At 40.8% G+C, this 57671-nt stretch carries 49 protein-coding genes, 1 tRNA gene and 1 other RNA gene; 28 read left to right on the forward strand and 23 right to left on the reverse strand.

The features are described 5' to 3' along the window. Nucleotides 1–437: 437 nt before the first annotated feature. The 4 genes from B4U84_RS15725 (at nucleotide 438) to fba (ending at nucleotide 4837) form a co-directional block, all read left to right on the forward strand. Entirely contained in the window at nucleotides 438–1604 is a 1167-nt protein-coding gene (locus B4U84_RS15725) for a pyridoxal phosphate-dependent aminotransferase (RefSeq protein WP_131119321.1), read from the forward strand. 274 nt (nucleotides 1605–1878) lie between these two features. Beyond that, on the forward strand, nucleotides 1879–3048 hold the full coding sequence (locus tag B4U84_RS15730) for a 5-(carboxyamino)imidazole ribonucleotide synthase (protein WP_242677698.1): 1170 nt from the start codon (nucleotides 1879–1881) through the stop codon (nucleotides 3046–3048). Between the two features lie 60 nt (nucleotides 3049–3108). Next, nucleotides 3109–3293: non-coding RNA, 6S RNA (gene ssrS, locus B4U84_RS15735), on the forward strand. Between the two features lie 464 nt (nucleotides 3294–3757). Then, nucleotides 3758–4837 (forward strand): class II fructose-bisphosphate aldolase, encoded by a 1080-nt coding sequence (fba, locus tag B4U84_RS15740; RefSeq protein ID WP_017309992.1) that lies wholly within the window; start codon nucleotides 3758–3760, stop codon nucleotides 4835–4837. A 179-nt stretch (nucleotides 4838–5016) separates the two neighbouring features. Here the strand turns inward: fba and B4U84_RS15745 are convergent, their stop codons facing one another. From B4U84_RS15745 to B4U84_RS15755, 3 genes are all read right to left on the reverse strand, one after another. Next, nucleotides 5017–5688: a fasciclin domain-containing protein gene (locus B4U84_RS15745; protein WP_131119325.1), complete on the reverse strand. Its 672-nt coding sequence runs from the start codon at nucleotides 5686–5688 to the stop codon at nucleotides 5017–5019. A 297-nt stretch (nucleotides 5689–5985) separates the two neighbouring features. Then, on the reverse strand, nucleotides 5986–6354 hold the full coding sequence (locus B4U84_RS15750; protein ID WP_131119327.1) for a pentapeptide repeat-containing protein: 369 nt from the start codon (nucleotides 6352–6354) through the stop codon (nucleotides 5986–5988). Beyond that, nucleotides 6336–6659: a hypothetical protein gene (locus B4U84_RS15755; protein ID WP_131119329.1), complete on the reverse strand. Its 324-nt coding sequence runs from the start codon at nucleotides 6657–6659 to the stop codon at nucleotides 6336–6338. Before B4U84_RS15755 ends, B4U84_RS15750 begins: the two co-directional genes overlap by 19 nt. A 284-nt stretch (nucleotides 6660–6943) precedes the next feature. Here B4U84_RS15755 and B4U84_RS15760 point away from each other — a divergent pair, with 284 nt between their 5' ends. After that, nucleotides 6944–7321 carry a nuclear transport factor 2 family protein gene (locus B4U84_RS15760; protein WP_131119331.1) on the forward strand — a complete coding sequence of 126 codons (378 nt, stop codon included), beginning with the start codon at nucleotides 6944–6946 and terminating at the stop codon, nucleotides 7319–7321. 23 nt (nucleotides 7322–7344) lie between these two features. Further along, nucleotides 7345–7812, forward strand: coding sequence for a hypothetical protein (locus tag B4U84_RS15765; RefSeq protein WP_131119332.1), 468 nt, complete (start codon nucleotides 7345–7347; stop codon nucleotides 7810–7812). Here B4U84_RS15765 and B4U84_RS15770 read toward each other — a convergent pair. Next, on the reverse strand, nucleotides 7769–8941 hold the full coding sequence (locus B4U84_RS15770; RefSeq protein ID WP_131119335.1) for an NAD(P)/FAD-dependent oxidoreductase: 1173 nt from the start codon (nucleotides 8939–8941) through the stop codon (nucleotides 7769–7771). The two genes, B4U84_RS15765 and B4U84_RS15770, sit on opposite strands and share 44 nt — an antisense overlap. 142 nt (nucleotides 8942–9083) lie before the next feature. Beyond that, nucleotides 9084–9986: a hypothetical protein gene (locus tag B4U84_RS15775; protein ID WP_131119337.1), complete on the reverse strand. Its 903-nt coding sequence runs from the start codon at nucleotides 9984–9986 to the stop codon at nucleotides 9084–9086. Nucleotides 9987–10211: 225 nt separating this feature from the next. Here B4U84_RS15775 and B4U84_RS15780 point away from each other — a divergent pair, with 225 nt between their 5' ends. After that, the gene (locus B4U84_RS15780; protein WP_131119339.1) at nucleotides 10212–11546 is read left to right on the forward strand and encodes a hypothetical protein; all 1335 of its coding nucleotides are present in this window, start codon (nucleotides 10212–10214) and stop codon (nucleotides 11544–11546) included. A 53-nt stretch (nucleotides 11547–11599) separates the two neighbouring features. Here B4U84_RS15780 and B4U84_RS15785 read toward each other — a convergent pair whose 3' ends face one another. Further along, entirely contained in the window at nucleotides 11600–14239 is a 2640-nt protein-coding gene (locus tag B4U84_RS15785; protein ID WP_017310068.1) for a trans-splicing intein-formed DNA polymerase III subunit alpha N-terminal partner DnaE-N, read from the reverse strand. 189 nt (nucleotides 14240–14428) lie between these two features. Here B4U84_RS15785 and B4U84_RS15790 point away from each other — a divergent pair, with 189 nt between their 5' ends. Both B4U84_RS15790 and B4U84_RS15800 read left to right on the forward strand, forming a co-directional pair. After that, entirely contained in the window at nucleotides 14429–15766 is a 1338-nt protein-coding gene (locus tag B4U84_RS15790) for a dicarboxylate/amino acid:cation symporter (RefSeq protein WP_131119341.1), read from the forward strand. Nucleotides 15767–16765: 999 nt separating this feature from the next. Continuing rightward, nucleotides 16766–17743 carry an N-acetylmuramoyl-L-alanine amidase gene (locus tag B4U84_RS15800; RefSeq protein WP_131119343.1) on the forward strand — a complete coding sequence of 326 codons (978 nt, stop codon included), beginning with the start codon at nucleotides 16766–16768 and terminating at the stop codon, nucleotides 17741–17743. Nucleotides 17744–17829: 86 nt separating this feature from the next. Here the strand turns inward: B4U84_RS15800 and ribBA are convergent, their stop codons facing one another. Then, on the reverse strand, nucleotides 17830–19533 hold the full coding sequence (gene ribBA, locus B4U84_RS15805; protein WP_131119345.1) for a bifunctional 3,4-dihydroxy-2-butanone-4-phosphate synthase/GTP cyclohydrolase II: 1704 nt from the start codon (nucleotides 19531–19533) through the stop codon (nucleotides 17830–17832). Between the two features lie 305 nt (nucleotides 19534–19838). Here ribBA and argC point away from each other — a divergent pair, with 305 nt between their 5' ends. Then, nucleotides 19839–20897, forward strand: coding sequence for an N-acetyl-gamma-glutamyl-phosphate reductase (gene argC / locus B4U84_RS15810; protein WP_131119347.1), 1059 nt, complete (start codon nucleotides 19839–19841; stop codon nucleotides 20895–20897). Between the two features lie 185 nt (nucleotides 20898–21082). On the opposite strand, the gene eno is transcribed toward argC, so the two are convergent. After that, complete coding sequence (gene eno / locus B4U84_RS15815) at nucleotides 21083–22363, reverse strand: phosphopyruvate hydratase (RefSeq protein WP_131119349.1); 1281 nt, start codon at nucleotides 22361–22363, stop codon at nucleotides 21083–21085. A gap of 486 nt (nucleotides 22364–22849) precedes the next feature. On the opposite strand from eno, the gene B4U84_RS15820 reads away from it, so the two are divergent. The 4 genes from B4U84_RS15820 to clpB all read left to right on the forward strand — a co-directional run bounded on the left by B4U84_RS15820 (nucleotide 22850) and on the right by clpB (nucleotide 29083). Continuing rightward, nucleotides 22850–23476: a 4Fe-4S single cluster domain-containing protein gene (locus B4U84_RS15820; protein WP_131119351.1), complete on the forward strand. Its 627-nt coding sequence runs from the start codon at nucleotides 22850–22852 to the stop codon at nucleotides 23474–23476. A 280-nt stretch (nucleotides 23477–23756) separates the two neighbouring features. Further along, a complete protein-coding gene (gene gloA, locus B4U84_RS15825) occupies nucleotides 23757–24188 on the forward strand; it encodes a lactoylglutathione lyase (RefSeq protein ID WP_131119352.1) in 432 nt (143 codons plus the stop codon). Nucleotides 24189–24217: 29 nt separating this feature from the next. Continuing rightward, entirely contained in the window at nucleotides 24218–25939 is a 1722-nt protein-coding gene (locus B4U84_RS15830; RefSeq protein WP_131119354.1) for an iron uptake porin, read from the forward strand. A gap of 471 nt (nucleotides 25940–26410) precedes the next feature. Continuing rightward, nucleotides 26411–29083, forward strand: a complete 2673-nt coding sequence (clpB, locus tag B4U84_RS15840; RefSeq protein ID WP_131119358.1) for an ATP-dependent chaperone ClpB — start codon at nucleotides 26411–26413, stop codon at nucleotides 29081–29083. Between the two features lie 241 nt (nucleotides 29084–29324). Here the strand turns inward: clpB and B4U84_RS15850 are convergent, their stop codons facing one another. Continuing rightward, nucleotides 29325–29909 (reverse strand): PAP/fibrillin family protein, encoded by a 585-nt coding sequence (locus tag B4U84_RS15850; protein WP_131119362.1) that lies wholly within the window; start codon nucleotides 29907–29909, stop codon nucleotides 29325–29327. A gap of 524 nt (nucleotides 29910–30433) precedes the next feature. On the opposite strand from B4U84_RS15850, the gene B4U84_RS15855 reads away from it, so the two are divergent. After that, nucleotides 30434–30676 carry a DUF3134 domain-containing protein gene (locus B4U84_RS15855; protein WP_017310081.1) on the forward strand — a complete coding sequence of 81 codons (243 nt, stop codon included), beginning with the start codon at nucleotides 30434–30436 and terminating at the stop codon, nucleotides 30674–30676. 94 nt (nucleotides 30677–30770) lie between these two features. Then, nucleotides 30771–31871 carry a phospho-N-acetylmuramoyl-pentapeptide-transferase gene (gene mraY / locus B4U84_RS15860; protein ID WP_131119364.1) on the forward strand — a complete coding sequence of 367 codons (1101 nt, stop codon included), beginning with the start codon at nucleotides 30771–30773 and terminating at the stop codon, nucleotides 31869–31871. 79 nt (nucleotides 31872–31950) lie between these two features. Here mraY and B4U84_RS15865 read toward each other — a convergent pair whose 3' ends face one another. Next, nucleotides 31951–33318: a serine hydrolase gene (locus B4U84_RS15865; protein WP_131119366.1), complete on the reverse strand. Its 1368-nt coding sequence runs from the start codon at nucleotides 33316–33318 to the stop codon at nucleotides 31951–31953. Between the two features lie 711 nt (nucleotides 33319–34029). On the opposite strand from B4U84_RS15865, the gene remA reads away from it, so the two are divergent. Both remA and gmk read left to right on the forward strand, forming a co-directional pair. Then, complete coding sequence (gene remA / locus B4U84_RS15870) at nucleotides 34030–34296, forward strand: extracellular matrix/biofilm regulator RemA (protein ID WP_009459091.1); 267 nt, start codon at nucleotides 34030–34032, stop codon at nucleotides 34294–34296. 417 nt (nucleotides 34297–34713) lie between these two features. Then, nucleotides 34714–35313, forward strand: a complete 600-nt coding sequence (gmk, locus tag B4U84_RS15875; RefSeq protein ID WP_026081846.1) for a guanylate kinase — start codon at nucleotides 34714–34716, stop codon at nucleotides 35311–35313. Nucleotides 35314–35458: 145 nt separating this feature from the next. On the opposite strand, the gene B4U84_RS15880 is transcribed toward gmk, so the two are convergent. The 3 genes from B4U84_RS15880 to B4U84_RS15890 all read right to left on the reverse strand — a co-directional run bounded on the left by B4U84_RS15880 (nucleotide 35459) and on the right by B4U84_RS15890 (nucleotide 37166). Next, nucleotides 35459–35977, reverse strand: a complete 519-nt coding sequence (locus tag B4U84_RS15880) for a photosystem I reaction center subunit XI (protein WP_017310087.1) — start codon at nucleotides 35975–35977, stop codon at nucleotides 35459–35461. Nucleotides 35978–36493: 516 nt separating this feature from the next. Then, the gene (gene psaJ / locus B4U84_RS15885; RefSeq protein WP_009459082.1) at nucleotides 36494–36631 is read right to left on the reverse strand and encodes a photosystem I reaction center subunit IX; all 138 of its coding nucleotides are present in this window, start codon (nucleotides 36629–36631) and stop codon (nucleotides 36494–36496) included. Nucleotides 36632–36668: 37 nt separating this feature from the next. Further along, nucleotides 36669–37166 carry a photosystem I reaction center subunit III gene (locus B4U84_RS15890; RefSeq protein WP_017310088.1) on the reverse strand — a complete coding sequence of 166 codons (498 nt, stop codon included), beginning with the start codon at nucleotides 37164–37166 and terminating at the stop codon, nucleotides 36669–36671. Between the two features lie 545 nt (nucleotides 37167–37711). Here B4U84_RS15890 and tsaD point away from each other — a divergent pair. Further along, complete coding sequence (gene tsaD, locus B4U84_RS15895) at nucleotides 37712–38755, forward strand: tRNA (adenosine(37)-N6)-threonylcarbamoyltransferase complex transferase subunit TsaD (protein WP_131119368.1); 1044 nt, start codon at nucleotides 37712–37714, stop codon at nucleotides 38753–38755. Nucleotides 38756–38871: 116 nt separating this feature from the next. Here tsaD and B4U84_RS15900 read toward each other — a convergent pair whose 3' ends face one another. Together B4U84_RS15900 and B4U84_RS15905 are read right to left on the reverse strand one after the other, a co-directional pair. Beyond that, complete coding sequence (locus B4U84_RS15900; RefSeq protein WP_131119370.1) at nucleotides 38872–39804, reverse strand: alpha/beta fold hydrolase; 933 nt, start codon at nucleotides 39802–39804, stop codon at nucleotides 38872–38874. Between the two features lie 190 nt (nucleotides 39805–39994). Further along, the gene (locus B4U84_RS15905; RefSeq protein ID WP_131119372.1) at nucleotides 39995–40714 is read right to left on the reverse strand and encodes a hypothetical protein; all 720 of its coding nucleotides are present in this window, start codon (nucleotides 40712–40714) and stop codon (nucleotides 39995–39997) included. Nucleotides 40715–41102: 388 nt separating this feature from the next. On the opposite strand from B4U84_RS15905, the gene B4U84_RS15910 reads away from it, so the two are divergent. The 6 genes from B4U84_RS15910 to B4U84_RS15935 all read left to right on the forward strand — a co-directional run bounded on the left by B4U84_RS15910 (nucleotide 41103) and on the right by B4U84_RS15935 (nucleotide 46651). Beyond that, nucleotides 41103–41648 (forward strand): GNAT family N-acetyltransferase, encoded by a 546-nt coding sequence (locus B4U84_RS15910; protein ID WP_017310093.1) that lies wholly within the window; start codon nucleotides 41103–41105, stop codon nucleotides 41646–41648. A 204-nt stretch (nucleotides 41649–41852) separates the two neighbouring features. Beyond that, nucleotides 41853–41926 (forward strand) — tRNA-Pro (locus B4U84_RS15915). Between the two features lie 1103 nt (nucleotides 41927–43029). After that, complete coding sequence (locus B4U84_RS15920) at nucleotides 43030–43857, forward strand: Tic22 family protein (RefSeq protein ID WP_131119374.1); 828 nt, start codon at nucleotides 43030–43032, stop codon at nucleotides 43855–43857. An 87-nt stretch (nucleotides 43858–43944) separates the two neighbouring features. Continuing rightward, nucleotides 43945–44859, forward strand: coding sequence for a peptide chain release factor N(5)-glutamine methyltransferase (prmC, locus tag B4U84_RS15925; RefSeq protein ID WP_131119375.1), 915 nt, complete (start codon nucleotides 43945–43947; stop codon nucleotides 44857–44859). A gap of 208 nt (nucleotides 44860–45067) precedes the next feature. Beyond that, nucleotides 45068–45655, forward strand: coding sequence for an L-threonylcarbamoyladenylate synthase (locus tag B4U84_RS15930; protein WP_131119377.1), 588 nt, complete (start codon nucleotides 45068–45070; stop codon nucleotides 45653–45655). A gap of 93 nt (nucleotides 45656–45748) precedes the next feature. After that, complete coding sequence (locus B4U84_RS15935; protein WP_131119379.1) at nucleotides 45749–46651, forward strand: sensor histidine kinase; 903 nt, start codon at nucleotides 45749–45751, stop codon at nucleotides 46649–46651. A 55-nt stretch (nucleotides 46652–46706) separates the two neighbouring features. Here B4U84_RS15935 and B4U84_RS15940 read toward each other — a convergent pair whose 3' ends face one another. The 6 genes from B4U84_RS15940 to B4U84_RS15965 form a co-directional block, all read right to left on the reverse strand. Continuing rightward, nucleotides 46707–47126: a GNAT family N-acetyltransferase gene (locus B4U84_RS15940; protein ID WP_476422839.1), complete on the reverse strand. Its 420-nt coding sequence runs from the start codon at nucleotides 47124–47126 to the stop codon at nucleotides 46707–46709. A gap of 95 nt (nucleotides 47127–47221) precedes the next feature. Further along, nucleotides 47222–47623, reverse strand: a complete 402-nt coding sequence (locus B4U84_RS15945; protein WP_131119381.1) for a hypothetical protein — start codon at nucleotides 47621–47623, stop codon at nucleotides 47222–47224. 99 nt (nucleotides 47624–47722) lie between these two features. Further along, nucleotides 47723–48691 (reverse strand): protein translocase subunit SecF, encoded by a 969-nt coding sequence (gene secF / locus B4U84_RS15950; RefSeq protein WP_131119383.1) that lies wholly within the window; start codon nucleotides 48689–48691, stop codon nucleotides 47723–47725. Then, nucleotides 48688–50100, reverse strand: coding sequence for a protein translocase subunit SecD (secD, locus tag B4U84_RS15955; protein WP_131119385.1), 1413 nt, complete (start codon nucleotides 50098–50100; stop codon nucleotides 48688–48690). The genes secF and secD overlap by 4 nt, the downstream gene beginning before the upstream one ends. 95 nt (nucleotides 50101–50195) lie before the next feature. Continuing rightward, the gene (locus B4U84_RS15960) at nucleotides 50196–51179 is read right to left on the reverse strand and encodes an alpha-ketoacid dehydrogenase subunit beta (protein WP_131119387.1); all 984 of its coding nucleotides are present in this window, start codon (nucleotides 51177–51179) and stop codon (nucleotides 50196–50198) included. A 390-nt stretch (nucleotides 51180–51569) separates the two neighbouring features. Next, entirely contained in the window at nucleotides 51570–51878 is a 309-nt protein-coding gene (locus B4U84_RS15965; protein ID WP_131119389.1) for a helix-turn-helix domain-containing protein, read from the reverse strand. Nucleotides 51879–52032: 154 nt separating this feature from the next. Here B4U84_RS15965 and B4U84_RS15970 point away from each other — a divergent pair, with 154 nt between their 5' ends. From B4U84_RS15970 to B4U84_RS15980, 3 genes are all read left to right on the forward strand, one after another. Further along, complete coding sequence (locus tag B4U84_RS15970) at nucleotides 52033–54030, forward strand: monovalent cation:proton antiporter family protein (protein ID WP_131119391.1); 1998 nt, start codon at nucleotides 52033–52035, stop codon at nucleotides 54028–54030. Nucleotides 54031–54130: 100 nt separating this feature from the next. Beyond that, entirely contained in the window at nucleotides 54131–54382 is a 252-nt protein-coding gene (locus B4U84_RS15975; protein ID WP_131119393.1) for a helix-turn-helix domain-containing protein, read from the forward strand. Then, nucleotides 54360–55106, forward strand: a complete 747-nt coding sequence (locus B4U84_RS15980; protein ID WP_131119395.1) for a hypothetical protein — start codon at nucleotides 54360–54362, stop codon at nucleotides 55104–55106. The genes B4U84_RS15975 and B4U84_RS15980 overlap by 23 nt, the downstream gene beginning before the upstream one ends. On the opposite strand, the gene B4U84_RS15985 is transcribed toward B4U84_RS15980, so the two are convergent. Together B4U84_RS15985 and hemB are read right to left on the reverse strand one after the other, a co-directional pair. Then, nucleotides 55072–56229: a DNA cytosine methyltransferase gene (locus B4U84_RS15985; protein WP_131119397.1), complete on the reverse strand. Its 1158-nt coding sequence runs from the start codon at nucleotides 56227–56229 to the stop codon at nucleotides 55072–55074. The two genes, B4U84_RS15980 and B4U84_RS15985, sit on opposite strands and share 35 nt — an antisense overlap. 393 nt (nucleotides 56230–56622) lie before the next feature. Next, nucleotides 56623–57603, reverse strand: a complete 981-nt coding sequence (gene hemB / locus B4U84_RS15990; protein ID WP_017310105.1) for a porphobilinogen synthase — start codon at nucleotides 57601–57603, stop codon at nucleotides 56623–56625. Nucleotides 57604–57671: the final 68 nt, after the last annotated feature.

Consider the following 57671-nt stretch of genomic DNA (forward strand, 5'->3'; position numbering starts at 1 on the left):
AATCAGGTTTGAAACTCCTAAATCAGGTTTGAAACTCCTGAATCAGGTTTGAAACTCCTAAATCAGGTTTGAAACTCCTGAATCAGGTTTGAAACTCCTGAATCAGGTTTTTGAGTTTTAAATTAGCTTCACAAGTCATAAAACAGATTTTTAAGTCAAAAATCTGCCTTAAATGTTATAAATCTCTTATTTTCATACAATAAGGGAACAGGGAATAGTTTTCCTATTTCCTGTTCCCCGCTCTACATGACAAAATTATGCCGAAAAATCCTTAACCGAAACGTATTGTAATCCCTGCTCCTCTTCCCCTTAGTTCTGGGATATTCTGGAAGAGGTGAGAATTCGCTGAGTGAAGTCTTGCATTTCAATCCCAATTAGGGATTTTTCTCCACTCTTTGACCTTATTTTACACGAATATACGGATAATTTTAGTAACGATGAAGCTGGCAGGAAGAGTAAGTCAAGTTACGCCCTCTATAACTTTAGCGATCGCAGCGAAAGCAAAAGCAATGAAGGGCGAAGGTATAGATGTTTGTAGTTTTAGCACTGGTGAACCGGATTTTGATACCCCAGCACATATTAAAGCTGCTGCTCAAAAAGCATTAGATGAAGGTAAGACTAAATATGGGCCTGCTGCTGGGGAACCAAAGTTAAGAGAAGCGATCGCCCGCAAGCTGAAAAATGATAATGGTCTTGATTATAAAGCAGAAAATGTCATCGTCACCAATGGTGGTAAGCATTCTTTGTTTAATTTAATGCTAGCAACCATTGAACTCGGTGATGAAGTTATTATCCCTGCTCCCTACTGGTTAAGCTATCCCGAAATGGTGACTTTGGCGGGTGGTGTTTCTGTAATTGTTCCTACAGATGGGAGTACAGGATATAAAATTACTCCTGAGCAATTACGCAAATCTATCACTCCCAAGACTAAGTTATTTATCCTCAACTCGCCATCTAATCCTACAGGTATGGTGTACACGCCAGAGGAAATCAAAGCCTTGGCGGAAGTTATAGTTGAAACAGATATCTTTGTTGTCTCTGACGAGATTTACGAAAAAATTCTCTATGACGGTGCAATACATTTGTCTATTGGTTCACTGGGAGAAGAAATATTTGCTCGTACAATTATTAGTAATGGTTTTGCCAAAGGTTACTCAATGACGGGATGGCGGGTTGGTTATTTGGCAGGGCCAATAGATATTATTAAAGCCACAAGTACAGTCCAGAGTCATAGTACTTCAAATGTATGTACCTTTGCTCAGTATGGTGCGATCGCAGCTTTGGAAGGTTCCCAAGACTGTGTCGAAGAAATGCGCCAAGCTTTTGCAAAACGCCGCCAAGTCATGCTAGAACGAGTTAACGCCATACCGGGATTAACTTGTTCCCAACCAGACGGTGCGTTTTATCTATTTCCTGAGATCAGCAAAACCGGATTAAAATCTCTGCAATTTTCTGACGCTTTATTAGAGGAACAACAAGTAGCAGTCATTCCGGGAATTGCTTTTGGTGCAGATGACAACATTCGTCTCTCCTACGCTACAGATATGACCACTATTGAGAAGGGGATGGATCGGTTAGAGAAGTTTGTCAAATCGCGGATTTAATTGGGTCACTCGTGAATTTGCGATGAATCGCGACTCTACTATTGTACAGACGCGATTCATCGCGTCTCTACTAAAATCCTGGGAATAAATCGAAAATCCACGCATCCAAAATCCAAAATTGGATGACCTCCACAAATGAACTTAATTTTGTGCAACTACATTAACTGGTAACTGATCTTGAGCGCGCTATGATCCTAAGACAGGGTAAACATTCGTGATTGTTTGGGGTAAGAACGTGCGTATTGGTGTAATCGGTGGCGGACAACTCGCCTGGATGATGGGCGGTGCAGCAAAAAAGTTAGGCGTGGAATTGGTAGTACAAACCCCTAGTCCTAATGATCCAGCTGTGGCGATCGCTCATGACACTATTTTCGCCCCAATAGATGATGCCGCAGCTACAGAAGTTTTAGCAACTAAATGCGATATAATTACTTTTGAAAATGAGTTTGTTAATCTGAAAGCTTTATCAGTCTTAGCAGAACAAGGGGTTTGTTTTCGTCCGCCGCTACAAGCATTAGTTCCCCTTTTAGATAAATATCACCAACGTTGTTATTTACGCGATTTAGGTTTACCAGTTCCTCAATTCTTTGATATCAAAGGAAACTGGAAACAAGACGCACAAACAGGAAATAAACAGTTAACTGTTGAAAGTCAAGAGTTAGGAATAGAAAGTGAAAATCTTCATAATTTTTCACTTATAAGTAAATTAAAATTTCCAATAGTTTTAAAAGCTCGCCGTCACGGTTATGATGGTCAGGGTACTTTTATCATTAAAGATATCCACACTCTTCAGCAAAAATTAGAATCTGCAAATAATGTAGCTTTTATATTAGAAGAATTTATCCCGTTTGAACGAGAGCTAGCAGTTATTGCAGCCCGTTCTGTAAGCGGTGAAGTCGTGATTTTCCCAATTGTAGAAACCCAACAAGAAGAACAGGTATGTCGGCGGGTAATTGCACCAGCAGATATTCCATCCTATGTACAAAAAGACATTGAGAATATGTCCCATACACTCCTCAATAGCCTAGAAGCAGTGGGAGTTTTCGGGATTGAACTATTCCTGAATGCAGATGACAAAGTGCTAGTCAATGAAATAGCACCCCGCACTCACAATTCGGGACATTTTTCTCTCGACGCCTGCGAAACTTCCCAGTTTGAGCAACACTTAAGAGCCGTTTCTGGCTTACCTTTGGGCAATCCTAAACTAACTTGTCCATGTGCTATTATGGTAAACTTGTTGGGCTACGAAATATCAAAAAATGATTATATTACCAAACGTCAAAAAATAAAACAAATTCCTCAAAGTAATATCCACTGGTACGGGAAAACAGAATCTCGTCCAGGGCGAAAGTTAGGACACGTCACCGTTTTGTTAGATCATCAAAATCAAGATCAAGCGATGGCGATCGCCCAGACTATAGAAAATATTTGGTACGCCAATTAAACCAGCAAAAAAATCTAATTTGGCATACACAAAATCAACTTTAAAAGCTATAATCGATTCATAGCACTGCGACGTTGGTGACTGCCAACAAGTTTTGTGATCTATGACTTGTAAAAGTATGGGAACCAAGCATTTTTCGTGGCAGTAAACCGGGCTTGTACCCGGAAACTTTAAACGGAAGACACGGTACCCACCTGGTTTACTCCAGGTCAAAAACTTAGGTAAAACGGCGTCGCGGTGAATAAAAATCAAAGCTCCTAAAGTCTATTTGACTAAGGAGCTTTAATTATATTTATAGATAAAGTGGGTGTAGATGTAGGGGTCATTATTAGCCGTCTCGAAAATAAAGCATCGCGCATCATTAGTGTTTATTGTCCCCCTTGTCTTCCTTGTCCTCCCTCTCCCCCTTGTCTCCCCTCTCCCCACATAATGAAATACTTTTTGATCTACAAGTCTACAAGTCCCTCATTTGCTCATTTGGAATACAGTGTTACCAAAACCCCAAGGCGTCGGGTAACTGATCGTACAGTAACATCGAGCAACTATAGAGGATATTTATCCACAGATTAGGACAAACTTTTTCAGCATAGACACCCATGACTAGTTATAATTTCCTATAGGGTCACAATAATTTCTTAAGATTGGCGTAATATATATTTACGCAATATTCCAAACCGACTAGCTGACAACACAATTAGGAGGACTATCTATGGCGCTCGTGCCAATGCGGCTGCTGTTGGAGCACGCGGCTGAAAACAATTACGGTATTCCAGCTTTTAACGTGAACAACATGGAGCAGATTCAAGCAATTATGCAAGCTGCTCATGAAACAGATAGCCCCGTGATTTTGCAAGCTTCTCGTGGCGCTCGTAAATACGCAGGTGAAAACTTCCTGCGTCATTTGATTTTGGCAGCAGTGGAAACTTACCCCCATCTTCCCATTGCCATGCACCAAGATCATGGTAACGAACCAGCTACTTGCTACTCAGCAATTAAAAACGGCTTTACCAGCGTGATGATGGATGGTTCTCTGGAAGCTGATGCTAAAACCCCAGCTAGCTATGAGTACAACGTCAAAGTCACCCGTCAAGTGGTGGAAGTAGCTCATGCATTGGGTGTCAGCGTTGAAGGCGAACTCGGTTGCTTGGGTTCTCTAGAAACAGGTATGGGCGAAGCTGAAGATGGTCATGGTTTCGAGGGTAAACTCGATCATTCCCAACTGTTAACCGACCCCGACCAAGCTGTTGATTTTGTTGAGCAAACCCAAGTAGACGCTTTGGCTGTTGCTATTGGTACTAGCCACGGTGCTTACAAATTCACCCGCAAACCAACAGGCGAAATTTTGGCAATCAGCCGCATTGAAGAAATTCACCGCCGTTTGCCCAATACCCACTTGGTAATGCACGGTTCTTCCTCCGTACCCGAAGATTTGATTGCTTTGATTAACCAGTACGGTGGTACAATCCCCGAAACCTACGGTGTACCTGTAGAAGAAATTCAAAAAGGCATCAAGAGCGGTGTACGTAAGGTAAATATCGATACCGACAACCGTTTGGCTATTACTGCTGCGGTTCGGGAAGCATTGGCAGGTAATACCAAAGAATTTGACCCCCGTCACTTCCTCAAGCCTTCTATTAAGTACATGCAAAAAGTATGTGCAGAACGTTACCAACAATTTGAAACTGCTGGTAATGCTAGCAAGATCAAGCAGGTATCTTTGGAAGAGTTTGCTGCTAAGTATGCAAAAGGCGAACTCGCTGCTGCAATCAAGAAAACAGTTGCTCTGTAATTTTGCCACATAAGTAAATAGGGACACATTAATGCTGTGTCCCTAAGCTGAGGATTCTCATACCCCATAGACTGAACCGGGTAGCAATTATGTTCCCCGGTTTTTTGCTTAGTTCGTAGTAAGGACTTTAGTCCTTGAAAATGAAAATTTAAAGACTAAAGTCGTTACTACAAACTTTACTACCGTGGTGTGGGACTAGAGGTAGGACTTACTTTAAAACCAGGAGGCAGAATTACTTTGTCAACTACATGAACAACACCATTGCTTGCTAAGATATCAGCTTGAGTAACTTTAGCACCGTTGACGGATACTGTTTTAGCAGTACTATTAACATCAATTGTCACAGGAGTACCCTCAACTGTTTTTACATCTCCAGATGTTAACTGAGTAGAGGTAACTTGTCCGGGTATGACGTGGTAACTAAGAAGTTTCACTAACTGTTGCTTGTTTTCTGGCTTGAGGAGGTTTTCTAAAGTACCAGCTGGTAAAGCCTTGAAAGCAGCATCAGTGGGTGCAAAAACTGTATAGGGGCCTTGTGCAGTCAGTTGATCTTCTAAACCTGCTGCTTTATATGCTTGGGTTATGGTTTTAAAAGACCCTTGGCTGGCTGCTGCTTGAGAAAGTTCTGCAAAATTTTTGTCTGCGGTTGTATTACCAGGGGTTTCTGTTGCAGTTGCAGTAGTTGTTGGAGTCACTTCCGCAACAGGTGAGGTATTTGTTGTAGGTGCTTCTCCAACGGTTGGAGTAGTATTTTCTGCATTCGGTTGACCACAGGCAGACAAAGCAAAGAGGCTACCCACACCAACTATACTAAACAAAGCTTTTTGTAAAATGCCTTTGCTTGCTTTCATGGCTTTTCCCCAAAATCGAGCAAAATAAACTTCATATTTACAAAATTTAATATCTGCTGAGAAGTAATCCCTCATCCGTGAGAGGTAGTTTGTACAATTTCATCATTAATCGTCTATGGGACTAGCCCTTTCAAGGTGGAGCAAAATTCTCGACAATCAACTCCTCTGTAAGCTCTTATCTCTGTGTTCTCTGTGCCTCTTAGGTTAAATAAATAACTTTGAAACCGCAGAGAACGCAGAGAGCGCAGAGAGGAAAAAAGAGATTTTATGAGTCACTTTGAAAGGGCTAGTCCTAGTCTATATCTTTCGCATATTTCTACTTTGTGGATCAAAGCCATAGGAAAATCGAGTACTATCGTCGTAGCAAGCTCCGGTTAAATTTGCTCCAAACAGCTTGGTATAGTGTAGTTTTGCTCCACGCAGATTCGCTTCTATTAACTTTGCACAACTGAGGTTAGCTCTGGTTAAATTGGCTTTGGCTAGGTTTGTGCCACCTAAATTAGAACCCCATAGTTTAGCTTTAGCCAGGTTAGCACCACTCAAGTCTGCTGCATACAAATTGATACCAACCAAATATGCTCCGATCAACTTAGCTCCTGCTAAATTAACAGCAGTAAAATCCCTTTCTCCGGCAGCGTAACGCCTTATTAATTCATCGGCATCCATGATTCTTGCACCTTTATTAGCAAATCAGAAACTATTTGCTCCCATTCTTGATCGAGTCCTGCGTGAAATTCTGGTTTCCCACTACGTTTGTACCAGTAACGCGCATTACTCATGTCACCTTTTTTTCTGTGTAAATACGCATGAACCCACGCACTATCGAGATCATTGGCATTTTGAACTATTTCATGCGCTCTATCCCAATTACCTTTATACTCAAACCACAATGCTTGGAGAGCTTTTGGTTGTGAATCAGGACATTGTTGTTGTTTTTCGATTAATTGCTTGAATTCTTGTAGTGTCATCATCTTTACTTATCCATGCTCAAGCCTCTGTTTATTACTCTATCAATGACTTGTGGCGATCGCATGTCATTGTATTTAACTTTTTTGATCATACAAATACATGGTTAGGGGCAACCCGGCTGTACACCCCTACTTCTGCTACGCTACACTACTTTATAAATCAATCAAAATTTTACTTTTGGCTATCACTTATTATCTGAAATTATCCGCATTTACACATGAAAAATAAGCAAATTATACATAAAACCTTTTGTGTATCTGTGTCATATGAAACATAAACAAACACCATGACTGAAACAATTGAAACTCAGATTATCAACGTCGAAGAACGGCTCAGACAGGCCATGCTTGCTTCTGATGTCAGCGTTTTGAATGAACTACTAGCCCCGGAAATTATCATCACTAGTCATCTTGGAGAATTATTAGGAAAACAAGATGATCTCGCTGCTCACGAATCTGGTTTGTTTAAAATACACGAGTTGATACCTTCACAGCAGCATATTCAAATTCATGGAGAAGTAGCGATTGTTTCAGTCAGAATGCAAGTATCTGGTAGTTATAATGGTAGCCCTGCAAATGGTGACTTTCGTTATACGCGGGTTTGGGCTGTCTCTGTGAGCGGGAGTTGGCATATCATTGCTGCTCATATAGGTATGGTAGCGTGAACATAGGGAAATTCTGAAGCGATATGAATGATTTGCTGAATCAAAATCGTTCTATTTTTCAACTAGCACAAATTATTGGTTGGGCAGCTAATCACCCAATTATTAGTTTTGTCATTTTGTTGTTTATTCTAGCTATAATTGTCAGTATTATTCAAGCAATTGGTCGCTTGATTGAATCAGCTAGTAGATCAATATTAAAAGTACCTTTGAAGTTGATTTTGGCTATTCTACAATTTAGTTTTTCATCATTTACTCAAATTAGTAATTTAGCAATAAAAAAACTAGGCAATTCTCATATATATAATAATAATATACCTATTTTACCACCAAAAAATAATCCAATTATTAACCTAGAAAAACAACAAAGATTACAAGAAATTTCTCAACGGCTAGCTGAAATTCAAAAAGAACAAAATGAGCTTTTCAAAGAAGCGGCAGAACTTTTAGCTACATCGGAGATTGAAAGCGAGCAGGAGATAATTGAGAAATAATTTCGTCTTCTTTGCCAGTTAAATAATTAGCAAAGCGTTGGGCTAAAGGCGGTACGATCGCTAGAGGGTTGCTAAATCCAGCGAATACATACACTCCATGACATCCGGGAATAGAACCGATTACAGGAAGGCGATCTCTACTAAATGCTACTAAACAATGATGCCAAGTTCCTGGTAAATTAGATAATGCTGGTAATATTTCTCCTATACTCCGCCTCAGCCAGCTTTCACTTGTTTTTCTATCTATCTCAACATAGGGATCACTAAGGACACGGCTAATTTGACCCAAGCGTATACTTCCATTTTGAAACTGAATTGCACCCGTATCCAAAATTGGTGCTAATAGTTCATGTCCCGGTTCATTCCATAATTCATCAACTTTGGTAGACTCTGCTTCTAATTGAAAGCGTTGGAGATTAGCCGGCATTATTAAGGTACTTAATTGCACTTCTACGGGTGGAGTTTGGATCATCTCCGCATGGGTAAAATACAACTTTATCGGAATACCGGATGCTTTGAGCAACTGTCGAGAAAGTCCACCAGCACAGACGACAATGTTAGCGCTGTGGTAAGTTTTGGTAGATGTTTTGATCGTTTGCGAAGCATGATTTGAGGTGAAGTTCTGTACTTGGCAAATTTCCATTTCACCACCAGTCCGCAGAAATGCTTCAATGTAAGCTTGTGTTGTTTTTTCGGGGTTAATATGACCGTGTTTGACAGTTAAAGCAGCTGCGATCGCCTCTTTATTTAATAAAGGTTCCATCTCCAAAGCTTCATCAACACTAAGTAACTTGGGAGGAATGGCAAAATCAGCATAGAAGGCCGCAGCAACTTCTGGATCAGTGTTGGTTGCGATCGTCAACAATAAATCTAACTCCCGAAATTCAGTATCACCATCTAACTCTGTGCTAAGAATGCGATGACGCGCGATTCCCTGATCACACAATTGACGCATCAGGGGAGTTGTCCCAGACCAAAAAGCTAAACCACCATAACTATAACGAGTTGCATTATGTAACGTTGCATCCTGTTCTAACAAAAGCACCGAAAAGCCAACTTTCACTAGTTCATAAGCTAATGAAGCACCCGTAAAACCTGCACCAATGACGATCCAATCGTAGGTTTTCATATATTTTTATATACTTTGATTTAAATAAAGATGCACCAAACTCCTACTAATGACCAATTGTACAGACGCGTAGACGCTCGTAAGAGCGGCTTCAAGGTAAGAGTATCATGGCGTCTCTAATGACAAATAACAACCCAACTATTTAGCTTGATTTTTGCCGTCTGAAGTTACGTTTCGCTTTCAGAGCAATTGCACCTAAGCCAAAAAATAGTAATGAACCTAGATAAGTTGAAGGTTCAGGTGCTGCAACTTTGACTTGGCTTTTTCTTACTGCTACTAAAGTCAGATTAGTTTTGTGATCAAAAGACCGTTGATAAGAGCCACTAATAATAGCGCTAGCTGTTTCTTGATTTCCACCAAAGTTAGATGCATCTAACTCATTTAATAAGCTAATATTTTGGCTATTTTCGTATGTAAGAAAGTCATTATCCCCAGCAGTGTTAATATTACCAGTGAGTGAAAAATAATCTAAAGGATTTGTGTTAATAGTTTGATTTCCAGATAAGACATCAGCGACAAAAGTTGAAATATTTGTTGGTTCAATATGACTCGTATCAAATAACAAGAATGAAATATCTCCAATCGCTTTAGCATTTTCTTGTGAGGAATCATCTATTGATGTTCCCAAATTTAAATAAGCTGTGAAATCGAAAGAAAACAATTTACCACCATCTATGTCAAAATTACCGACTATTCCCCCAAGAGTATCTGCTGTTCCGAAGTAACTTGTACCTTGTCCACTAGCGAGACTCAAACCCACTTGAGTATAAGCTTGTGGTGGAGTAAATGTGAAATCTGTTTGTACTTGTTGATTGATAGTTAATACTGTTGCATCATCAGTAAAGGTAGAGGCATTGGTATTAGCTTGATTTTGTCTGTCAATGATGCCAAAACTTTGACTAAAGTTGGTAAAATTTAACTCTTCTTGAGCAAAAGCTAGACTAGCGGCCTGACTGGGTGAGCTTGCTAAAACAGAACTAGCTACTATCGGAGTCACCATCAGTACAAATTGTTTAGCCAATCCCAAATACAGATATCGTTTCATATTTTCCTCTTTTTTGTACTGAACTCTCAGTCAAACAACTCCTACATAGTTAAGCGATAGTACGTAATTTAATATGAAAATTCAAGCAAAAAAAATACAATGTTTGTAAATAATAGGTAATTTATAACAATTAGCATGGCAATTTGAGAAATTAAGCCAATAGTTAGATCCATCTGGCTTTCGGCAACCTATAATCTACGAAAAGTAAAACCGAGAGATGAAACTGTGGATGCACTTTTAGAGCGATCGCACCAACTCAAACAAGCGTTAATTGATTTTATCTTGGATGCAGACGATGAACTGGCAGCAGCGTTGGAAACTTATGCAGCAGAACAGTTGCGTCGTGGTTCTGGTGACACAATCCAACAAGAGTTAACAATAGACAGCTTTGCTATCGAAGGTAAAGTAGGGGAAAAATCACCAGTAGATCTGTTTATACAAACTCATCCAGAATTGTCACAAAGCGATCGCCAATTGCTCAATAGTTGGCATCATAGTTTTATGGGGTTGTTTGCGATCGCAAAAATATTGGATGATGGCTTTGAATTAATGAACTGGTTAACAGCCAAAAATTACATTGTTAAATTCAACAACCCTAAAACCCAACAGGAAATGTCACGGTTAAAAGTAGGAGAAATTCTCCTCACTCGGATTTCTCCTGTCACAGAATCCTACTGGACATTTTCTGGCCCGTACACACAAATGGGTAAATTAGGAAAACCAAAACTAGCAGTAGCAATTGGTAATTTTAAAGAAAATTACAAAAGCCATCTTTACAGTGATGCACCTGACTTGTTAGAAGAAGCTTGGCAATCAGTATCAAGATATCATCAACAATTTATTGAGTTTTTCGGTAGTGATGAAGTTACAATGCCAGGATACCAACTCAACAAAAAAATAGCCGAACTCCAAGAAATCACTACCGAAAAAAGTTTAGCCGCAGCAGGAATAGATTCTTCAAAATCACTGGCAGAAATTGCCCAAGAAGCAGGAGTTGACGAAGAAGAAATCAAAGCAGCAGCCGAAGACATGGGTGCTGATTCTAAAGTAGTATCACAATTGTTGAACAACAAAACTACTACAGCCAAAATGGTAACATCAAAAGTGGAATTGCCTGCTGATCTCAAAAAAGCAGAAGCAGTAACAGCACTTTCTCATCCTCGCTGGGGACAGATGTTTTTACCAACATATAGCAAAATTAAAACAATTTTAGCAGCAGAAGATTGGCAGAGTATAGAAGGTTCTGAAAAACTAATTCGTCACTACTTAGAAAGTAAAAATATCAATGCTTTTATCTGGTATCGCCTAGCAGCAGAGTATTCAAATTCATTAGAAAAAATATTGCAAACAGTCCTACAACGCCCAGAATTTAACTTAAAAAATGACTTAGATACACTGTTACAAGAATATCATAAACCTCTAGAACCAGAATTACCAGAAATAGCCAGTGTACCACTACATCTACATAATTTGTTCCAAGAAGCTTTAGGAGAAGTCCACAAATCTAAATCGAAAACCAAGGGACAAAAAAAACCATCAAAAGGCTTTCAAACATTGTAACTTCAGAGAGATCCAGATCCCCGATTTTTTTAAAAATTCGGGGATCTTGTTATTCATGAATGATTTACTAATCCTGTTACTTGTAGCAAATCTAATTCCCTGGCAAATATTTCATCAATTGGTAACATTTGCCCCTCACTAGTCATAAATTTATGATCTTTCGTAGCTCGAATTACTGAACCATCTTCTAAACCATATTCAAACACTTCTTGATAACCACGATTATGCCACTGAGCAATCGGTTGTGTATACACATAACCATTATGATCAACAGTGTAAACAGTACACTCAATTCTTTTTTCGACTATTTCTCCGATTGGCAAAAACCCATATTCTACAGTTAAAACTTCAGTGTCATAACTCAAGCAATATTCGGCAAATTTTAACATTTGCTCAAATAATGCATCTGCAATTTGTTGCTTGACACCATTTTTAGCTGCACCATCCATGAATTTTTCTCGCTGCTTCTGCATCTCAGAAACTTTCTTTTTACCCATTGCTCGGCGCAGCAAATCAGCTTGACCTAAAGAATATCCAGCCATATCCTGAGCAATTTTCATAATTTGCTCTTGATAAACCATAATTCCATAGGTTTCATCTAAAATTGGTTCTAAAATAGTGTGTTCATAATCAATATTTTCCCGCCCGTGTTTGCGGTTAATAAATTTCGGAATTAGCCCCGCATCTAATGGACCTGGTCGATACAGCGCCAAAATCGAAGAAATATCTTCTATATTAGAAGGCTTTAAATCACGTACTATCTGACGCATCCCAGAAGATTCTAGCTGAAATACTCCTTCTAATTCACCTGCTTCTAATAATTCATAAGTCTTTTTCACATCTGGGGGAAGTTTCGCGCCTTCTCCACCTTTCGCTAGTATTTTCTGCGCTTTTCTTTCTTGAGCAGTAATTACATAGGGGTCAATCTTAAATCCATGATTACTTTCAATTAATTCGATGGTTTTCTGAATCATACTCAGATTTTTCAAGCCCAGAAAATCCATTTTTAACAAACCCAGTGATTCTAAATCTTCCATGAAATACTGGGTAATCACAGAACCATCATTATTTTTCTGAAGTGGCACAATTTCATCTAATGGATCAGCAGAAATGACTACACCTGCTGCATGAACACCGAAGGTTTTGTTAGTTCCTTCGATGCGAATTGCCATATCTACCCAATGGCGGACTCTCGGATCATTATCATATCTAGCTTTAAATTCTGGTTCAGGAGTGTCATCAGAAATCATCACTTTCAATTTGGCAGGTTTTCCCCGCGAAACGGGAATTAATTTCGCCATTTTGTCTGATTCTGCATAAGGAATATTTAATACTCTGGCGACATCTTTTAAAACTGCTTTGGAAGTCAGACGGTTGAAAGTAATAATTTGGGCTACTCTTTCTGTACCGTATTTTTCTGTGACATATTCTATCACTTTATCTCTTTGAGAAATACAAAAATCTGTATCAATATCCGGCATAGATTTCCGTTCTGGGTTGAGAAATCTTTCAAAAAGTAAGCCATGATGTACAGGATCGATATTAGTAATTCCCATGGTATAAGCTACCAAAGAACCTGCGGCAGAACCACGACCTGGTCCAACTGGAATATCATTATCTCTGGCAAATTTGATGTAGTCCCACACAACTAAAAAATAGGTGGAAAAACCCATTCGCTGAATCATTTTTAATTCATATTCCAGCCTTTCTTTGTAAGCTAAATCGATTTCATTGCGAGATTTGCGATTGAGTTTTTGTAAGAGTCCTTGCCAAGCAATTTCTTCTACATAAGTATCAGCAGTATGACCAGATGGAATTGGATAATTGGGAATCCGAGGATCGCCCAAAATATTGTACGGTTCGATTTTTTCTGCTACTTCTACAGTATTAGCGATCGCTTCTTCAATGACATCATCTGGCAAATGATCACGAAATAGCTGTCTCATCTCTTCAGCGGATTTTAAATACTCTGTACCGCTATAACGCATCCGGTTATCTTCAACTATTAATTTTCCTGTTTGGATACACAACAAGGCGTCGTGTGCTTCGACGTCATAACAGGAAATATAATGAGAGTCATTGGTAGCGACAATTTTTATGCCTAATTCCCGCGCGATTTTGACAATTTCGACATTGACAATTCGGTCTTCGGGAGAACCATGATCTTGAATTTCTAGATAATAATCTTCACCAAATACATCTTTATACCATTGAGCAACTCGGCGAGCTGCATCTAGTTTCCCAGCCAAAATTGCTTGGGGTACTTCTCCGCCCAAACAGGCACTAGTAACGATTAAATCTTCATGGTATGTTTTGAGTAATTCTTTGCTAATACAAGGACGAGAAAAAATACCTTTGCCTTGTACACCTTGGAGATGGGAAATAGTTGTTAATTTAACTAAATTTTTATAACCTTGAGTATTTTTTGCTAAAACAATTTGATGATAACGAGGACGGCGTTCTTGTTTAGTAATATCGCCGTTGATAATGTACATTTCATTGCCGATAATTGGCTTAATATTTTTGTTACGACAAATTTTGATGAGTTCGATCGCACCATACATGACACCATGATCCGTCAGTGCGATCGCTTTAATATCCAGTTCGATGGCACGATCCACTAAATTTGGTATTTGACTAGCACCATCCAACAGACTATAGTCACTATGAATATGCAACGGCACAAAAGACATATAAGTTTATTATTGAGGGAACAGGGATAAAAACAGTTATCAAGCTGATAACTGACAGCTAATAAGTTTTCAAAGCTACGGTATATTAGGATAGCTCAGTTTGCAAATATTAAGAGTTGTATTTTTTGGAAAAATTATCTTGGCAAAGTGTTGTTTTAATGGTGACATCACCCGCTTATGCTTTAAGCAATGAAAGAAATAGACAGCATTGATCAACCAGAAAAAAAAGGCCGTTCTTGGTGGCAAAAAATCCCGCTGACATTACAAATTATTATTGCTTTAATATTGGCGATCGCAGTCGGATTTGTACTAGGTGCAGGTAACCCCAGCCCAGCAAATGAAGCCCTAATCAAGAACCTAGCCATTCCCGCCGAGTTAATACTTAAGGCTCTGCGCGCCCTAGCTCCGCCGTTGATTTTGGTAGCAGTGCTGCATACTTTCATGACAGCAAATATTCCTGGTACTGCTGGACGACGCCTAGCGGTGTTACTGCTTACCAATACTACAGTAGCAATATTTATCGGACTTTTGGTAGCAAACATCCTGCGCCCTGGTACATGGGGACGTTTGTCAGCTCCAGGTGGTACAGGCTTGCCACAGGAAAAATTCGATCCCTGGGGACTGATTCAAGACGCAATACCAAAAGCAATTTTAGAGCCTTTAGTCAACAACAATGTCATCCAGTTAATTGTAATTGCCTTATGTTTTGGTATTGTTCTACGTGCCATTAAGTCGGAGATGGTGGCACAAGACAAAAATGAATACAAGCCCATTGAAAACGTAATTTCAATTTTGTTTGAGGCTGTGATCCGTATCTTAAACTGGGTGATAAGTTTAGTACCCCTAGCTGTTTTTGGTATCGTCGCCTCTACAGTTGCCAAAGAAGGTTTCGAGCCGTTTATCTCTTTGGGGGCGTTTATTTTGGCAGTGTTAATAGCACTGATGCTACAAGCTTGTTACTACCTAAGTAGAGTTAAATTTGGTTCTTGGGTAAAACCAGTAAATTTCTTGCGTGGTGGTTCCGACGCCTTTATGATGGCTTTTTCCACATCTTCTTCCGGGGCAACAATGCCGGTCACCTTTGAAGTTTTACAAACAAAAATAGGCTTACGGGAATCTTCCGCAGCCTTAGGGGCATTAGTAGGAGCGAATTTCAATAATGATGGTACGGCTCTTTACGAGGCGATGTCTGCTTTGTTTATTTCCCAAGTATTAGGACAACATTTAAATATTGGGCAACAGCTTCTTGTCGTTCTCACTTCTATCTTTGCTTCAGTCGGTGCGGCGAACATTCCCAATGCTGGACTAGTGACTATGACTCTCGTATTCACTTCCGTCGGTTTGCCTACACAATATATTGCCGTACTTGTAACCGTAGACTGGTTTTTGGATCGCTGTCGTACTGCTATTAATGTAATGGGAGATATGACTGTCAGTGCTTTACTCGATGGTAAGAGGGAGCGGGGAGCGGGGAGCGGGGATAGGGGGGATATGGGAGACGAGAAAGACAAGGGAGCTAGTTATTGACACGCTTCAGATCAGACAAATTGATTGATATTTAAACTATATAGAGACGTTGCAGTGCAACGTCTCTACATGCCCAAACTTATAAATAAAAATACTTAAGCGAAGCGTATTGTCCGATTCCCAAACGCGAGTGCGTCTTTATACGAGAATCCCTTATCGCCCATTCCTAATTAGAAAAAGGCCCCTTAGCATCACATTCCCTCCTCCAGCATTTTTTGAGAAGTTCTATTCTGTAGAGATGAGCGAAGCGTCGAGGATTCAATTCTAATTTGGTAGTAGAACTAAACAAAGGCTGATTCAGATATTGCAACAGAGGGAATTTGAGCTTAGTGTGTTTTGGAGTCATAGGAGCAAGACAATACTATAAAGATTAAACTTCGTCGCCGTAGAGAGCATCCGTTTTCAAAGATGCCGATTACTTATTGCCTAGTTAAACCGTACACAATGTATATTCAGTTGTCTTTAGGGCAATTGCGGAAAAAAAGGGAAGCTAATTGCTCAATTTTGTATGTTATTTTTTTATAGGTATCTTAAGTAACCATTTAATTTCGTGAATTAACATAAATATATAAGAATAAGTGGTTAACTGACTGTCTCTTCTAGCTTTTATAGAATCTATCCGGAATTCTTCCGAACCTCCTGACAGTGGCTAGTTTGTAAACCTATCTCTACAATTCTATATACCTACTCTTTTCCTACGGTAATTTGGAACTTGCGTCAATTAAAGATTTCGTAAAGGCGATCGCCTCTTAAGGTGATTTCCCAAGTGACGCTAGTTATATTTTTTACAAAAATATACAGAGAGTAGAGGGCAGTAGACGCTGCATCGGCTACTTCTGTGAAGTCGCTACGCGCCTACCGTAGGTAGTCAGTCCCAATAAAAACATTTCATGAGCCTTGCATGAAATCTGTTTTTCTAAAAGGTTGTGATAGTAAATAATTTTCTATTAATGCGAATATATTAGTATAAATTTAAGCAATATTTTTATTTTTAAACATATGAGTTTTAGCGTCTGGATTAATAGATTGCTACTAATTTCTTTGATGCTTATATCTTTAACTGTTGTGCTTGTAGTCGGGAAAGTAAATTTACAGCAAAATAGCAGCAACTCAGCAAATACAGATGTAGATCCTGCTGCTTGGAGTCCAGCCAAAGTCCAACTACAAGCGGCGAGAGAGCAAGAAGAGGAATTTCAAGACTTTTCCAAATCATTAACAAAGACTAGTCCAACTCCCAAGCTTGAATCAAAGAATAAACAAGCAGACAAACTGCAAAATTCTCCTACACCATCAGTTGCTCAGGGTTCTGCGGATAAATCTATATCAACAAATAAGCAAGCAGAACAATTACAAAATATTCCTCTATCTTCGTTTAAAACAACTAAAGCTTTTAAACAATATACACCCAGTTATGAAGTTGCTTTAGCTAACCCAAGTAATTATGGAGAACGTTTTATTACAGATATCAATGGTGTACCGATTAACAACCAAGCCATTATAGTACTTCACGAAACAAGTGATTCTGCATCTAGTGCGATTAATACCTTTCAAACACCCCATACTGATGAAAAAAAGCAAGTAAGTTACCATAGCTTGATTACACTAGATGGGACAATTATCTATATAGTCCCACCGGACAAACGTGCTTTTGGTGCTGGTAACTCAGTTTTTGATGGATCAAACGGGCCAGAAACTGTACAAACTAATCCTGGTTTAGAACCATCGGTGAATAATTTTGCTTATCACGTTTCTCTAGAAACACCACCAGAAGGTCGTAACAATGAACCGTATCACATCGGTTATACCGATGCACAGTATTATTCTCTAGCTTGGTTAATTGCTCAGAGTAGCGTTCCAGACGAGCGCATTACTACCCATCGAGATGTAGATCGTTCAGGTACAAGAATTGATCCCCGCAGTTTTGATTTTGATAAGTTTTTCAACTTACTTCATTCTTTTCGTCAGCCGATATCGTGAAAAGGGATCGGGGATCAGGGATCGGGGATTGGGGATTGGGGATTGGGGATCGGGCATTGGGCATTGGTTATTGCTAAGAGCTCCCTTCACAGATGAAAACTATATATTTTCTGCGTTTCCAACTGTTCACAACAAATTGATGAAGGTAAGGTATCTGCTGAGAAAGTTTGGCGGTCTAGTTGCACTTGCAGATTACTTAGGGGATCTATACCAGGAGAAATCAAAAACTCTAGCTTTTGTACATAAGGTAGACTGACAACGTAATCAAGAATTTGCCCGATCGCTTGCACATAAGGATGATTTTTTTGTTTGTACCAGTCATGAGTTGCTAGTCGTGGTTGATCAAACCCCAGATGTACTGTTAGAGATGGTTTGTCAAACAAGGCGATCGCTAAGGGACGCGCTTCTTCTTGTAATAATAAATCATGAGTTTTCGCTAAATGGCGTAGTTTCTCCAAGCGTTCGTAGCGTTCTGTCACTCCTTGTGGGTCATCTTCCCAGTGGATCGCCATTGTCAGCAAATATGTTTGCAACAGCATGTGACCCAATTTTGTCGCTTTTGTACTCAGGTAATAGGAGTTGTAGTCATTAGCTTCAATTAATAATGGCAGGCGATCGACTACTTCTAGACTATAACCTTTTAACCCCGCAATTTTACGGGGGTTGTTGGTAATTAAACGTATTTGATGTACACCTAAATCCATGAGCATTTGCGCTCCCATGCCATAGTTACGCAAATCCGCTGGAAATCCTAAACGTTCATTAGCCTCAACTGTATCCAGCCCCATATCTTGTAATGAGTAGGCTTTTAATTTATTAATCAGTCCAATTCCTCGTCCTTCTTGGCGTAGGTATACTACAACACCTTTACCCGCACTTTCAATCATTTTCAAGGCTGCTTGTAGTTGCATCCGACAATCACAACGCAGAGAACCTAAAGCGTCACCTGTTAAGCATTCTGAGTGCATTCGCACCATCACCGGCTCATCTTGAAACGTCGCTGGATCACCTTTAACAATCGCTACATGCTCAGTGTTGTCTAATGTATGACGATATGCATAGATATTAAACTGTCCGAATTGACTGGGCAATTTGGTGACAGTTTCGCGAATAATCAAGCGATCGTGCTGAAGACGGTAGCTGATTAAGTCCGCAATACTGATAATCTTCAAGTTATGCAGTTGAGCATACTGAATTAATTGTGGTAGTCGCGCCATCGAGCCATCAGGATTTTGGATCTCACAAATAACTCCAGCTGGGTATAGCCCTGCTAATCGAGCTAAATCAACACCTGCTTCTGTATGTCCGGCTCTTTTTAAGACACCTCCCTCCTTGGCACGTATAGGGAAGATGTGACCAGGGCGGCGTAAATCGCTGGGTTTTGTGGTGGGATTAATGGCAACTTGGATAGTCTTAGCACGATCTTCCGCGGAAATACCCGTAGTTACACCCAGATGAAAGCCAGCATCTATACTTATAGTAAAGGCCGTTTGATTATCGTATGTAGTATTGTGGCTCTCGGCAACAACATTACTCACCATCAAAGGCAAGTCTAATTCATCTAGGCGATCGCCCGTCATTGCTAGACAAATCAACCCCCGCGCTTCTACCGCCATGAAATTGATTGTGTCTGGAGTCGCAAATTGAGCAGCACAAATCAAATCGCCTTCATTTTCTCGGTTTTCGTCATCCACTACCACAATGACACGGCCAGCTTTCAAATCTGCCAAAGCGGCGTCAATCGAATCAAATTTAAAGGCTTGGGTTGAAGTTGTCTTGATCTGAGACACGGATTTTAACTACCAAAGGTAAATTTTTTTTACAAATCCTATATATCAGATTGTACCGTAGTCGTTGATCATTGGTCATATTTTCACGCGCCCTAAGATGAGTTATTTTTCATATAACATAGCGAAAAAGTCTACCGCTAAAATTAGGTTTTAGTACTCAAATTCTGTCATAGTTCAACAATCATCAGGGGTTAGCTATTCAATCTTGCGCCGTCATATGCTAGGAGCTAATAGCTTTGAGCTAAAGCGTCAATTGTTGATAGCTAACAATAGGTTAACCAAAAACGGATAAGGATCTTATTATCATGGGCAATTTGAGACGCGTACCCGTTGGGATTGTAGGCGCGTCAGGCTATGGTGGTGTTCAGTTGGTGCGTCTACTGATTGATCATCCAGAAGTAGAACTTGTTTACTTAGGTGGTGATAGCACTGCTGGTAAGCCGTTTGGGGATATATACCCACATTTGGCTCATACAGTCAATCTATCGATAGAAGCAGTTGATCCAGAAATTATTGCTCACCGTTGTGAAGTAGTTTTTCTCTCTGTACCGAATGGTCTGGCTTGCCAGCTTGCTCCAAAATTACTGGAGAAAGGATGTAAAGTACTCGATTTGAGTGCTGACTATCGATTTACCAACTTAGCAACTTACACAGCTTGGTACGGTAAACAACGTCAAGATACTGCTACTGCGGCAACAGCAGTGTATGGACTACCAGAATTGTATCGCGATCGCATTGCCGAAGCCCAATTAGTCGGGTGTCCCGGTTGCTATCCTACCGCCAGTTTGCTTGCACTCTCTCCACTCCTCAAACAAGGGTTAATCGTCCCCGAAACAGCCATCATTGATGCTAAATCTGGCACATCGGGCGGCGGACGGGAAGCTAAAATCAACATGTTGTTAGCCGAAGCAGATAACTCTCTAGCAGCCTATGGTGTCGCCCGTCACCGCCATACACCGGAAATTGAGCAGATTTGCAGCGAATTAGCAGGTCATGAACTCACCATTCAATTTACTCCGCATCTCATCCCGATGGTGCGCGGTATTTTATCCACAGTGTATGCTTCCTTACGCGATCCTGGCTTAGTCAGAGATGACTTAATTACCATTTACCGAGCTTTTTATCGCAACTCTCCTTGGGTGAGAATTTGTGATCCCGGTATTTATCCCCAAACCAAATGGGCTTGTGGTAGTAATCTTTGTTATATCGGTATAGAAGTTGACCCACGCACAGGCAGAGCGATCGTCATGTCAGCGATCGACAACCTCATCAAAGGACAGGCAGGTCAAGCAATTCAGTGTATGAACATCATGATGGGCTGGGATGAAACTTTGGGATTACCGAAGTTAGGATTTTATCCATAACGGGGAAAGGGGACAGGGGATCGGGGAAAGGGGATCGGGGAAAGGGGACAGGGGATCGGGGAAAGGGCATGAATCAGTTAACATTTAACAGTTAACAGTGAGCAGTTTAATTTTGATAACTGATAAGTCTTCCTTGTCCTCCTTGTCCCCCTTGTCCCCTTTCCCCTTTCCCCGATCCCCGTTCCCTATTTTGGCCCCATACCTACAACACCAGCATATACGGCGCGATCGCCTAATTCATCTTCAATTCGCAGCAAGCGGTTGTATTTTGCCACCCGTTCGCTACGACACAGAGAACCTGTTTTGATTTGACCTGCACGAGTGGCGACAGCAAGATCAGCGATTGTTGTGTCTTCTGTTTCGCCAGAACGATGGCTGATCACTGATCGCAAACCGTTGCGATTTGCCAAATCAATGGTTTCCAAGGTTTCGGTGAGTGAACCAATTTGATTGAGTTTAATTAGAATTGCGTTACTAGCTTTGAGATCAATACCCTTTTGTAGGCGAGTAGCGTTCGTAACGAATAAATCATCTCCTACCAACTGGACGCGATCGCCTAATTTCTGAGTAAGTAACTGCCAATTTTGCCAGTCTTCCTCGTGCAACCCATCTTCAATTGAGACAATCGGATATTGATCAACTAGTTGTCCGAGATAGTCAACAAACTCAGCTGGTGAGTGGGGCTTACCATCATAAACATACTGCCCATCTTTGTAAAACTCATTAGCAGCCACATCCAACGCCAAAGCTACTTGTTCCCCTGGCTTGTAACCAGCTTTTTCAATCGCAGCAACCAGCAATTCTAAAGCCACCTGATTTGACTCTAAATTAGGTGCAAAACCGCCTTCATCTCCCACACCAGTAAGTAAACCCTTCTCATCTAAAACCTGGCTAAGGGTAGCGAATACCTCCGCACCCCATCGTAACGCTTCTCGGAAAGACAACGCCCCGATGGGAACAATCATAAATTCTTGAAAATCCACATTATTTGCTGCATGGGCGCCACCATTAATGACATTCATTAATGGCACAGGTAACAAATTTGCTAAAGGGCCACCCAAATAACGATATAAGGGAATATCTAAGGATTCTGCACCTGCTTTGGCTGCTGCTAAAGAAACTGCCAATATCGCATTCGCCCCCAGATTAGACTTGTTAGGAGAACCATCGAGAGTGATCATCGTGCGGTCAAGGAATTCCTGATTCAGGGCATCCATATGTAATAATTTTGGGAAAATTATATCCTTGACATTTTGTACAGCCTTAAGTATTCCCTTACCCCCATAACGGCTTTTATCTCCATCGCGTAATTCGTGGGCTTCAAAAGTACCGGTTGACGCACCACTCGGAACCTGCGCCAGTCCCACAACACCATTAATTAAATGTACTTCTGCTTCTATTGTTGGTCTACCCCGCGAGTCAAGAATTTCGCGAGCCACAATTGCTTCAATGGCAGTATCAATCATCTATTTGTTTGTCCTTTTTGTGAATTAGTTCTTACCGCTGAACACAAACACTCACAGTGGCTGGCTCGACTATCTAGCATAGGATGTTGGGAGATGCTTGAGGGAGAGATTAATGAAGATTTTAGGGGTTAGGGATTGAGGATTGAGGATTGGGTATAACGTAACTCAAGCAGAATCTATCGTAGTTCCCAGTCCTTCAGTTTCTGTGTCTCAAACCACAGTTCAACATAGATGCACATCGATAAATTTAAAAATAGTTCATAGTTGCTTATTGCTTATTGGTTGTTAGTTGTTAGTAATTGTTAACCATAACCAATGCCCAATTCTCTATGCCCCATGCCCATCCCTCACGAGTTCCTCATCTTTTACCTGTAGCTTGCAAGTAGTACTCTGTCAACCGCAGTTGCATGTCGAAAAAGACTCGGTGCAGTTTCCGAAATATTAATACTTAACTGACGTATATACATTCTTTACAGATAAAAAACTATGACTCAAAATAAAACCGACTCATACATGTCACTTATGGAGATTCCTGCCGGATATCTTAACATTATGGGCTATGTAGATGAATCTGAAGTGAATGGCCCTGGATGTCGTGCTGTAGTTTGGGTACAAGGATGCTTGCGAGAATGTCCAGGTTGCTTTAATACAGAATCTTGGTCATTTGAGATTAATCAACTTGTAACTATAGATTATCTGGCAGAAAAAATTCTCAGTAATTCCCGCAATCAAGGTGTGACTTTTTCTGGTGGCGAACCCTTTTGGCAAGCAGCGACCTTGGCAAGTGTAGCCCGCAAAGTTAAAGCAGCTGGACTCAACGTCATGTCATTTACTGGTTTTACTTTAGAGCAATTACAATCTGAATACGCTCCTGCTGGCTCTCAAGAATTATTAGACCAGTTAGATATACTTATTGATGGTCCCTACATTCAATCACTAGCGCTAAACTCACCCGATTCTCCTGTTTCATCTAGTAATCAACGGGTTCACGTTTTCAATCCAGCTTTGCAAGATAACATTTCTTGGGCAAGCGATCAAATCGAAATTCATATTTTTAAAGATGGTAGCCGACTTGTAACTGGCTACCGGGGAAAATTGGAATTGGGAGATTAGGAGATTAGGAGATAGGTTTGGCACAGCAACAAGTTGTGTCGTTACGACAACAAGTTGTGATCTAACGACAACAAGTTGTGTCATAACGACAATAAGTTGTGTCATAACGACAACAAGTTGTGTCGTAACGACAATAAGTTGTGTCATAACGACAACAAGTTGTGTCGTAACGACAATAAGTTGTGTCATAACGACAACTTGTTTTGACAACACGTAAACGCTTGGCAGTTTAGAATATTTAGAGAACAATCACGACCAATCACCACAACCGGAGATAGTTATGCGACTTCTACACACAATGCTGCGTGTTGGCAATTTGGAAGAATCGCTGAAGTTCTATTGTGAAATTTTAGGAATGAAATTGCTGCGCCAAAAAGATTATCCAGGGGGAGAATTTACTCTGGCTTTTATTGGTTATGGTGAGGAAAGCGACCACACAGTTATTGAATTAACTTATAACTGGGGCGTGGATAAGTATGATTTGGGTAATGGCTACGGTCACATAGCCATCGGAGTCGATGATATTTATGCTAGGTGTGAAGAAATTAAAAAACGTGGTGGGAAGGTAGTACGAGAACCAGGGCCAATGAAACATGGTTCTACGGTCATTGCTTTTGTAGAAGACCCAGATGGGTATAAAGTAGAACTGATTCAACTGGGTACTCAAGGTTCTACTGCCAAACAGGAAGAACAAAAACTTGTAACTCAGTAATTCTGAGACAGAATTGCGGGAGTATAGAATTGAGCGTCAAGCAATACCGACCATGGAGGATTGATTCGCCAAAAATCTTAGCAGGGGGTTTAGTCGGTTGGGGTATTTTTACCCACACTTACTTACCCTCAAGGGCGAATTCTCTGGAACTTCAACAGCCACTAGAAACTCAAAACCCTGACTCAAGTCTACAAGCGGCGATGCCAGAGGTTAATATACCCACAAATCAAAAAGTGGAAGTATTACCTCCAGATACTGATAATAGTACTTGGCAAACAGAGTTTTCCGCGATCGCCAACTCTAATTCGTCAGTAAAAAATAAATCGCTTGGTAGTCTGGGCGTCAATTCTGATTTACTAACACAGCAAACCTCTGTCTCAGAATTGTCTGATGTTAAACCCACAGACTGGGCTTATCAAGCACTAAAATCACTGATAGAAAAATATGGTGTCATCTCTGGTTACACAGATGGCACTTTTCGTGGTAATCGACCCATCAGCCGTTATGAGTTTGCTGTAGCTCTAGCAGCTACCTTAGATAAGGTATATGATACTATTGCCCAGACGATGAGCGATCGCTTAATCCGCGAAGACATGGTTGTCTTACGGCGATTGCAAAAAGAATTTCGTTCGGCTTTGGATGATTTAAACCAACGTGTGGATAAATTAGAAGCACGCAACAGCGAATTACAAGCACATCAATTTTCTACGACTACCAAACTACATGGTGAAGCGATTATTGCTTTGAGTGATGGTAGTGATGCTAATAAAACTGTAATTTCTCGTACGCGCTTAACCCTATCTACTAGCTTTAATCAACAAGACGTACTTGTGACTCAACTAGAAGCTGGTAACAATGGCGGTGATGCGATAGATTTGGCACAACAAGACGATGATAACTTGCTAGGAACCACTGGTTTAATCGCCAATGGTGGTGGACTTGATTATGTAGAAGTAGACTCTGATCTCAAGTTGAGACGCTTACACTATACTTTTCGCCCTTCCCAAGATGTAGCGGTGACAGTAGGTGCAAAAATGTCACCACGAGATTTTATTGATCGTAATAAATATGCTAATAACGAAGCAGTTGATTTTAGTTCTAGCTTCTTTCTAAATAATCCTCTGATTGTCCAAAATCAAGTTGATCGCAATGGGGGTGCAGGTGCTGCTGTGCAGTGGAACCCTGGTGATGGTGAATTTACACTGCGATCGCTTTACATTGCTGCCGATGCTGACCAACCAAATTCTACCAGCACAGAAGGGGGTTTGTTTGGCGATCGCTATCAAGCCAGCGTAGAAGTTGAATACTCGCCCAGCGACAAACTAGCCTTGAGACTGCAATATACAAATGCTCTGATTAATAACACAGATATTAATGCCTTTGGCGTGAATGCCGAGTATAACCTCAACCGGAATGCAGGCATTTTTGGACGCTTCGGATTTGGTAACTACAATGGATATAATACCGCCATTGATGAGGATTTAGATTTACATCCAGTGACATGGGCTATAGGTGTGGGTTTCCGTAACCTCTTGCTTCCTGGTACAGTTGCGGGTGTGGCGATCGGTCAACCTTTTGTCAGCGAAGATTTAGGAAACGCAACTCAGACAAATTATGAAGCTTTCTATAATCTCCAACTTAGTGACAATCTCAGTATCACCCCAACTTTTTCACTAGTAACAAACGCCGATAACGACAGTTCTAACGGTACTATTTGGCAAACTACCCTTAGAAGTGTATTCTCATTTTAAATTGGGGATCGGGGAGCAGGGAGCAGGGAGCAGGGAGCAGGGAGCAGGGAGCAGACTTGTTAAATAATTCTTCCTTGTCCTCCCCTCTCTCCCCTCATTTCCTTGTCCCCGATCCGCGATCCCCAATCCCCGTACTCTATGAGAAGCCGCTGACGCGTCTACGCGAAGCGTCTCCTCTGGAGAATCCCCGATCCCCAATCCCTAAAATCTGCAACCGTAGATACAAGCGGATGGCAGCAAATCATGCTGGGATAATCATTTAAGAATAAATAGATGAAAATAAACTTAACTATATTACGAAAAGTAAATGCATTGGAAACCCTTACAAATGACCAATGACAAATGACCAATGACGACCCTAAATAGTATCAGACGTGCCATGGCACGTCTCTACATTTGTGCCGACATACTTATTATGTCCGTAGTAGTTTAAAATCCAAAATCTAAAATCTAAAATCTAAAATTGTAAAGATGCAGCCTACAGATCCAGATAAATTTACAGATAAAGCTTGGGAAGGAATTGTCAAATCTCAGGATATAGTACGTGCTTATCAACAACAGCAATTAGATGTAGAACATTTAATAATTGCTCTATTACAACAAGAAAATGGGTTAGCAGCACGAATTCTGAATCGTGCTGGTGTAGATGCTAACCGTTTGCTACAGCAACTAGAAGATTATATCCGGCGTCAGCCCAAAGTTGGCAGAAGCGATCAGCTTTACTTAGGGCGCTCTTTAGATACTCTGTTAGATTTAGCCGAAGAAGCAAGAGTCCGGATGAAGGATTCTTACATCTCTGTAGAACATATGTTGCTGGCTTTTGTGGAAGATGAACGTATTGGGCGACGGATTGTCAAAAACTTTAATCTAGATTCTGCCAAGTTGGAATCTACTATTAAAGTAGTTCGTGGTAGCCAAAAAGTGACAGACCAAAATCCCGAATCTCGCTATGAAGCTTTGCAAAAATTCGGTAGAGACTTGACAGAACAGGCAAAAGCTGGAAAACTTGACCCGGTCATTGGACGAGATGACGAAATTCGGCGAGTGATTCAGGTATTATCTCGGCGTAGTAAAAATAACCCGGTCTTGATTGGTGAACCAGGAGTTGGTAAAACTGCGATCGCAGAAGCTTTAGCACAACGTATTATCAATGGTGATGTCCCGGAATCTCTGAAAAATCGCCAACTTATTGCCCTGGATATGGGTAGTTTGATTGCTGGAGCCAAATACAGAGGTGAGTTTGAAGACCGTCTCAAATCAGTTCTCCGGGAAGTTACTGAATCCAATGGTCAAATTGTCTTATTCATTGATGAGCTACACACCGTTGTGGGCGCGGGTTCCGGACAACAAGGCTCAATGGACGCCGGCAATTTGCTCAAACCAATGTTGGCACGAGGAGAACTACGGTGTATTGGTGCTACTACTTTGGATGAGTATCGTAAATACATTGAAAAAGATGCAGCCTTAGAACGGCGTTTTCAACAAGTATTTGTTGATCAGCCCAGTGTGGAAAATACTATTTCTATCCTGCGCGGACTCAAAGAACGTTACGAAGTCCACCACAATGTTAAAATATCAGACTCAGCGTTGGTGGCAGCTGCTACACTTTCAGCTAGGTATATTAATGACCGCTTTCTGCCAGATAAAGCCATTGATTTAGTAGACGAAGCCGCCGCCCAGCTGAAAATGGAGATTACCTCTAAACCAGCAGAATTGGAAAATATTGATCGTCGCCTGATGCAGCTAGAAATGGAAAAGCTATCCTTGGCGGGAGAAGAGAAAGCTGTACCGCAAACCAAAGAGCGTTTAGAGCGAATTGAGCTAGAAATCAGCAATTTAACCGCCAGACAGCAAGATTTGAACGGACAATGGCAAGGTGAAAAGCAATTATTAGAGGCGATTAGCGCCTTGAAGCAAGAAGAAGAAAAATTACGGGTACAAATAGAACAAGCAGAACGGGCTTACGATTTAAATAAAGCTGCCCAATTAAAGTATGGCAAATTGGAAGGAGTACAACGCGAGCGCGAGGCGAAAGAAACTGAACTCCTGAAAATTCAGAGTCAAGGTAAAACCCTGTTGCGGGAACAAGTGACTGAAGCTGATATTGCTGAAATCGTCGCCAAATGGACAGGAATTCCCGTCAATAGTTTGTTGGAGTCAGAACGCCAGAAATTACTTAAACTCGAACACCATCTGCACGAAAGAGTCATCGGACAACAGGAAGCTGTCTCAACTGTTGCTGCTGCTATTCGTCGCGCCCGTGCTGGGATGAAAGATCCTGGTCGCCCCATCGGATCATTTTTATTCATGGGACCCACAGGAGTTGGGAAAACCGAACTCGCCCGTGCTTTAGCCCAGTTTCTGTTTGATTCCGATGATGCGCTAGTGCGGTTGGATATGTCTGAGTATATGGAGAAACACTCGGTTTCTCGGTTAGTCGGTGCGCCTCCAGGATACGTGGGTTACGAAGAAGGCGGTCAACTGTCGGAAGTGATTCGCCGTCGTCCCTATTCGGTGGTACTGCTGGATGAAGTGGAAAAAGCCCACCCCGATGTATTTAATATTTTACTACAAGTACTTGATGACGGTAGAATCACGGATAGCCAAGGGCGAACCGTTGATTTTCGCAATACTGTGATTGTCATGACAAGTAATATTGGTAGCGAACACATCTTGGATGTTTCTAGTGATGACTCCCAGTATGAGAAAATGCGAAATCGGGTAATGGATGCTTTGCGATCGCACTTCCGCCCCGAATTTCTCAACCGCATTGATGATTTAATTATCTTCCATGCCCTCAATCGCAGCGAAATGCGCCAAATCGTACTTATTCAACTCAAACGGGTAGAAAACCTCTTAAGAGAGCAAAAAATCTCTTTAGAAATATCTCCTGCGGCGTGTGATTACTTAGTAGAAGTCGGATACGACCCAGTTTACGGCGCCCGTCCGATTAAACGGGCAATTCAAAGAGAAGTAGAGAATGCGATCGCTACCAAAATTTTAGAGAATACCTTTATTAGTGGGGACACAATTGTCATTGATAAGGCAGATCACGACTTAACCTTTAGTAAAAAAAAGGTAGTGCAAATACCAGTACCAGAAAATACCAACTCCTACATCCTGGAAGCATCCCGCGAAGCATAGTTAAAAGGGATCGGGGAACAGGGGGGGAGTAATGTAGAGACGCGATGAATCGCGTCTGGGAGTGTGGGGAGCAGGGAGCAGGGAGACAAAGGAGAATACCAATGCCCAATGCCCAATGCCCAATGCCCAATGCCCCATCCCCAATGCCCCATCCCCAATGCCCAAAAAGGTGTCATACCCTCCTTGACAAAGACTGAATCATGGAATATCCTTCAGTCGCAAAGAAAAATTTTTTGTCAACTTATGCTTTGGTCAAAACAAATACACTACCCTCGTTACCCCTGCCAATTCGTAGTTCGCTATCTAAGTAAGTGATATCCAACCAGCCTTGTTGTTCGTTGCTGTTGAGAGAAAAATCAATAGCAGTAAATTTTTGACCACCTTCTATTTGTTGGATATATTTGTCTGGAGACTTGTAGTCTATTAAACGTTGGAAGCCAAGTATTGATCGCTCAAATTTCACTTGGACACGACGACCTGAAACTGGTTCAAATTTGGCAGCGACGCTAACTATACCTTCAAGAAAAGGTAAACCATAAATTTCAGCAATGTTGTAAACGCTGTTAGTTTTAACACGAATACATTGATAAATTTGTCCCAGTTTATACAAAGGGAAGCGATCAAGATTCAAAAGTGCCTTACTGGTGGTATAAAGAAGTCGCCAATTACCATCAAGTAAATCGCCAGCTTCCACCGGGCGTGGTGTGGGATTAAGGTCTTCGAGATTGGCGATCGCCATCAAAATAGCTTGTCTATCTTGTTCGCTTGCCAAAAGACCACGATTTTTACCAGCAATAGCTTCTAATAAAGTCGCTTTTGTGAACATCGCCTGTCACCTAAAACAGTATTAGTCTCAATCCAGAACAACAAGAAGTTGCTGTCTTTGTGTATTGCGTCGTACAAATAAGGTTTTCGCATAAGCCAGGAAAAGAGAAATATAAAAGATTAAAGGAATAGATTTTTCCTTTCCCTTACTCCTGATGCTTTAGCCAAAAATACTTAAGTAAGTAGGCAAAAATAAACATAACTATGTTAAGAAATATAAAATTGCCCAAACGCTTACTAATAACATAGACGCGCCTTCTTCGGCTACTTGCAGAAGTCGCTTACGCGCCTACCCGTAAGGGTAGGACAAATGACAAATGACGCTCCTAACGAGTTAGCAATTATTACTTTTGCAAGATGCTCAACCATAAAGTAACTATCAGTATTTACTTTATTGATAGTAAAAACAAAAAAGTTGTCGGATTTTGAAAGTAACTGGTTGAATGATCAACTAAAATCTTTCGTATCAAGTGATAGACTCTTAATGTCAAGCTATAATAGCTCTCCTTGTATCTAAAGTCTGATATGCTAAATTCCCCATTACGTGAAGAACCTCGTACTCAACGTGCTACTGTAATACCATTAAAGCAAGAATCCTCTCTTTTGGATTGGTTGCAGAATAATGGCCGCCTGATCGCACGTGATACCCAAGAGCAAGAGCTTGGAGAAGATAACGAAGAAGAAATTTCGGAATTTTTGGGTGCTGATGATGGTATTGCCGATTATGACTTTGATGACGATGATGATATAGTTCCAGACGAAGAGTAATCAACTTGAAGATTACAAAAGATTAAACAGTCAAGAGCTTAACGAGTCCCTATTGTTCATCTGTCGTACAAGTGTGGAGTGAGGGGAAATATCCGTGGACGCTAAATTATCTCCTGACCAGAGGTTGAACATTTCTGGCATAGGTTTAGTTTCGGTTTTAGGTATAGGGTTAAGTGTGGCAACACTAATTTTGGATGACATGGCAAATAGATTGCCATGGACTAGCACTTCCCTTACCTTGCCATTTCTATTATGCGCTGTAATTTCAGCAGCCGTGGGCTTTTTTGTCGTGCCAATGCTGCAAGCACTCAAAACAGGGCAAATCATTCGCGAAGACGGCCCTCAAGCTCACTTAAAAAAGGCAGGTACACCAACAATGGGTGGTATCTTTTTTGTTCCTGTCGGAGTGATAGGTGCTTGTATATTATCAAACTTTGATACAAAAGTACTAGCAGTTTCGGCATTAACGCTAGGTTATGGATTAATTGGCTGGATCGACGACTGGCAAATTTTGCGCCGCAAGTCCAACAAGGGTATTTCTCCTCGCATGAAGCTTGCTCTACAGATTGGCTTTGCAGTTCTGTTCTGTGTTTGGATGTTTTTTAATCAACCTTCTAACATCACAAATTTAGCTTTACCCTTTGGCTTGTCTTTACCTTTAGGCTTGCTATTCTGGCCTCTGGCGGGTTTTGTATTAGTAGCAGAAAGTAACGCTACCAACTTAACAGATGGAATTGATGGATTAGCCGCAGGAACAGTTGCGATCGCATTACTAGCTTTGGGAGCGCTGGTTGGTTCCACTTCACCGGAACTGATGATTTTTTGCGCTGCTTTAAGCGGTGGTTGCTTAGGCTTTTTGGGACACAACCGCAACCCAGCTCGTGTTTTTATGGGAGATACAGGTTCTCTGGCCTTGGGAGGAGCCTTAGCTGCTGTGGGACTGCTAACTAACAGTCTAGTAGCATTGTTTATTCTCAGTGGCATCTTTTTTGTAGAAACCCTGTCTGTAATGGCGCAAGTTAGCTACTACAAAGCAACTAAAGGCCCTGATGGTAAAGGTAAACGTTTGTTTAAAATGGCTCCGCTACACCATCACCTTGAACTTTCAGGTTGGTCAGAACTACAAGTAGTCGCCGTGTTTTACATGATCAGTGCAATTTTAGCTGTCATCTGTTTGGCGATCGCCAAGTTCTGAGATTTGAAACGCATATAATCACAATAAATAACCTCCTCATACAGAGGAGGTTATTTGTTTGAAAGCAAAATATAAATAATTAATTGGAATTGGAAAGAGCGATCGGTTTCAATTCGGGTTTAGCATCGCGATCACTCATGCGTTTGTAAACAAGACGAGAAATTTGGGGAAAGATATCCACACTATTTGAGTATGCAGGACTGTGACCAAACACAGTTAAAATATAAGTTGTTTTCTCATTTCCTGTGGAAACCATTGCCATTTCTGCACGAGAGCGAGAAGTCCAACCAGCCTTAGAATGAAAACTAACATTAGTCTTAGATAAAGACTGACCTAAAAAACCTCGTACAGGATTGAAAGCATATAAATTTGGATTTTGCCAAGCTTTGGGATTTAAATCTCTTTCTAGCCACCCACACATTTTTTGGCTCGCTTCTTGAGAAACAGCCGTTTTCAGGTAACAAATTTCGTACATTAATCTGGCTGCTTGTTTGCTTGTAATTTGATTCGGATTCCAAGTAGATTTTCCTAATATTTGTGATTCACTACCTCTGGGTTCTGGAAGATTGAGGTAATAAAGTGGAAAAGTTTTTTGACTTATATTAATCCGCTTATAGCCAGCATCGCGGAAAAATCTGGTTACTTGTTCACGTTTATCTTTCCAATTCTTAAATTTTTCACTCTTTAGTCTTGGTTGAGAACGTGTAGCTGTAATTTGATCAACAATATAGCTAGCAGCTTCATTATCAGACTCCTTAATCATCTTGGCAATATAAGGAGTAAAGTCTTCCTCTTTTTTCCAAACTCCACTCTCGATCTGGGAATATAAAACTGCCATCCAAAACGTCTTCACGACACTAGCAGGATATCTGGGTGTATTTTGCTGGTATCCTGCTGTTTCACCGGTTTTGGCATCGATTAATGTAATTGATAAAGGCTTTTTAGGCAGACCTTTAGCAGCGGCAAGGTTAACAACTTGATTAACAATTTTTTGCAATTCTTGGCTATGTTTGAAATCTGGGGGTGTGTCGAGATTATAGGCAACTTGTGTATTTTCTTTGCCGGGAAGACGATAAGGAATTGGCATTCCTTTGGCGATCGCCCAATTAGGACGTGGTGGGGGAAGAGTACGTAATTTTAATGTTTTTTGAGTAGATGATGTTGCAGGAAACAAAACTGAGTTTGGTAATTTTGTACTATTTTGAAATAATTGTTGAGTCGATGACTTTGCAGCAATCAAAATAGAGCCTGAAGCATCACTATTAAGTGAATTTAATGGTTGTGCAGCAGATGTTCTTGCAGACTGTGTAGTTACGTACTTAATCATCAAAGCACCTGCTAGCACAAACGGGATAGTCATTCTCACGGTTGGAGTATTAAATCTGGCAATGAAGCTAACAGCCGAGATTTGCTGAGATGAAACCTTGTATTGGGGCGATTTGTGCATACTTATTTTTGGCTTGTGTATAGATATAGTTTGCAACTTATAGTTACAACAACAAGCGTAATTATATTACCAAAAACAAGCAGTATAAAACAATTCATAATTCCTTGCTAGTGACACTAAATCACATAAAATTAAAATAGTTTATTCATATTGATTACAAATTTTAATAACCTGCTATCCTCATCTCAGATAAGGTTAGGAGACGAAAAGATATACAGGCTAAGGAAAATAAGTTTTTTTCTCGAATTTTCCAAATCGAATTTTATGAAAAAACACCTTACAATAATGATTTTATTAATTGCTGTTAGTAACTACATTTATGATATTCTTGTATCAAAAAGATAAATTATTCAATTCTCATATCTAGTTATGAAATGCGGCACTATGAGAATAAAGATACTATCTGAAATCAACTAAAAAAACCTGATTTCGGGCTTTTGGGATTTTCAATTTTTAATTTCGCGTAGCGCTCTTAACACCTAGTTTTTGCTCTCAAAAGCCATATGCAGCAAATAGCTTGATCTTGATAAATCCGCATATATCTTTAGGCAGATATTTAGTTAATTGATATAAAAAATTGCTAAAAAAGCATTTTTTCTTAAAAAACAGTAGCTGAGGTGAAATTAAGCGTTGTAACTGCTATTTTTTGGGGATAACATGGGAAATAATCTAATTAGGCTTCTCACACCACAGTTGGTGTAAGTTTTTTTTATGGACATTCAGTTAATCAACATCGGTTTCGGTAATATTGTGTCCGCCAACCGAGTAGTTGCCATTGTCAGTCCAGAGTCTGCCCCTATTAAACGGATCATTACGGATGCACGTGATAGAGGTCAACTTATCGATGCAACCTACGGTCGGCGTACCAGGGCTGTAATTATTACTGATTCCAGCCATGTTATCCTTTCGGCGATTCAACCGGAAACAGTAGCGAATCGTTTCGTAGTTTCCCGCGAGCATCAGGCGGTGGATAACTAACATCAGGAGTTGGTGGAAATTCCTACTCCTATTTGCGCCATAGCAGCAGTAACATGTGAAATAGACAAATTTTATGTCATTCAGACTACAAAATCTGTTAGTCAGATTGATTTTGGATTTTAGGTAGATTCCTCGCAAGGAAAGATTTGAGGATTAGAAAAAGTCAATTGAGGATTTGTTTCGCCCCACTTGCGGGCGAGCCATGACTCAAAAACTGTATAATCCAAAATCACGCCACGTGCTACAGCAAAATGCCAAGTGCGACAATGGGAGAAAACCCATAGTCTAACAAGAGCAGCAGACCGCCTAACACAGTGGCTTCGCCATCTAAAATTCAAATTAAATAGTTGGCCTAGCAACTCACAACGGCTGACGACTCATGAATAATGTCTATTAATTGATTCACAGGTTGAGCGGATGATGCAAGTTTTATCCATCCATCGTGGTGCTAATACCAAGGATTGTCAATCTTCTGGCAAGCTAATTGTCTTAACCGGGCCAAGTGGTGTTGGTAAAGGCACTTTAATGCGATCGCTTCTGGCGCGTCATCCAGAGCTTTACTATTCTGTTTCTGCAACTACTCGCTCTCCTCGTCCAGGAGAAATTGACGGCAAAGATTATTACTTTATTAGCCGTAGTAAATTTGAACAATTGGTGGCAGAGGGTGAATTCTTAGAGTGGGCAGAATTTGCTGGCAACTACTATGGTACTCCCCGTGAACCAGTCTTTAACCAAATTTGTTCTGGCAAATTGGTTTTACTGGAAATAGAGTTAAAAGGAGCTAGACAAATTCGCCGTTCTTTTCCCCAAGCGCTCAGTATTTTTATTTTGCCACCTTCATTCAGTGAGTTAGAGAAACGGATACGTACTCGCGGACAAGATTCAGAAGAAGCGATCGCCCGTCGTCTAAACCGCGCCCAAGATGAAATCAATGCTGCTGATGAATTTGATATTCAAATCGTAAATGACGATTTTGAAACAACTCTCAATTCTATTGAAGCAACTTTGTTTAAATAAAGTCCAATTCCTTTTCCTTACACAAAAACCATAAAGGACACAAACCAAAAGCCAATAAGCTTTTTGTTCGTGTCCTTTATACTTTGTTAGTAGTTAGCAGTTAGTAAATAGGTTGGTGATTGCTAATTGCTAACTGTTTATTGGTTTAACCAAACAAACCTTGAATCAATCCAATATTGACAGTTAAGAAGTAGGCTGTAACAGCACCACCAATACCACCAATTAAGAAAGCGCTACCAAAATTACTCCAGCCTTCTTTAGTGTGGAAAGCTTCAGAAGGGTGAGGTGCAGTCACGCTTGCAACTGGCTCAGGAGGGTTGCTATTAGCATACAAAGATAAGCCAACAGATAAAAGCGCAATCAAGCCTATAGTTGATAACAAACCAACTAAATCAGCATTTGGAGCGTCCCGCAGGGGACCCAATTTGGCAAAGGGGCCAAAAATCCAGTAACCATGGGCCATACCAACTTCTAGCCCTCTTCTAAAGGGAGTAATACCTGGACGATATGCAGGTAAGTTGTTAATGAACCACTTGGTTAAGGCAGAAGAATTAATTGGTGTTTCCAGATTACCAATTTGTGGATCACGCATTGCTGGAAAAACTACTTCCCGATTTCTAGGATCGCTAGGAAGATTTTTGGATGCATCTACTGCTTGCGCCATATTTATGATTTCGCCTCTCAACAGTAAGGTGGCAAGATTTTATATTAATAATAATTGTCTTTGGGTGTGATTTTTGAAAACTAAAGTTTAGAAAAATTAATTTACTCTCTTGCTATCCAAGCATACAGAAATTTTCAGCTTATAGCTTGCTTTTAAATATTTATTTTAATGAACCATGAATGACGCATTTAGATGCGTAAGCAGCTTCTAGTAGAGTAAAATCTAAAGAATTTAACAGATATTTTGAAATTAAGATATGAAATAGGGTGATTTATTTCTGAAAATAATAAAACTCACATTGTTTTCAATATTAAAAAGTTTTATATCATCATTTTTAGTCTTTATATTAGTCGTTAATAAGTACAAATCGATAGTTATTTATCTCAGTTATTTAAATTATTCCCTATATGGGCGAAGCATTTGTACAATAAAATTTTCGCTTTGACGATAAATATACATATACAAATGCTCCGCTCATCTAACCAAACCCTTCAAAAATTAAAACCCGTTAGTTCTTTATGGCAACGGGTGGAAAAGTAGGTCAGGGAAAAAGCGGTTAAATTCAATCAAAATACCTGCTGTAATGAACAGCCAGATCGTAGTGATTACGGGTGCTGTGCTAAGAAACTTAAAGAAAGGGCTTTGATTATCCATGAATTAATCTCCAAAACGGTGAATGAATCAAGCAATGCTAGCGTGGTGAAATGGGGATTTCTTCATCCTTGGCTGTTAATTCACCAGAAAGCAATTCTTTAATTGCTGCTGCTGGCCAAGCAAAGCCGGATAGCATGATAGGCAGTGCCAAAGGAACGTCGATTTGAATTTCCTTCTGTTCGACGTCGCCTCCTTGCTTTTTGATTGTTTGCAAGTAAGCACGACCAACCCAGCCAATCCAACCAGCAATATACAAAAAGAGAATGCTGGGAATCAAGAAGTCACCAGCGCGATCTAAACGACCATCAACAATCAAGTGAGGTAAACCTTCAGGTCCACACAGCGCTTGAGAATAGCGCTCGAATCGCTTTTGACCAGATTCGGGGTCAGCAGTAGTATTGCGAGCAACTTGGGCGCGCTGGGCAAAGGCAGAAGATTCACTACAAGGTACGAGGTCGGCTCCCAACGCATTCGCGGCGGGAGCAAAGTTAAACCAAAGACAAATGGCTAAAATCAAAGTAAACAAGCGTCGCATGGAATTGTTTCCTTTCATGACGAAACAAAATCTTAATATTGTACAAAACGAAGCGGCTTGTACAATTTTGATTTGCACAATTATTACATCATTTTGAATTCTCCTGGTCTGAAAAAACCAGGATTTTGTTGGCGTTAGCCTTCCCTAAGGGTACTCATATTGTGGCGTGCGGCTGAAGCTACACTACACAATATATGTTCTACCCCAAAGGGCTTTGACTGACTCAATCAGTCTTTTCCACCTTAACCCTAAAGGATTGTGTGGCTTAACCTTAGTATGTAGAAGCATGTTCACTTTTAATGACCAGGAGAAATTTAATATTTCTTATCTGGTCTTTTGTGAAATTGTGGAGTTTAAATCCACAATCAAAAAAGGATAAACAGGGATTTTGACAGGTATTAATCTGACAAAATTTCCAATTTTTCCTATTATTTTGATGGGTTTTGAGTCTATGGCAATCATACTCTTGCCTGTGAACCGAGTAAAGTTGAAGTCAATAAAAGTTAAAGTTTCTCAAACTAGTCTTTATTAGGCATAACCCAGTGATGGCAAGCGTTTTAGCGATAGAAACCAGCTGTGATGAAACTGCTGTAGCAATTGTTAACAATCGTCAAGTAATAAGTAATATTGTTACGTCTCAAATTCCTGTCCACAGTCAATATGGTGGTGTAGTGCCGGAAGTGGCTTCCAGACAGCATTTAGAAATCATTAATGTGGCGATCGCTCAAGCTTTAGAACAAGCCCAGCTCGATTGGCAAGGGATAGATGGGATCGCTGCCACTTGTGCGCCTGGGCTAGTAGGAGCGCTGCTGGTGGGGTTAACTGCTGCCAAAACCCTAGCGATGGTACATGACAAACCATTTTTGGGCGTCCATCATTTGGAAGGTCATATTTACGCCACTTACCTCAGCGAACCAAGCCTAGAGCCTCCTTTTTTAAGCTTGCTAGTTTCCGGTGGACACACAAGCTTGATCTACGTCAAAGATTGTGGCGTGTACGAAACTCTGGGCGAAACCCGTGATGATGCTGCTGGTGAAGCCTTTGATAAAGTCGCCCGCCTTTTAAAACTGGGATATCCTGGTGGTCCAGTCATAGATAAGTTAGCACAACAAGGAAATTCCCAAGCCTTTAGCCTGCCAGAAGGGAGAGTTTCTTTACCAAATGGTGGGTATCATCCCTATGATGCAAGTTTTAGTGGTTTAAAAACAGCAGTGCTGCGGCTAGTACAGCAGTTTGAGAAACAAGAGCAACCAGTACCAGTGGCAGATGTTGCAGCCAGTTTTCAAGATACCGTCGCGCGATCGCTTACGAAAAGAGCAATAGCTTGTGCGATCGACTACGGCCTCAATACAATTGCCGTTGGTGGTGGTGTCGCAGCTAACAGTGGTTTAAGACAACGCTTACAAGCCGCAGCCACAGAACATAATATTAGAGTTTTGTTTCCTCCCCTCAAATATTGCACCGACAACGCCGCGATGATTGGTTGTGCCGCCTCTAATCATTTAAACCGGGGTCATACCTCACCTTTAACTCTTGGTGTTCAGTCTCGCCTCGGATTAACACAGGTAATGGAGTTGTATCGAGGGTAAGGGATCGGGGATCGGGGATCGGGGATCGGGGATCGGGAACAAGGAGGACGTAATCAATTCAAAATTGGGAAGACGGACAAGGGGGAAAATAAACACCAATCCCCTTTCCCCGATCCTTAGTCCCTCACTCCTATTTCCGAGTGTTGAAAAACAATTGAGCGGATATGGTCAGCGACCGAGTCTGGTTGCTCTAACATAGCTAGATGACCACAATTGGGAATTTCGATCACATTGTTACCACTGTATTGAAACAACGGATGAAAACTTGCCAAATGATGGACATACTTGGGTTCCATTACCTTATCTTGAGCACCAGCAAGAAAATAAATTGGCTGTTTTAATTGGGATACTAGCTGAGGTAAACGGTTAATTTCATCCTCTGTTGTAGAATCTAACAATGCTCCTAAAGCTGCTTCTGGATCGGCGCTAATGAAATCAATGATCCGTTGACGGGCCCAGTAGCGTTCTAAAGGACGCACCACACTAGCTCTAGTAAACAGCAAATCAATCAAAGGTACTTGACTAAGCCATCGAGGACGAATTTGTAAAAACCGTTGACCCGCTAAACGAAACTGCTCAAAGGCTTCTTTGAGATAAATCCCACCGCCAGAGTTGATACAAATCACTCCTCGAATGCGATCATGCTTTTGAGCAGTTCCCCAGAGAGCGATAGTACCTCCCAAGGAATGACCAACAAGCCAAGCACTGGTAATATTTAGCTGTTCCAACAGAACTGTTAAATCCTTTGCATAGGCGGCTGGCGTATAAAGGGACTCAAATGGATTCACAAAGTCACTGCGGTGAATAGAACCCACCTCAAAAGACACTCCCTGATGAATAAAATCGGCGTATTTCTGAGACTGAGATTCGCCAAAACCCCTCAAATCGTAAGATAAACACTGAAAATCATCTGACAAGCGAGAAATCACAGGTTGCCAATAGCCACGACTATTGAGCCAACCGTGAACAAATACCAAAGTGTGGGGATAGGACGTGGGAACTGTAAGTTCGTATGCGTGTGGAACGCCCAAAATTTCTATGGTAGCCATACTTCTATCGTACTCCGAAGAGTGAGTACGACTTACTCATTCGATTTTAGATTTTCGATTTTAGATTTTGGATTGATGCCATAGATAAATCCGGAGGTTTGTACTATCAAAGAAGTATCGATCAAAACCATTGTACAGACACGATGAATCGCGTCTCTAATGACAAATGACCAATAACCAATGACATTTTTCACTTGCTCAACAATTTCTGTCGCACGCCTTCAGCAATTTTGTGACCTAAGTATTCTGGGATGAGACTTTCATTAGGCCCTAACAAGTAGAGAATCAAGCGTGTACGTCCACGCCATACTAGCAAGTTGGCATTAACTACCAAAAGGTCTTCCTGCCAAATAGCATACATCGCTTTGTAAAATAATCCCGGTTGGTTATCAGCCTCTATTACTAAAGCTGGAAGATGAAAGACTGGATCAACATAAAATTCAGTTTGTACCTGTTCTAAACCAACATCGAGATTAAATTCTACTGCTAGCATTTCTTCTACTTCAAATCGCCCTGCTAAAGCCTCTCGAATAGCACGACAAACATTTTCTGATGTTTTCTCGCTCAGAGCTTTACTACCACGGGAAACCAGTAGTTTGATAAATACTAGCATGGGCGATTTAATCTGACCGTATAAGCTTAAACCGTGAATCGTTAGCCCATAAGCCGCTAGTACACCAAATATATCGCTCAACAAAAACGATTGGTTACGGTAAGCGAAATGCAAGGCACTTTTGCTACCTTCTGGCTTCAACTCAATAACCGCGCGTGTGCTTTTGTAGAGACGGTAAGCCAACCGCAAATTTTGCAGTTGAATCTCACTGCTGACAAATTGTTCATAAAATTGAGGAAATGCGCGATTAAAGCGCTTTAGGAGTTCCAGTGTCGAAGATTTTAAACCAGAAGCCATTGTTGAAAATAAGCCTTGCTTACTGTGATCAAATCTAAAGCGTTCATTATATATTCGTGTGTAATTTAGTTTTAAATAGCTATGACTGAGGTGCGTACACCAGGGTGAATAAAAATATTACTCGTCCTATACTCCTACACCCTTACACCCCCACGCCTATTTTCAAGACAGTTGTCTTTTGGCTTAATTTCTCCTAGCCCTACCACAAAATGCTAAAGTTGAAAATGATTGATGTGAAGTAAACGATTACTGAGAACTGTTATTGGAAATCTCGACAACGCCAAAAATCCTGGATGTGAGAGATACTTAGACATAAATCTCAGTTAAGCGTTAAGAAACACTCTCTCATTAGAAACCAATTCAGTAATACTACCCGAACCACGCTGGCATGGGTTTTTGGAAAACTTGGTTTAGTGCTTCTGAACCGATCGCAACAAGTAAAACTACTTCCTTTGAAGAGTATACAGTGGACACTGTTGGTAATTCCAATGGTGTCAAAGAATCTTCTACCCAGGAGGCTCGCATTGTTTTTAGTACAGAACGAGATATTGATTTATATGAACTTGAAGAACTATGTGATGCGGTTGGTTGGTCGCGTCGTCCTTTAAGAAAAGTCAAAAAAGCTATTGAGCATAGTTTTCTCGTTGCTTCCATGTGGCAAGTGCGAGGTAATAAAAGGCGGCTCATTGGTTTTGCCCGTGCTACCTCCGATCATGCTTTTAATGCCACGATTTGGGATGTGGTAGTTCACCCAGAATTTCAAAGTAGAGGACTGGGTAAGGCGCTGATGAAATACGTACTCAAAAAACTGAGGAGTGAAGAAATTAGCAATGTGACTCTGTTTGCTGACCCCCATGTTGTTGACTTCTACCGAAGTTTGGGTTTTATGTCCGATCCAGAAGGTATTAAAGGTATGTTTTGGTATCCTCAGTAATCAGTCAGTGAGAAGCCTGCGCTGTCTACTTGTGGCAGCGTCAAGAATATGTCCCTTGACATATAAGCAAGTTTATTATATATTCTTTTATTGTTTGCACAAAAGTAAATTTACATAGTACGAAGCTGTAGAGTAAATATCTACGATTTAGTCTATGTTTTACTTCAATGCGCTCAAATGTGATAAACTGTTAGAGTCAGTCAACGGGATGTAGCGCAGCTTGGTAGCGCGCCTGCTTTGGGAGCAGGATGCCGCAGGTTCAAATCCTGTCATCCCGACTTAAAAATCTTAGCCCTAGAGCATTTTATTGGTCTACTGTTTTGTGTAAAACAGTTTTGCGTCAAATTGTATAATTTTTAACGCTGAGGGGGCTATGTCTTTCTTGTGCATTATTGCTTGTAGTTTTGCCTAAAATCACGTGAGTTCGATGGATTTCATGAGCAACAACATCTTGCCCTCAAATAAATTTGAGGCTCATAGCTAAAACCCACTTAAAGTGGGTTGAAAGGCTTATTGATTCAGTCTACTTAAACTAGACTTTGACTATGTATGAGCCGCGCAGTTTACTTGCGGGTTCGCGGGCGAGTTAATAGCTTTTATCTAACTCACGTTAAAATCCTGCCCGAAAATAAATTTATAACTCATAGCAAAGAGGCTTAACGCTTAACATCAACTTTACTGATTTTTTCAAAAATCAAATAAAAATCCTATATTAAGGATAAAGAAAATAAATCGAAACAGATCTTATAGTAATTATTGAGCTATGTTGATAGTTATACTAAGTAGAAATTGCGATCGCAATTTCTAACCTAATCTATCATCTATCACTTCCAACTTTGGTCGGTTAAATATTATTCCTCCAGTCCTAGAGCAAGAAATATAGAGCTTTTGGTTTTTCTCATAAATAAACAAAATTTGACTATATTTTAATCTGAAAGAATTGAAAAAAATTTAGTAATTATATTTGCACTTTATTTACTTATCTTTGCGGAAAAGTAAAACTTTGTAATTTTGTTGCTAGCCTGGTTTTGAGGTAGAAACAACAAACTGAATTTCTTTGAAGATATGTGTAAATTAAGGCAGTCATTTTTTCTGGTAGATGGAACGAATTACTAGCATATGACGTCAAATGTGGCATAGTAAAAGCAATAAAATGGCATTTGTCGCCTTCACGAGCGGAAAAGTTTTCGTCTTTTGAAAGCAACATATAGCAGGCATCTATCTACGTTACTTTGCTGTTTGTCAATGTTTAGGCAAAAATGACAAACAAACAACTGCACAATCCACTAGCAAAACAGATACCATAACAAAAACTAGTCGGTGATGTGCGAATATAACTATTCGTTTGATTGAATTCAAAATATTGATGCTAGGAGAAGTCATGAAATCATTGGTTCGCTGGGGTACAACATTAGGTTTAGTGGGGAGTACTCTGCTTGCAACAGTTTTTAGCGGAAATGCCCCAGTACTAGCATTACCAGAACAACAAATAACAGAAAAACTGAATGAAGTACCTGTTTTTCTTCTTACTAACCCTCAAGGTGTACCCCTAACTCGCACTCTACCTGCTGCCCAAAATGGACAAAAAAGTACTACGGTAGCAGATGTTTTTATGAACGGACAGGAAGCACAGGCTTTTTTAGAAGAACTGCGGAAACAAAAAGATCCGAAGATTGTGAACATGGTAAAAACCTTGCAAGTAAAACCAGTACCAATGGGAGTTATTTATAAAAAGCTGCAAGAAGATAAAAATAAACCAGACCGTGTCTTATTTGCCCTGCAACCTGGACAACAAGATCTTCAGGGAGCAGTCACACTGCTACGTCAGAAAGGTCAAGAAGTCAAGCAGTTAATTGTACCTGTGTTTATTGTCCAATCAGCAGATAAAGGATACGTATCAGTCAAAAAGCGTTCTAACAATCAGGAAATTGTCCCTTTGTTTCTCAGTCAAAAAGACGCCCAAGGTCTATTGAACCAGATTAAGAAAGATATTCCCAAAGCTGAAATTCAGGTAGTTGATATTGAAGGCGTCATCCAAACGTTACAGCAAAAAAATGATGAGTGGTTGAAGCAAGTTACTCTAGTACCCTCTTCTGAGAGCTTAGAATATATCAGCAAGCAGCCAAGGACTAACGCACCTAACACAGCTTCTACACCAGCTATCAAACCCAATCCTACTGCTACAACACCCACTCAACCGAAAAAATAAGTAAAAGGGAACGGGGAACTTTTAATGTGGAGGAACAATCTTTCCCTGTTGCCTATTCCCTTTTCCCTGTTCCCTTTTTTGTTCAAAATGACAGAAGAACAAACAAAAAAAATTTCTGGTTTGCAACTTTGGGAATGGCGTCAAGCAGCGATCGCAGCCTCGATTAGTGCTGATGTATCACCTGCTGAGGTAGACTGGCTATTACAAGAAATAGCTGGCTTAGATCGTTTGGCGCTACGTTTGGAGTCGTTTAAAGAGCGATCGCATATCCAGTTACAGCTATCCTTAGAAGAACTAGAGATTTTATGGCAAAAACGTTTAAAAGAACGCCTGCCAGTACAATACATTGCAGGAGTTACACCTTGGCGACAATTTCAAATTACAGTTTCTCCTGCGGTTTTAATCCCTAGACCAGAAACTGAATGCTTAATTGATATTGCTGTCGCAGCAGTAGCCAAGAGTCAGGAAAATCTCAGCCTCCAACAAGGACACTGGGTAGATTTAGGAACCGGTAGTGGAGCAATCTCCATTGGACTAGCAGATGCTTTCCAGGAAGCGACAATTCACGCGGTTGACTACTCAAGGGCAGCAATTGCGATCGCTCAAATTAATGCCCAGAATGCTAAACTGAGCGATCGGATCAACTTTTATCAGGGCTATTGGTGGGAACCACTGGAGTTTTTGAAAGGACAATTCAGTGGAATGGTGTCAAACCCGCCTTATATACCCACCAGTACTGTATCAACCCTGCAACCAGAAGTTGTTAACCATGAGCCACATTTAGCACTTGATGGTGGTGAAGATGGTCTAGATTGTATCCGCTATTTAATCGAAACTTCCCCTAGTTATTTAAAATCAGGTGGGGTGTGGCTTATAGAGATGATGGCCGGACAAGCGGATGCAGTACGAGAGATCCTACAAAATCAAGGTAGCTACTGCAATATTGAAATTTCTGCTGATTTAGCTGGTATTGAACGTTTTGCCCTAGCGTATAAATTATGAGTAATGAAAAAAATTAATTTTTATAATTCATAATTTATCATCCTTAAAAGGGAACAGAGAACGGGCAACAGGGAACAGGGTCTTTGGTATGGGAATTTAACCTCAACCCAAACAAGCAACTTATAGAAGATGAGGTTTTAGACCCCATGGGGAACTGTTAACAGAAAACTGTTCCCTGTTCCCTGTTCCCTTCTTTGATAATTTTGAGATGGCACAAGTTTCTTTCGATACGCTCGTAGCTGGTGTAAAAGCAGGTAAATTAATCAGTTTTCCTACAGATACAGTTCCCGCTTTAGCAAGTTTACCAGAGCAAGCAGCTTTGATTTTTCAAGCCAAACAACGCACTCAAGATAAACCATTAATTTTAATGGCGGCTCATCCAGAAGCACTTTGGGCTTTTGTTAAAGGTAGTGAACAAGAGTATCAAATTTGGCAAGAAGTTGCTCAAAAGTATTGGCCTGGAGCGCTGACTTTAGTTTTACCAGCTTCTACACGAGTTCCAATAGTTATGAATCCTATAGATCCAACAACTATTGGTATTCGCGTTCCTGATTGTGCGATCGCTCAAAAGATTCTAGCGCAAACAGGCCCCCTCGCTACTACTAGCGCTAACTTGTCAGGTCAGCCACCTTTGCAAACAATGACCGAAATCACAGCCCAATTCCCTGAAGTTTTGGCTTTGGCTAGCACAGAAGATGAAAATAAAATACCAAAAAATGGAGTACCTTCTACTGTTGCCAAATGGACTGGACTGAATTGGCAGATTTTGCGCCAAGGAGGAGTTAAGCTGGATTAAATCAATGATCAGTTATCAGTTATCAGTTATTAAGCTTGTTAACTGATAACTGAATAACTGATAACTGTTAAAAAGTTGATATTTGCCAAATGTATGAATTGGAGTAACTGGGTAGACCTCGGAGCCGGAGTTTTATTAGGATTGGGTATTAGTGGGTTATTGGCAGGTAGAAACAGGCCATCTAATTCATCTCCAGTACTAGCAACAGAAAAACAAGATGTTGTGAAACTCCAACAACAGATTAAACAAACTCAACTGGCCTATGAAATGGCGCGAGAAATGAGTCAGTTTAAAGCGGGATATTTGGCGCGAACTACCCATGTATTGCGATCGCCAATCAATGGTTTAATTGGTTTACAGCAATTAATTTTGGCAGACCTGTGTGAAGATCCACAAGAAGAACGAGAATTTATCAAGCAAGCTCATGAGCGAACGCTCAAGCTACTGAATTTAATTGATGAAATTCTCACTGTTGCCAGATTAGAACATGGTACAAATAAGCTAGACTTGCAACCGCGATCGCTCACTCAACTGTTGCAGGAAGTGTATGATTTAACTTACATGCTGGCGGAAAATCGCAATTTTCCTTTCAAAGTCTTATTACCAGAATCAGATTTGAAAGTCGTTGTAGATTCTCGTTGGTTCAAACAAGTATTAATCAATTTGATCGAAACTGCGATCGCTCAAATAGAGGAAGGTAGTATTTATATTTCTACCGAAGCTTCATCTTCAGATAATCTTGTTTATATCTGGCTAGATGTACCTAAACAGGGTATTTTACACAGTGAACCAATAGATTTAATTTCATCTAAAAATCAGGTTGCTAAAACTGACGAAAATAATATTACTTTCGACCCAGGAATGAAGCTCTTACTCAGTCAAACTATTTTAGAAGTGATGGGGGGAAATTTAGAAATTGTCCCATTTCCTCTAACAACTGAACAAGGTGAAGATATGGCTAGATTGCAAATAACAATCCCCCAATTTATCAGTTAACAGTTAATAGTTAACAGTTATCAAACAAATCTGATCACTGATAACTGTTAACTAATCACTGATTATTGTAAAACACCATTGTAGTAGTGGAATTTTGTTGAAAGCCAATTTTTTCGTAAAATTCTTGTTGGTGAGTAGTCGTTAAGTAGATGCGTTCTACTCGTTGGAGACGAGGATGACTCAGAACAGCTTCTACCAATTTATAGCCCAGTCCGTTACCACGATAATCTGGATGAATCACAACGTCCCAAATTGTAGCGCGATAGATACAATCGGAAGTTGCTCTAGCAAAGCCAATTAGTTGTTGTCCATCCCAAACACTGATCACAGGGTCACTATTAGCAATGGCTACCCCTAAATCTTCAATACTACGTCCTTTTGCCCAAAAAGCTGAAACATCTAACAGCTGTTGGAGTTGGTAAAGGTCGATTTTTGATTTGCGATCGCTTAATTGAATTTGAGAATAAGTAATCATCACACCAATTTAGGCAGTACCTTTACTGAGTCTCGCTTTGAAGATACAGCCTTTACGCTGATATCGCAACTATTTTTTCATGAAAAATTCAAGATTTACTGACATATCCATTTCCACAGGGGATGACTTGGTCCCTGTTGACGTATGCGAAAAACTTGGTTTTCTAGACGTTTCTGCTCTTGGGACGGTAATCCAAATAGAATATTACGGCTTTGCCAAACCAAAACTGCAACAGTCATCCCTATACAGAAAGCTAAACCAAGGGTAGCAAATGGATGGAAAAAAAGTCCATATCTGAGCGCCACCCAAGTAAAATATTGTTGCCACAAAGCAATCTCTTCACGTAAACTCCACAAGCACCAAGGCACAATAGTCAACCATAAAAAGCCAACAAACAACCATCTGCCATATACCGTAAGCAGATGTAGCTTTTGTACTTGTTTGACAAAATTAGCATCTGTGTTTGCACTGATTAATAATTTTTCTGGTTCATCCATAGGCGAGGGAAGGGGAGAGTGATGTAGAGACGCGATGAATCGCGTCTGGGAGTGTGGGGAGACAAGGAGGACAAGGAGGACAAGGGAGAAAACTAACTACTAACTATTTATTGATTCAGAAGTTGGAGAAACGACGGGTTGGCCTTTGCGTTCTCGCCACAAAGCTAAAAGAGTACTAGCGATAAAAATACTGGAATATGCACCCATCGTGAAACCAATAATTAAAGCTAGGGAAAAGTATTTCAAGGTTGGTCCACCAAACAGAAAGATAGCAGACAACGTCAGCAAGGTTGTTAAGGTTGTGTTGATTGACCGTGCGAGAGTTTGGTTAACTGCATCATCTACAATGTCAGCAATGGGACGATTGGGGTTAGTTTGCAGTGTCTCCCGAATCCGGTCATAAATCACCACGGTGTCATTGACAGAGAAACCTGTAATCGTTAGCAAAGCAACAATAAATAGGCTATCTACTTCTACACCTGCGACCAAACCCAAAATTGAGAAAACCCCTACTGTAATTAAGACATCGTGAAATAGAGCAATGATCGCAAAGATCGCATAGTCTAATTGAAAGCGGAAAGTTAAGTAAATAACTATACCCAGAAACGAGACAATCAGCGCAATTACACCACTCCTAAATAGTTCTTGCCCAATTGTGGGACCAACAGTGTCAATTTGGGTTTTTTGTGAGTCAAAGTTACCTATTTTCTCGCTTAAAGCATTTTGTAGGTTGGTACGTTTTTCTACATCCAATGCTTTAGTACGAATCAGTACACCGTTATCTTTGCCTGTATCTTTGTCAGCAATAATCTGGATACTGCTGTCACCAAGTTCTTGAGCGTTAGCTACTTCTCGAACTTCGTTGATATCAATGGCTTTATTACAGTTATCTGGGTTTGTACAATCCCGTTCAAACTGCAAACGTGTACCACCGACAAAATCTAAACTAGGGCGTAGGGGTAGGCCGATTTGCTGGGAGGAAATCACCATGGAGATGATACCAGCAAGAATAATGATGCCAGAAATGATCCACCACAGCGATCGCGATTTGTTGATACTCAGTTTCATCGAGCCACCTCCGTCTTATTTGAAGTTGGCACATTAGGAGAGTATAGTCCAGGTTTACGTAAGGAAGGAATAGAAATTGCCAAAAACATTAATGTCCGACTACAGGTAATTGCTGAGAACATACTGACTGCTACACCTAAAGCAAGAGTTAAAGCAAATCCTTTGACTAAACCAGAACCCAGCCAAAACAGCGCAGCACAAGCAATCCAAGTCGTGACGTTACTGTCTAAAATACTAGAAAACGCGCGGTAAAAGCCAGATTCTACAGAACGGTATAAAGTTTTGCCTGCTTGTAATTCTTCCCGTGTGCGTTCAAATATCAGCACATTCGCATCAACAGCCATACCAATACTCAGGATAAAACCTGCGATTCCGGGTAGGGTGAGAGTAACGCCCAAAAGAGCAAAACAAGCCCAAGTCAAGAGGGCATAAATTACTAGGGCGATATCCGCAATTACTCCTGGTAATCTGTAGTAAATTACCATAAATACCAGGACTAAGAGTAGACCCCCGACACCTGCCCAGATACTGCTTTGGATACTATCTTTACCTAATGTTGCTCCAACTGTACGGATTTCACCAATTTCTACTGGTACTGGTAAAGAACCACCTTTTAGCTGTATACCTAATTCACTGGCTTCTTGAGATGTAAAGTTACCCGTAATGACAGCCCCACCACCAGTAATACCTGTAGCAGCAAATTCCGGCCCAACTACAGGAGAACTAATGAGTTCGTTGTCAAGAAAAATCCCTATACTGCGACCAGTACCAGCAAGGTTTTTAGTGAGTAAGGCGAAAAGTTCACCACCTTTTTGATCAAAGCGAATGGCTACTTCCCAATTATTGCCTGCTGTTGGTTCTCCACGGGCATCCTTGAGGTATTGACCAGTCAGGGGCGGATTGGTACTCTCAAAGAGTTCAGCGATCGCTTTGCTGTTATTTTGCAGCGCTTCTTTATTTTGGGCGATCGCTGCGGTGTCTTGAGAGTTTTTTAATTCCTGCTGCTTTTGTTTGAATTCCAGTTGCGAACTTCGTAAAGCAAGCAACTGAGTTTCTGTATTTGGTTTTTGTTGGCGAAATTCTAACTGTGCTGTACTACCGAGTACTCGTTCTGCATCCTTTGGATCATTAACTCCGGGTAGCTGCACTAAAATCTTGTCTTCTCCAACTGTTTGAATTACAGGTTCAGAGACACCAAGACCGTTGACACGACCTTCCACAACACTTTTGACAGCTTCTAGTTCTCGTTCAGTGATCCGTGGAATTTCTGGTGTTGGCTTCACCTGAATTGTCAGTTGCGAACCTCCCCGCAAGTCTAATCCAAGCGGTATAGGAATTGTGGCAATTACCACTATAGCGGCAATTACCAAAACAAAAATTAAAGCTAATAGCGATCGCTGTCTTTGCATACCATAACTCGCGGCGACAAACGATATGATAACGCTCTTTGATGATTTTATGATTATTTTGGGGATCGGGGATCGGGGATCCCCGATCCCCGTTCCTAAACTCGCAAAGCGATCATTTTTTCTACAGCTTCGACAATTTGCTCTGGTTGAACAATTGTCAATCTTTCCAGCATACCATTGTAAGGTGTGGGGATATCTTGGGAAGAAAGTCGTAGTACAGGTGCATCCAATTCATCAAAAAAGCGCTCGTTAATTGAGGCAATTAATTCTGCTGCAATGCCTCCTGTTCGCATACACTCTTCGACTATAATCACTCGATGGGTTTTGCGTATAGATGTCCCAATCGTTTCCATATCTAAAGGTTTGAGAGATATTAAATCAATGACCTCTGGGTCATAACCTTGTTTTTCCAAAGTTTTCAATGCTTGTGTGACATGATGACGCATCCGTGAATACGTGAGGATTGTGACATCTTTCCCACGTCGTACAATTTCGGCTTTATCCAGAGGTAGGAGGTATTCTTCTTCTGGTAGGTTTTCTTTTAAGTTGTAAAGTAGGACGTGTTCAAAAAATAGAACTGGGTTCTCATCGCGGATAGCAGATTTGAGCAATCCTTTGGCGTTGTAAGGTGTGGAACAAGCTACTATCTTCAATCCAGGTACAGCTTGGAAGTAAGCTTCTAATCGTTGGGAATGTTCCGCACCAAGTTGACGACCTACACCTCCAGGTCCACGAATTACCATCGGAATTTTGTAGTTACCGCCGGAAGTATAGCGTAGCATCCCGGCGTTGTTGGCAATTTGGTTAAAGGCAAGGAGCAAAAAACCCATGTTCATGCCTTCTATTATCGGTCGCAACCCAGTCATTGCTGCACCGACAGCTAGACCAGTAAAGCTGTTTTCCGCAATCGGAGTATCTAAAACTCGGAGTTCACCATATTTTTGATACAAATCCTTTGTCACTTTGTAGGAACCACCATAATGTCCCACATCTTCACCAAGTACAAATACTGTGGAGTCACGGGCCATTTCTTCATCAATGGCTTCTTTTAAGGCGTTGAAGAGTAATGTTTCTGCCATTCGACCTCTGATAAATTTATTGTTTTAGAATCTTATCGCGCTTCAGCTGTAAATACCGTCAGCGATGCTGCTGTTCTCAATGTGTGTAAAACACATGAATTTATTTGATAACTTTGGGTATATCTCAAAACTTATGCTCTTGGAGTGACACACAAATGGCTATGCAAGTCGTTCAATTGTTGCCACAGAAATATTTTACGTCTATTGCGGATAATTGGCTCAACGCAAACTTTTGTGTACTAGCATTAATTTTGAGATAAGTGTGGCAAAAGACGTCTACAAAGCCTTTTACCTTGTCCTATGCCTAAATGGTATAAATTTTATCAATTAATTTCATGAATATTTCATAAACATTAAAATAGCAGTATCTGTGATTTGGATTTGATTGATCTATAGCCGCATCTCAGCAGGTGGTGCTTCAGGCATAGGTGTGACTTGATTTAATTGATTGTTGGGAAATCTCCTTGGTCTTCCTGGTTTACGTTTATGTCGCTGGTTGATAGATTTTTCGCTGGCTGCTGCCAATTCTTCTGGTGTGCATTTAAATAGTCGCAACGCGTCTAAGTATTTTTTCGGCGTCATTGTCGGTTCTGTACGCCCTGCTTCCCAGTTGCGAACGCTGGTTTCACTGATTGCAAGCCTGAAGGCGACTTCTGCACGGCTAAGTCCCGCGCGTTCTCTCAGGACTTGCATATCCATACCAAAATGCTCCCTTTGATAACTATATGAATACATTTATTAAATCAATTGACGTCAAAAAGCCTACTGATGTCTATGTTATTAACTATATTATTTTATAGTGTTCGTTGTACCTTCTGGCAAACATACAAACCAACGTCAGGGAAGAAAATTAATGGCTGGTGAATTAACACTGATTGTCGAAATGGTAACAGTGTTGGGGGTTGCAGTAAGCGGAGGGTATCTGGTCAATCGTTTGCATCAGCCCGTGTTACTTGGATACTTGTTGGGGGGTATGGTTGTCGGTCCAGCAGGGTTAAAACTTGTCACGCTTGAGGGGGATATCCAAGTATTATCCGAAGTTGGGGTAGCCCTATTGTTGTTTGCTTTGGGTGTTGAGTTTTCCCTCAAAGACTTATTACGGTTACGGGTGATCGCCCTTGGTGGTGGATCGCTGCAAATCATACTCACGATTCTACTTGGAGGAGGACTCGCCTATTTTACAGGTTGGGTCGAGACAGCTCCCCAGGCAATTTTTTTGGGTGCTGTGCTTTCTTTGTCCTCAACAGCAGTCGTACTCAAAAGTTTAATTGAGCGGAATGAAGTCCAGACCATTCATGGACAAATTATGCTGGCAATTCTGATTATACAAGACCTTGGGTTGGGACTGATGCTGGCAGTCCTTCCTGTGTTGACCCAACCAACCGAGATGATCGGTATTGCTTTATTTGCTGCGCTGGTTAAAGTACTACTTTTTCTTACTGGGGCAATTTTAGCTGGAAAGTGGGTTATTCCGTTTCTGATTCGATTAATCGCTCAAACGGGATCTCAGGAGTTATTTCTACTAGGAATTTTGGTACTTTGCTTGGGAATTGCGCTATTTACCTACGCCATCGGTTTAGGTATCGCTATGGGTGCATTTGTAGCAGGATTAATGATTTCCAATGTGGAATATGCTGATCATGCTCTTGATCGGATTCTACCGATGCGAGATGTTTTTGCTACTCTGTTTTTTGTTTCGATTGGACTGTTAATTGATCCTGGTTTCCTGTTTGCCAATGCTGGCGTATTAATCGGGTTAATAGCCATTACTCTGATTGGGAAAGCAGGGATTGTTGCATTAATTGTTAGGGGGTTTGGCTATTCTCTGAAAATGGCCCTGACAGTCGGTATTGGTATCAACCAAATTGGAGAATTCTCCTTTGTCTTAGCTGGTGTTGCTCAAAGTGAGGGAGTTTTTTCGTCTAGACTTTATGGATTGACCGTAGGAACCACAGCCACAACCTTATTGCTAGCGCCCTTTATGCTGAAGGTAACACCGTATCTACTTCAGTGGTTGGAACGGTTTCCCCAAATCAATTCGTTTTTGCAGTTGAATAATTCCCCTCGCCTAGTTGGGTTAGAAGAAGAACTTATCAACCATGTGCTAGTGGTGGGATATGGTAGGGTAGGGCAAACTCTTGTGAGGATGCTGTATTTTCAGGGACATAAAATCCTAGTGATTGACAATAATGAAGCCGCTCTGCAAACTTTAAGAGAGCGAAAGATTCCCTATCTTTTTGGAGATGCTTCTAGCTCGTTAGTTTTGGAAAAAGCCAATATCACTCAAGCCAAAGCAATGGCGATCGCTCTACCTGATCCAATGGCGACTCGACTAACTTTGAAGCGTGCTTTAAGTCTAGCACCAGATTTAGATATTACTGTCCGCGCTCATGTGAATGACGAAATTGATTCGCTCTACCAACTGGGCGCTCAAGAGGTGGTTCAACCAGAATTTGAAGCTTCTCTAGAAATGGGCGCGCATATGCTGTTGAAATTGGGGGATTCTACCTATGCAGTACAGCAAGTCGTGAACCGTTATCGCCGTGGACGGTATCGAGACATTTTACCAGAACGATCGCAGTACTGGGGCGCAGCTGATCTGGAGGTGGCGATCGCAGGGCTAGAACATCATTGGTATGTCCTACATTTCGATTCGCCTTTTTTAGGGCTAAGTCTAGCTCAAACCAACGCTCGCCGTTTAACCAGAGCTACTATCATGGCAATTGAACGTAACAAACAACTCTACCGCTATCCAACTGGTGAATTTATCCTTGAGTCAGGCGATCGCCTACTGGTTGTTGCCAACCCCCAAGAGCATATCGCATTTACAAAACTTTTTACAGGGGATTAACAAGATTTCACACTTAAGGTGAGCGATCGCACAAATCGATGAAATTTTTGAATACTTTAGTCTGTAGAACTTTAATATTCAAAATTCTACGCTTTTTCTCATGCAATCCAGTAAGTTAGACCAAATTTTAGGACTAGAACTACAGCGTTATCGCATACAGAAAGGTTGGTCACAAGAGTATCTTGCAGAAGTGACAGGTCTGCATAGGACTTACATCAGCCAGCTTGAACGAGGACTAAAAAGTCCATCCGTCAGAGTTCTCAGTCATATTACCAATGCTTTGGGAATAAAAATGAGTGAATTTTTACAAGCTGTAGAGGAATCCCTGAGTGTTGACAAACAACGAGATTGAAAGATTAAAGCAAGCCATTATCGCGACTATTGCATCTCCTGTGATTGGCTCGATAGAAGATTATACATGGGAAGCAATTTTTCATTATGTTAAGGATATTCCTTTGTTAGATCCAGCTCTCGGACGTAGCAAGCTTCTCTATGATGCTGTTGACGTAGTTACTAAAACTGGTTGGTCACTCAAATCCCTCCAACTGAAGAGCCTAAACTTTAAAAGCCCATTTTTGTTTGTTATCCAGAGAGCAGATATCATCAAGAAGTCTACCCAACTGGGTTTTCCTGGTTTGACTGAGCAATCCTCGCCGGATGAGCTTGGAGCAGCCATTATCCAACATTGGAATGAGAAGATTATTTTGAGTCAGGCAGCACAAAGTGTTGTAAATAGTTATGAAGGCATATTACTGAAAACTATCAAAGGTTACGAGTATATTTACTGTGAGTTTCCACTCGATCCTCTTGATTCAAGCACGTTTTCTTGGGCTTGGACAGTAGACAAAACTACTGGCGGTTCAGGGGTAGGGCTACAGGGCAACGTTGCAGGCAAAATAGAATTGGTGTGGTACAAAAATCAGAAACAACTTTTCAGAGCTAGAACTATTCCCACACAAGCGGTTCGTATTAAAGTTGAAAGAACTCGTCTTACTCTTGATCGATATGTAAAGACAGTTATCTTTGCTTTGCAAGATCAAATCAACATGCAGTTTTCTGAGAATGACCCTGAATAATAGATAAAGCTATGACTTTACTTAGAAAGGGAGGTACAGATTCACCAATTTGAGAAGCCATATCAGTATAGGTTCCCAAAAAGTGAAAATTATCTGGGTAAGAGTGTAATCTTGCAGCTTCGCGTATTGTAATTGTTCGATCCTGAGTAGGATGGAAAAATCTACCTGAGCCAGGATGGAAGACCCATCTGGTTATAGTTCTTGCTGGCTTATCCCAGTAAAGTCTGCCGTATGCACCGCTATAGTATTTTTTGGGAGCTAATTCACTAGGTAAGTCTCTAGCATCTTGTCCTTCACTGAGTAAACGTGCTCTCGACAATTGAATTGGAGTTAAAGCACGAGCAACATGATTGACAACTTTGATGCTTTGATTACGTATCATAGCTTGATATGTAGTTTGTGGAGCCGAAGGATAAACTTCAGCCTCATATTCTTGTCCTGCTTCTAGTGGTGGTAAGTCTCCAATTGCATCTCTGACTGTGACAAGTGGAGAAACATTTGTTTCTAACAAACTAAGCTGATTACAAGACTTCTTAGTTCTATAGTCACTCCTAATATCACCAAAATGTGTTGGTTCAGGAAAATGAAGGTAGTGATCGAGACTAGCTAGAAAAAAAGCTCTGGATCTTGTTTGTGGTATTCCATAGTGTGCAGCATTTAATGATGAAGAGACTACTTTGTAACTCAATGATTCTAGTTGTTGTGTGATTTCTTCCCTTATTACGCCATTGTAAGCCTTCAAGATTTCAGGCACGTTCTCCATTACGACGTAAATGGGTCTAAACTCCTCTACGAATTCCAAAAACGTTCGATATAGCTGATTGCGGGAATCATTGAGGTAGCGATATCCAGCTGGAATATTTCGTGAAAACCCCTGACATGGGGGACCACCAATCAACGCTGTTAATTCTTCTCGCTGCAATCCCAAAGCTAACCGTAAATCAGAAGGATTAATTTTACGTATATCCTGATGAATAATTTTAGTGTTTGAGTAATTGTACTTGTATGTCGTCAAAGGTTTGGCATCTACATCGATCGCACATAAAGATTCAAAGCCTGCCATGTGAAATCCTGTAGTCAGACCACCTGCTCCAGCAAATAAATCAATAATTTTCTGTCTCATTATTGAATACTATAGTATTCATATAAATATTGTCAAGTGATACCAATTTCAAAAAAGAATGCGACAGATAGATTCATATAACTCTTATGCACAAAGAGTTTCCCAATCCAAAATCCAAAATCCAAAATGGTATAAAGCCATCATTACCCGGTAAAAATCGATAATACTCCCAGACAACCAAATATCCTTATTCACATAATAGACAATTTGTACAGTGCGTAAGTTCTAATCTACTATCGCCCTATTTTGCTGCTCATAACCCCAACAAACAATAATCTCACGCCCAGACACCAAGATACATAAGATTCACTCTGCACCTTTGCGCCTCTGCGTGAGATTAATTAAGCTAATTAACCAGATGAAATTTCGTCGCCTGATAGGCCAAACCACCGCTTACCTCAGCCAACGCGCTGCGTCTTTAGCGTGGTAGGTCAAAATTAAATCTGCACCAGACCGTTTAAAGCCAGTTAAAGTTTCCATGACCACGCGCTGTTCATCAATCCAGCCGTTGAGGGCTGCGGCTTTGACCATAGAATATTCACCAGAAACGTTGTAAGCAGCAACAGGTAAGTTGCTAGCTTGTTTCACACGCCAGATGATATCCATGTAAGCCAAAGCTGGCTTCACCATCAGCATATCAGCGCCTTCGGCGATATCCAATTCTATTTCTTTGATGGCTTCGCGGGAGTTACCGGGGTCCATTTGATAGGTGCGGCGATCGCCAAATTGGGGTGCTGAGTCTGCTGCATCCCGGAATGGACCGTAGTAAGCCGAAGCGTACTTGGCAGCATAAGACAAAATTGGTGTGTCTTGGAAACCAGCTTCATCCAAACCAGCGCGAATTGCTTGCACAAATCCATCCATCATCCCGGAAGGTGCAATAATGTCAGCGCCTGCTTTTGCTTGGGAAACGGCGGTTTTCTTGAGTAATTCCAGGGTGGGGTCATTTAAAACTCGTCCTGACAAATCACCAACTTGCAAATAACCGCAGTGACCATGACTGGTATATTCACACAAACAAGTGTCAGCAATGATAATCAAATCTGGTACTGCTTCTTTCACCGCGGTTGCAGCTTTCTGAACGATACCGCAATCATGCCATGCGCCTGTAGCATCGACATCTTTATCGGCTGGAATACCAAATAAAATAATGGCGGGAATTCCCAAGTCGTAAACTTCTTTTGCCTCTTCGACAATTTTATCTATCGACAGCTGATAGACACCAGGCATAGATTTGACTTCGTTGGCGATCGCTTCACCTGGGACAGCAAACAAAGGGTAAATCAAGTCGCTGGTGGTAAGAACAGTTTCACGTACCATCCGGCGGAGTTGGGGATGGGTACGCAGACGGCGGGGGCGATGGGTTGGAAACATAAATTTTTATGAAGAAAAAACACAAATGGACAAATAACAAAGCGTCACAGACTTGCGGTAAAAACCCG

It is taken from the genome of Westiellopsis prolifica IICB1, from assembly GCF_004323185.1.
Lineage (GTDB): Bacteria > Cyanobacteriota > Cyanobacteriia > Cyanobacteriales > Nostocaceae > Pelatocladus > Pelatocladus prolificus_A.

What these genes read in the sequence shown, in the direction of transcription:
- prmC (WP_131119375.1), top strand. Translation starts at nt 43,945, where the DNA reads ATGACAGAAGAACAAACAAAAAAAATTTCTGGTTTGCAACTTTGGGAA.
- tsaD (WP_131119368.1), top strand. Translation starts at nt 37,712, where the DNA reads ATGGCAAGCGTTTTAGCGATAGAAACCAGCTGTGATGAAACTGCTGTA.
- B4U84_RS15905 (WP_131119372.1), bottom strand. Translation starts at nt 40,714, where the DNA reads ATGGCTTCTGGTTTAAAATCTTCGACACTGGAACTCCTAAAGCGCTTT.
- B4U84_RS15775 (WP_131119337.1), bottom strand. Translation starts at nt 9,986, where the DNA reads ATGAAACGATATCTGTATTTGGGATTGGCTAAACAATTTGTACTGATG.
- gmk (WP_026081846.1), top strand. Translation starts at nt 34,714, where the DNA reads ATGATGCAAGTTTTATCCATCCATCGTGGTGCTAATACCAAGGATTGT.
- secF (WP_131119383.1), bottom strand. Translation starts at nt 48,691, where the DNA reads ATGAAACTGAGTATCAACAAATCGCGATCGCTGTGGTGGATCATTTCT.
- psaJ (WP_009459082.1), bottom strand. Translation starts at nt 36,631, where the DNA reads ATGGATAATCAAAGCCCTTTCTTTAAGTTTCTTAGCACAGCACCCGTA.
- B4U84_RS15790 (WP_131119341.1), top strand. Translation starts at nt 14,429, where the DNA reads ATGAAAGAAATAGACAGCATTGATCAACCAGAAAAAAAAGGCCGTTCT.
- hemB (WP_017310105.1), bottom strand. Translation starts at nt 57,603, where the DNA reads ATGTTTCCAACCCATCGCCCCCGCCGTCTGCGTACCCATCCCCAACTC.
- B4U84_RS15730 (WP_242677698.1), top strand. Translation starts at nt 1,879, where the DNA reads ATGATGGGCGGTGCAGCAAAAAAGTTAGGCGTGGAATTGGTAGTACAA.
- B4U84_RS15850 (WP_131119362.1), bottom strand. Translation starts at nt 29,909, where the DNA reads ATGTTCACAAAAGCGACTTTATTAGAAGCTATTGCTGGTAAAAATCGT.
- clpB (WP_131119358.1), top strand. Translation starts at nt 26,411, where the DNA reads ATGCAGCCTACAGATCCAGATAAATTTACAGATAAAGCTTGGGAAGGA.
- B4U84_RS15940 (WP_476422839.1), bottom strand. Translation starts at nt 47,126, where the DNA reads ATGATTACTTATTCTCAAATTCAATTAAGCGATCGCAAATCAAAAATC.
- B4U84_RS15725 (WP_131119321.1), top strand. Translation starts at nt 438, where the DNA reads ATGAAGCTGGCAGGAAGAGTAAGTCAAGTTACGCCCTCTATAACTTTA.
- secD (WP_131119385.1), bottom strand. Translation starts at nt 50,100, where the DNA reads ATGCAAAGACAGCGATCGCTATTAGCTTTAATTTTTGTTTTGGTAATT.
- B4U84_RS15945 (WP_131119381.1), bottom strand. Translation starts at nt 47,623, where the DNA reads ATGGATGAACCAGAAAAATTATTAATCAGTGCAAACACAGATGCTAAT.
- B4U84_RS15920 (WP_131119374.1), top strand. Translation starts at nt 43,030, where the DNA reads ATGAAATCATTGGTTCGCTGGGGTACAACATTAGGTTTAGTGGGGAGT.
- B4U84_RS15785 (WP_017310068.1), bottom strand. Translation starts at nt 14,239, where the DNA reads ATGTCTTTTGTGCCGTTGCATATTCATAGTGACTATAGTCTGTTGGAT.
- B4U84_RS15935 (WP_131119379.1), top strand. Translation starts at nt 45,749, where the DNA reads ATGAATTGGAGTAACTGGGTAGACCTCGGAGCCGGAGTTTTATTAGGA.
- B4U84_RS15770 (WP_131119335.1), bottom strand. Translation starts at nt 8,941, where the DNA reads ATGAAAACCTACGATTGGATCGTCATTGGTGCAGGTTTTACGGGTGCT.
- B4U84_RS15750 (WP_131119327.1), bottom strand. Translation starts at nt 6,354, where the DNA reads ATGGATGCCGATGAATTAATAAGGCGTTACGCTGCCGGAGAAAGGGAT.
- B4U84_RS15910 (WP_017310093.1), top strand. Translation starts at nt 41,103, where the DNA reads ATGGGTTTTTGGAAAACTTGGTTTAGTGCTTCTGAACCGATCGCAACA.
- gloA (WP_131119352.1), top strand. Translation starts at nt 23,757, where the DNA reads ATGCGACTTCTACACACAATGCTGCGTGTTGGCAATTTGGAAGAATCG.
- B4U84_RS15745 (WP_131119325.1), bottom strand. Translation starts at nt 5,688, where the DNA reads ATGAAAGCAAGCAAAGGCATTTTACAAAAAGCTTTGTTTAGTATAGTT.
- B4U84_RS15880 (WP_017310087.1), bottom strand. Translation starts at nt 35,977, where the DNA reads ATGGCGCAAGCAGTAGATGCATCCAAAAATCTTCCTAGCGATCCTAGA.
- B4U84_RS15820 (WP_131119351.1), top strand. Translation starts at nt 22,850, where the DNA reads ATGACTCAAAATAAAACCGACTCATACATGTCACTTATGGAGATTCCT.
- B4U84_RS15890 (WP_017310088.1), bottom strand. Translation starts at nt 37,166, where the DNA reads ATGCGACGCTTGTTTACTTTGATTTTAGCCATTTGTCTTTGGTTTAAC.
- B4U84_RS15900 (WP_131119370.1), bottom strand. Translation starts at nt 39,804, where the DNA reads ATGGCTACCATAGAAATTTTGGGCGTTCCACACGCATACGAACTTACA.
- B4U84_RS15970 (WP_131119391.1), top strand. Translation starts at nt 52,033, where the DNA reads ATGGCTGGTGAATTAACACTGATTGTCGAAATGGTAACAGTGTTGGGG.
- B4U84_RS15800 (WP_131119343.1), top strand. Translation starts at nt 16,766, where the DNA reads ATGAGTTTTAGCGTCTGGATTAATAGATTGCTACTAATTTCTTTGATG.
- B4U84_RS15855 (WP_017310081.1), top strand. Translation starts at nt 30,434, where the DNA reads ATGCTAAATTCCCCATTACGTGAAGAACCTCGTACTCAACGTGCTACT.
- remA (WP_009459091.1), top strand. Translation starts at nt 34,030, where the DNA reads ATGGACATTCAGTTAATCAACATCGGTTTCGGTAATATTGTGTCCGCC.
- B4U84_RS15755 (WP_131119329.1), bottom strand. Translation starts at nt 6,659, where the DNA reads ATGATGACACTACAAGAATTCAAGCAATTAATCGAAAAACAACAACAA.
- fba (WP_017309992.1), top strand. Translation starts at nt 3,758, where the DNA reads ATGGCGCTCGTGCCAATGCGGCTGCTGTTGGAGCACGCGGCTGAAAAC.
- B4U84_RS15865 (WP_131119366.1), bottom strand. Translation starts at nt 33,318, where the DNA reads ATGCACAAATCGCCCCAATACAAGGTTTCATCTCAGCAAATCTCGGCT.
- B4U84_RS15985 (WP_131119397.1), bottom strand. Translation starts at nt 56,229, where the DNA reads ATGAGACAGAAAATTATTGATTTATTTGCTGGAGCAGGTGGTCTGACT.
- argC (WP_131119347.1), top strand. Translation starts at nt 19,839, where the DNA reads ATGGGCAATTTGAGACGCGTACCCGTTGGGATTGTAGGCGCGTCAGGC.
- eno (WP_131119349.1), bottom strand. Translation starts at nt 22,363, where the DNA reads ATGATTGATACTGCCATTGAAGCAATTGTGGCTCGCGAAATTCTTGAC.
- B4U84_RS15960 (WP_131119387.1), bottom strand. Translation starts at nt 51,179, where the DNA reads ATGGCAGAAACATTACTCTTCAACGCCTTAAAAGAAGCCATTGATGAA.
- B4U84_RS15975 (WP_131119393.1), top strand. Translation starts at nt 54,131, where the DNA reads ATGCAATCCAGTAAGTTAGACCAAATTTTAGGACTAGAACTACAGCGT.
- B4U84_RS15965 (WP_131119389.1), bottom strand. Translation starts at nt 51,878, where the DNA reads ATGGATATGCAAGTCCTGAGAGAACGCGCGGGACTTAGCCGTGCAGAA.
- B4U84_RS15765 (WP_131119332.1), top strand. Translation starts at nt 7,345, where the DNA reads ATGAATGATTTGCTGAATCAAAATCGTTCTATTTTTCAACTAGCACAA.
- B4U84_RS15930 (WP_131119377.1), top strand. Translation starts at nt 45,068, where the DNA reads ATGGCACAAGTTTCTTTCGATACGCTCGTAGCTGGTGTAAAAGCAGGT.
- B4U84_RS15760 (WP_131119331.1), top strand. Translation starts at nt 6,944, where the DNA reads ATGACTGAAACAATTGAAACTCAGATTATCAACGTCGAAGAACGGCTC.